Source organism: Pelagibacterium lacus (assembly GCF_003345525.1).
GTDB classification, from domain to species: domain Bacteria; phylum Pseudomonadota; class Alphaproteobacteria; order Rhizobiales; family Devosiaceae; genus Pelagibacterium; species Pelagibacterium lacus.
Genome location: NZ_QQNH01000024.1, coordinates 1 through 41,184 on the forward strand (window position 1 = coordinate 1; position 41,184 = coordinate 41,184).

The 41,184-nt window shown below is 67.3% G+C and carries 38 protein-coding genes and 1 pseudogene; 24 read left to right on the plus strand and 15 right to left on the minus strand.

Features of this window, described 5'->3' with window-relative positions:
- Positions 1 to 301 precede the first annotated feature (301 nt).
- The 5 genes from DVH29_RS13290 to DVH29_RS13310 all read right to left on the minus strand — a co-directional run bounded on the left by DVH29_RS13290 (position 302) and on the right by DVH29_RS13310 (position 5,345).
- Positions 302 to 1,213 (minus strand): glycosyltransferase family 2 protein, encoded by a 912-nt coding sequence (locus DVH29_RS13290; protein ID WP_114646678.1) that lies wholly within the window; start codon positions 1,211 to 1,213, stop codon positions 302 to 304.
- A complete protein-coding gene (locus tag DVH29_RS13295; protein ID WP_158541673.1) occupies positions 1,210 to 2,493 on the minus strand; it encodes a glycosyltransferase in 1,284 nt (427 codons plus the stop codon). The genes DVH29_RS13290 and DVH29_RS13295 overlap by 4 nt, the downstream gene beginning before the upstream one ends.
- A gap of 1 nt (position 2,494) precedes the next feature.
- The gene (locus DVH29_RS13300; RefSeq protein ID WP_114646680.1) at positions 2,495 to 3,244 is read right to left on the minus strand and encodes an ABC transporter ATP-binding protein; all 750 of its coding nucleotides are present in this window, start codon (positions 3,242 to 3,244) and stop codon (positions 2,495 to 2,497) included.
- Positions 3,241 to 4,023 (minus strand): ABC transporter permease, encoded by a 783-nt coding sequence (locus DVH29_RS13305; protein WP_114646681.1) that lies wholly within the window; start codon positions 4,021 to 4,023, stop codon positions 3,241 to 3,243. The genes DVH29_RS13300 and DVH29_RS13305 overlap by 4 nt, the downstream gene beginning before the upstream one ends.
- Before the next feature lie 86 nt (positions 4,024 to 4,109).
- Positions 4,110 to 5,345: a glycosyltransferase gene (locus DVH29_RS13310; RefSeq protein ID WP_114646682.1), complete on the minus strand. Its 1,236-nt coding sequence runs from the start codon at positions 5,343 to 5,345 to the stop codon at positions 4,110 to 4,112.
- A gap of 362 nt (positions 5,346 to 5,707) precedes the next feature.
- Between DVH29_RS13310 and DVH29_RS13315 the strand changes: the two genes are divergently transcribed.
- Positions 5,708 to 6,985: a sugar transferase gene (locus tag DVH29_RS13315; protein ID WP_245944985.1), complete on the plus strand. Its 1,278-nt coding sequence runs from the start codon at positions 5,708 to 5,710 to the stop codon at positions 6,983 to 6,985.
- On the opposite strand, the gene DVH29_RS13320 is transcribed toward DVH29_RS13315, so the two are convergent.
- From DVH29_RS13320 to DVH29_RS13335, 4 genes are read right to left on the minus strand one after another with little or no spacing between them, the layout of a single operon-like run.
- A complete protein-coding gene (locus DVH29_RS13320) occupies positions 6,982 to 7,935 on the minus strand; it encodes a stealth family protein (protein WP_114646683.1) in 954 nt (317 codons plus the stop codon). The two genes, DVH29_RS13315 and DVH29_RS13320, sit on opposite strands and share 4 nt — an antisense overlap.
- Positions 7,928 to 9,142, minus strand: a complete 1,215-nt coding sequence (locus tag DVH29_RS13325; RefSeq protein WP_158541674.1) for an O-antigen ligase family protein — start codon at positions 9,140 to 9,142, stop codon at positions 7,928 to 7,930. Before DVH29_RS13325 ends, DVH29_RS13320 begins: the two co-directional genes overlap by 8 nt.
- A 2-nt stretch (positions 9,143 to 9,144) precedes the next feature.
- Positions 9,145 to 10,320, minus strand: a complete 1,176-nt coding sequence (locus DVH29_RS13330) for a hypothetical protein (protein WP_114646685.1) — start codon at positions 10,318 to 10,320, stop codon at positions 9,145 to 9,147.
- Positions 10,317 to 11,126 (minus strand): glycosyltransferase family 32 protein, encoded by an 810-nt coding sequence (locus tag DVH29_RS13335; RefSeq protein WP_114646686.1) that lies wholly within the window; start codon positions 11,124 to 11,126, stop codon positions 10,317 to 10,319. Before DVH29_RS13335 ends, DVH29_RS13330 begins: the two co-directional genes overlap by 4 nt.
- A 179-nt stretch (positions 11,127 to 11,305) precedes the next feature.
- Between DVH29_RS13335 and DVH29_RS13340 the strand changes: the two genes are divergently transcribed.
- The 4 genes from DVH29_RS13340 (at position 11,306) to DVH29_RS16795 (ending at position 15,410) form a co-directional block, all read left to right on the plus strand.
- Complete coding sequence (locus DVH29_RS13340) at positions 11,306 to 12,055, plus strand: transferrin-binding protein-like solute binding protein (RefSeq protein WP_114646687.1); 750 nt, start codon at positions 11,306 to 11,308, stop codon at positions 12,053 to 12,055.
- Between the two features lie 8 nt (positions 12,056 to 12,063).
- Entirely contained in the window at positions 12,064 to 13,365 is a 1,302-nt protein-coding gene (locus tag DVH29_RS13345; RefSeq protein WP_147276092.1) for a tetratricopeptide repeat protein, read from the plus strand.
- Between the two features lie 310 nt (positions 13,366 to 13,675).
- Complete coding sequence (locus tag DVH29_RS13350; protein WP_199562593.1) at positions 13,676 to 15,085, plus strand: phosphohexomutase domain-containing protein; 1,410 nt, start codon at positions 13,676 to 13,678, stop codon at positions 15,083 to 15,085.
- A gap of 64 nt (positions 15,086 to 15,149) precedes the next feature.
- Complete coding sequence (locus DVH29_RS16795; protein WP_114646713.1) at positions 15,150 to 15,410, plus strand: spike base protein, RCAP_Rcc01079 family; 261 nt, start codon at positions 15,150 to 15,152, stop codon at positions 15,408 to 15,410.
- A 57-nt stretch (positions 15,411 to 15,467) separates the two neighbouring features.
- On the opposite strand, the pseudogene DVH29_RS16800 reads toward DVH29_RS16795, so the two are convergent.
- From DVH29_RS16800 to DVH29_RS13370, 3 genes and pseudogenes are all read right to left on the minus strand, one after another.
- Positions 15,468 to 16,073: pseudogene (locus DVH29_RS16800) on the minus strand (sugar transferase); the annotation flags it as partial.
- 111 nt (positions 16,074 to 16,184) lie between these two features.
- Positions 16,185 to 17,303 (minus strand): pyridoxal phosphate-dependent aminotransferase, encoded by a 1,119-nt coding sequence (locus DVH29_RS13365; RefSeq protein ID WP_114646689.1) that lies wholly within the window; start codon positions 17,301 to 17,303, stop codon positions 16,185 to 16,187.
- The gene (locus tag DVH29_RS13370) at positions 17,300 to 18,625 is read right to left on the minus strand and encodes an NAD(P)H-dependent oxidoreductase (protein WP_114646690.1); all 1,326 of its coding nucleotides are present in this window, start codon (positions 18,623 to 18,625) and stop codon (positions 17,300 to 17,302) included. The genes DVH29_RS13365 and DVH29_RS13370 overlap by 4 nt, the downstream gene beginning before the upstream one ends.
- Before the next feature lie 139 nt (positions 18,626 to 18,764).
- Here DVH29_RS13370 and DVH29_RS13375 point away from each other — a divergent pair, with 139 nt between their 5' ends.
- Positions 18,765 to 19,829, plus strand: coding sequence for an enoyl-CoA hydratase/isomerase family protein (locus tag DVH29_RS13375; protein WP_114646691.1), 1,065 nt, complete (start codon positions 18,765 to 18,767; stop codon positions 19,827 to 19,829).
- Here the strand turns inward: DVH29_RS13375 and DVH29_RS13380 are convergent.
- Complete coding sequence (locus DVH29_RS13380) at positions 19,814 to 20,332, minus strand: DUF805 domain-containing protein (protein ID WP_114646692.1); 519 nt, start codon at positions 20,330 to 20,332, stop codon at positions 19,814 to 19,816. The genes DVH29_RS13375 and DVH29_RS13380 overlap by 16 nt on opposite strands.
- Positions 20,333 to 20,461: 129 nt before the next feature.
- On the opposite strand from DVH29_RS13380, the gene DVH29_RS13385 reads away from it, so the two are divergent.
- The 4 genes from DVH29_RS13385 to DVH29_RS13400 are packed head-to-tail and all read left to right on the plus strand — an operon-like array spanning position 20,462 to position 23,843.
- Entirely contained in the window at positions 20,462 to 20,755 is a 294-nt protein-coding gene (locus DVH29_RS13385) for an STAS domain-containing protein (protein ID WP_158541675.1), read from the plus strand.
- Positions 20,752 to 21,120 (plus strand): response regulator, encoded by a 369-nt coding sequence (locus tag DVH29_RS13390; RefSeq protein WP_199562594.1) that lies wholly within the window; start codon positions 20,752 to 20,754, stop codon positions 21,118 to 21,120. The genes DVH29_RS13385 and DVH29_RS13390 overlap by 4 nt, the downstream gene beginning before the upstream one ends.
- Before the next feature lie 41 nt (positions 21,121 to 21,161).
- Positions 21,162 to 23,327 (plus strand): chemotaxis protein CheA, encoded by a 2,166-nt coding sequence (locus tag DVH29_RS13395; protein ID WP_114646694.1) that lies wholly within the window; start codon positions 21,162 to 21,164, stop codon positions 23,325 to 23,327.
- 27 nt (positions 23,328 to 23,354) lie between these two features.
- Positions 23,355 to 23,843 (plus strand): chemotaxis protein CheW, encoded by a 489-nt coding sequence (locus tag DVH29_RS13400; protein WP_114646695.1) that lies wholly within the window; start codon positions 23,355 to 23,357, stop codon positions 23,841 to 23,843.
- Positions 23,844 to 23,910: 67 nt separating this feature from the next.
- Here the strand turns inward: DVH29_RS13400 and DVH29_RS13405 are convergent, their stop codons facing one another.
- Positions 23,911 to 24,261, minus strand: a complete 351-nt coding sequence (locus tag DVH29_RS13405; protein WP_147276094.1) for a hypothetical protein — start codon at positions 24,259 to 24,261, stop codon at positions 23,911 to 23,913.
- 283 nt (positions 24,262 to 24,544) lie between these two features.
- Between DVH29_RS13405 and DVH29_RS13410 the strand changes: the two genes are divergently transcribed.
- From DVH29_RS13410 to DVH29_RS13455, 10 genes are all read left to right on the plus strand, one after another.
- Entirely contained in the window at positions 24,545 to 25,129 is a 585-nt protein-coding gene (locus DVH29_RS13410) for a hypothetical protein (RefSeq protein ID WP_114646697.1), read from the plus strand.
- 1,101 nt (positions 25,130 to 26,230) lie between these two features.
- Positions 26,231 to 26,830, plus strand: coding sequence for a methyl-accepting chemotaxis protein (locus tag DVH29_RS16805; RefSeq protein ID WP_439331627.1), 600 nt, complete (start codon positions 26,231 to 26,233; stop codon positions 26,828 to 26,830).
- Positions 26,831 to 26,842: 12 nt separating this feature from the next.
- Complete coding sequence (locus DVH29_RS13420) at positions 26,843 to 27,706, plus strand: CheR family methyltransferase (RefSeq protein WP_199562595.1); 864 nt, start codon at positions 26,843 to 26,845, stop codon at positions 27,704 to 27,706.
- The gene (locus DVH29_RS13425) at positions 27,703 to 28,755 is read left to right on the plus strand and encodes a protein-glutamate methylesterase/protein-glutamine glutaminase (protein ID WP_114646700.1); all 1,053 of its coding nucleotides are present in this window, start codon (positions 27,703 to 27,705) and stop codon (positions 28,753 to 28,755) included. The genes DVH29_RS13420 and DVH29_RS13425 overlap by 4 nt, the downstream gene beginning before the upstream one ends.
- A gap of 109 nt (positions 28,756 to 28,864) precedes the next feature.
- Positions 28,865 to 29,254 (plus strand): response regulator, encoded by a 390-nt coding sequence (locus DVH29_RS13430; RefSeq protein WP_114646701.1) that lies wholly within the window; start codon positions 28,865 to 28,867, stop codon positions 29,252 to 29,254.
- 3 nt (positions 29,255 to 29,257) lie between these two features.
- Positions 29,258 to 29,626 (plus strand): methylglyoxal synthase, encoded by a 369-nt coding sequence (locus DVH29_RS13435; RefSeq protein ID WP_114646702.1) that lies wholly within the window; start codon positions 29,258 to 29,260, stop codon positions 29,624 to 29,626.
- Between the two features lie 88 nt (positions 29,627 to 29,714).
- Positions 29,715 to 30,500 (plus strand): ABC transporter ATP-binding protein, encoded by a 786-nt coding sequence (locus DVH29_RS13440; RefSeq protein ID WP_114646703.1) that lies wholly within the window; start codon positions 29,715 to 29,717, stop codon positions 30,498 to 30,500.
- On the plus strand, positions 30,497 to 31,201 hold the full coding sequence (locus DVH29_RS13445) for an ABC transporter ATP-binding protein (protein WP_114646704.1): 705 nt from the start codon (positions 30,497 to 30,499) through the stop codon (positions 31,199 to 31,201). The genes DVH29_RS13440 and DVH29_RS13445 overlap by 4 nt, the downstream gene beginning before the upstream one ends.
- Before the next feature lie 61 nt (positions 31,202 to 31,262).
- Positions 31,263 to 32,267, plus strand: a complete 1,005-nt coding sequence (locus DVH29_RS13450; RefSeq protein ID WP_114646705.1) for a branched-chain amino acid ABC transporter permease — start codon at positions 31,263 to 31,265, stop codon at positions 32,265 to 32,267.
- Positions 32,264 to 33,547, plus strand: coding sequence for a branched-chain amino acid ABC transporter permease (locus tag DVH29_RS13455; protein WP_114646706.1), 1,284 nt, complete (start codon positions 32,264 to 32,266; stop codon positions 33,545 to 33,547). Before DVH29_RS13450 ends, DVH29_RS13455 begins: the two co-directional genes overlap by 4 nt.
- A 71-nt stretch (positions 33,548 to 33,618) precedes the next feature.
- On the opposite strand, the gene DVH29_RS13460 is transcribed toward DVH29_RS13455, so the two are convergent.
- Entirely contained in the window at positions 33,619 to 34,827 is a 1,209-nt protein-coding gene (locus tag DVH29_RS13460; RefSeq protein WP_114646707.1) for an ABC transporter substrate-binding protein, read from the minus strand.
- A gap of 250 nt (positions 34,828 to 35,077) precedes the next feature.
- On the opposite strand from DVH29_RS13460, the gene DVH29_RS13465 reads away from it, so the two are divergent.
- The 4 genes from DVH29_RS13465 to pyc form a co-directional block, all read left to right on the plus strand.
- Positions 35,078 to 36,148, plus strand: coding sequence for a glycine betaine ABC transporter substrate-binding protein (locus DVH29_RS13465; RefSeq protein WP_147276095.1), 1,071 nt, complete (start codon positions 35,078 to 35,080; stop codon positions 36,146 to 36,148).
- Positions 36,149 to 36,349: 201 nt separating this feature from the next.
- Positions 36,350 to 37,879: a putative bifunctional diguanylate cyclase/phosphodiesterase gene (locus DVH29_RS13470; RefSeq protein ID WP_114646709.1), complete on the plus strand. Its 1,530-nt coding sequence runs from the start codon at positions 36,350 to 36,352 to the stop codon at positions 37,877 to 37,879.
- 89 nt (positions 37,880 to 37,968) lie between these two features.
- A complete protein-coding gene (locus DVH29_RS13475) occupies positions 37,969 to 38,391 on the plus strand; it encodes a protein tyrosine phosphatase family protein (RefSeq protein WP_114646710.1) in 423 nt (140 codons plus the stop codon).
- A gap of 160 nt (positions 38,392 to 38,551) precedes the next feature.
- A partial coding sequence (gene pyc / locus DVH29_RS13480; protein ID WP_114646715.1) for a pyruvate carboxylase occupies positions 38,552 to 41,184 on the plus strand: 2,633 nt, incomplete at its 3' end.

Sequence of the window (41,184 nt, forward strand, 5' to 3'; positions counted from 1 at the left end):
GCAGGGCGGTTATGCCCAGCGAGACGAGGAAAACCGTGGCCAGAATTGTTGTAGGCAAGCCCTGCGCGCCCATGTCGCCCCCCTGTGTCGCCGGTCTCGATCCCGGCGACCCATCTCAAAAACAGTACTTTCCCTTAGCCTTGGGCAAAAGCAATCGCAGCTGGAAAGAGGATTTCCATCGCTTTGCGCCAAGACGTGGGGATTGGTCTGGTAGTAAAACTTAACATAGCGTTACCGGCCAAAAGAAGCAACGCATGAATCCCTTTTGAGGGCTTTCTGGGCAATTGCCCAATTCTTATCCTCAGCGCTGCAACGCCCGGCGGGCCACCCGGCTCAGCCGTTTGGTCATCGACAGCGGCTTGCGTAGCGAGGCGCGGGCCAGGAATCCGGTGCCTTTGCGCATATCCTTGTTCTTGAGGGCGATGCGGGCCCCCAGCAGGTCCATCTCGAACAGTCGCCCCTGCACGAAGGCCCGGCCATAGCGCTCATAGACCGGCCGGTGCTTTTCGAACACATACTGGTTGCAGGCCCGGATCTGGTCGGCGTCGCGGCCGGTGTCGGACTTGTGGTAGACGCAGAGTGGCGCGCGCCCCGCCGGCTTGATGATCTCGCCGCCCTTGAGGACGAAGCGCAGGAAGAAGTCGAGATCCTGCAGCCGGGGCAGGTTGAGGTCGAACGGCCCCACGGCGCGGAAGGCCTCGGCCGGGGCCAGCAGCGTCCACAGATAGGCGCGCAGGTTGCGGCCCACCATTAGGGCGCGCACCTGATCCTGGTCGACGCGCTGCTCGCATATGCGGGCCCGGGCGCCGATCCATTTCCAGTCGTAATTGCAGGTCACCCAGACGAAGGGATCGGCCGCTTCCGCCTCCCGCGCCCCGAGGGCCGCGAGCTGGGCCTCGAGCTTGGCCGGATACCATTCGTCGCCGGCGTCGAGCCAGGTGACATAGGGGCTCTCGATGGCGTCCAGGAGGGCGTTGCGCGAAAAGGGCCGCCCGCGATTGGTAGCGCCTTCGATGAGTTCGAGCCTCCCGCCGCGCGCCGCGACGATGGCGCGCAGCCTTTCGCGCGCCACAGTGTCCGAGCCATCGTCATAGACCACTACGCGCAGTGGGGCCGTGGCGGTCTGGGCATCGAGCGAGGCGAGCGACAGCGCCAGCCCGTCCGGATCGTTGAAATGGGGCATGAGCACGTCGATCTGGCGAGCCTCGGTCATCGGGCCGTCACCTCCGCGATGGCGTCCAGCCAGGTCCGGCGATAGCGCTCCTGGGTGAAATGGGCCACCGAATCCGGGCCGTTGCGACCCAGGCGCAGCCGCAGATCGTCATCGGTGATCAGGCGCTCCATGCCGTCCGCGAGGGCCTTGGCCCCGCCCTCCCGCGCGACGAGCAGGCCGTTCTTTTCGTCGGAGACGAATTCATTGACCCCGGCGCAGTCGGAAAAGGCCACCACTGGCGTTTCGAGGGACAGCGCCTCGGCGACCGAGAGGCCGAACCCCTCGAACAGCGCCGGGTGGCAGAGAATGGCGCTTCGGGCGTAGACCTCCTGCAGATCCTTGCTGTGGCCCTTGAGCAGCACCCGCTCGGCGAGGCCCTTTTCCGCGATGGCCTCCCTTATCAGCCGGGTCTGGGGACCGACGCCATAGATATGGACCTGCCAGTCCGGATGGCGGTCGGCCAGAAGGGCCCAGGCCTCGACGAGGCAGAGATAGTTCTTGGGCGCGGCGATGCGGCCCACGGCGAGGACGATCTTTTCGCGCTGCCGGCGCGGCGCGGCGGCGAGGATTTCCGGCGAGACGTAGTTGGGCACGACGATGATTTTCGATTGCAGGTGCCTCGGGAACCATTTGGCGAAGCCCGGGAACAGCACATGGATAGCCGCGGCATTGCTGAGGCTCGAGAGGCGCAGCTTGCGGTCGAGGGGATTGGGGTCCCAGCGCTGCGGCGAGAGATAGTCCTCCTCGGGCACGTTGTGATTGGTCGGGATGACCTTGACGCCGGTGCCCCTCGCCGCCAGCAGGCTCGGCGTATTGGCCGGTGGCATGAAGCTGATCGCCACGTCGGGACGGGCGGATTTGAAATAGCTGTGGAGTTGCTTCCGGAACCGGCCATGCACGCTCGACCAGGCGAGGCGCCGCAGGGGCGGGAAAGTCAGAGCCCGCGTCGCGAGGTTATAGAGCTTGCGCTTGGCCGCATGGGCGCGCCCGGACAGCGGGCGGGCCGGGGCGGCGAGATTGACGCGGGTGATGCCGGGGCGGAGCGCGAAGAACGGCGCGCCCCTTGTGTCGTCGAAATAGACGCAGGAGACCTCGTGGCCGTCTTCATGGAGCATGTTGGCCAGTTCGCAATAGAGCCGTTCGGCGCCGCCGCTGCGCTCATGCAGCAGGCGGATGACCAGGGCCACATGGGGTTTTCGCGGCGCGGCTTTGGGCCGGGCTGCGGAGCGCGGGGGCGTCTTGGCGTCGAGGCGGGTGCGAAGGGCGAGCGTCGTTGTCATTTTATCGTTTATCCATCCAGGCCTTGTAGGCGGCATAGACGTCCTTTACCGGTCCGAATTCGCGGATCTGTCCCTGATCGAGCCAGACGAGCTGGTCGACCCAGTCTTCGAGGATGCGCTGGGAGTGGCTGGCCATGATCAGGATGGAGGCCGAATTGATGAGGTCCGATTGCAGCCGCGATATGGTCTTGTTGACCGAGGCGTCGGCGGCGCTGATCCATTCGTCCATGACGATGATGTCCCCCCTGACCAGCCGCATCAGGCTCATCACCAACCGCGAGCGCATGCCGGCAGAATAGGAGCGCACGGGCAGTTCGAAATAGCCCCCCAGCCCGCTAAGGGATTTGACCTCTTCAACATGCTCTTTGATGCGCGATTGCGGCACGCCCATATAGAGGCATTTGAGCTGGGTATTGAGGCGGCCGGTCAATTCCCCCTTGATGCCCGAGCCCAGCGCGAATTGCGGGCTGATCTTGCCTTGGACGGCGATCGAGCCGCTCTGGACCGCCAGCGCCCCTGCGCACAGTTTCAGGAGCGTCGACTTGCCCGAGCCGTTGATGCCGATCAGCCCCACCCGGCTGCCGGTGTCGAGCCGCAGGGTGACGGCGCGCAGGGCGTTGACCTCGTAATAGCGGCGCCCGACCACGATCTCGGCCCCCACCGCGCCGCGCTCGCTGACCTTTTCCGCCTTCCCCGACTTCTTGAGGAAATAGCTGACCGAAGCGTCCCTTATGTCGATGCTGGCGGTCATTTAAGGTTCCTTACGAAACTTTGCGTCCCCCTGAAAACGAGGGCCGCGACGAGAACGAGCAGCGCCGACAGCGCAAGGCACACCATCCAGGACAGGGGCGAGACGGGCTCCACGCCGAAAACCTGCCGCATCACCGAAAGATAGTGCGCCACCGGATTGTACTGGGCCAGAAAGCGCCGCACGTCCGTTTGTTCCCCGGCGGCCCAGAATATCGGCGAGGCAAAGAAGACAAAGCGGGTGGCGGTTCGAATCAGGCTCGCGAAATCAGGGACGTAGATGGTGACGATGTTGACCAGATAACTGACCGCCAAAGATGTCAGCATCATGGTGGCCAGCAGAACGGGGAACAGCACCACCCCCTGCCAGCCCGAGGGCGGGCCCAGGATCAGCACCGCAACCACCAGCACCGCGAGGTTGATCAGGAACTCGAACAGCCGGTCGATCAGCAGCTTGATGAAGATGCCGGCCAGGTCGAGATTGTTGTGGATGGCGAATTCGAGCTTTTTCTGGATGATGTCGACGCTGTTGTTCACCGTGCTCTGGATGAACTGCCACATGACATAGCCCGAAAGCACGTAGAGGAAGAACTGGGCCGGGGTGTAGGTCTCGGCGTGGCGGAACACCAGCGCCAGCATGGCGGTGAAGATCAGGGTCTGAAGCGGAATCCACAGCACCCCGATCCGCGTGCTCTGGTGCTCGGCCCGGGCTTCGAGATAGCTGATGTGAAGGAAGCGGACGCCGAGCGAGAGCACTCTGCGACAGGCCTGGAAAAAGCGCATCGAAACCCCTGTTTGGTTGTTTGCCTGGGGCGGTTAACGCCATTGGACCCCAAAGGCAAGCGTGCCCCGAGGGGCCGAAATATGCGTCAGACGCGCGCGGTCGCCTCGGCGAGACGGACGAATTTCCCGTACAGCACCCGCGCGTCGTAATGGGTATCGAAGACGGTCCGCAGGCGGTTTTGTTCCGCCTCCCCATCGGTGATCGCGGTCCGCGCGAGGATGGCGGCGGCGAGGGCGTCGGGGGTGGCGGGCCGCACCACTGTGCCGGCCCCGTGCCTTTGGTAGAACGACGCGAGCTCCCCCTCCAGCGTCGCCAGCTGGAAGGTGCCATAGGCCATGTATTCGAACACCTTGTTGGGCAGGCCCTGCGGCGCGCCGGCCACATAGGGCAGCAGCCCCTCCATGCTGTTGGCGAGGCAGACGGCGATCTGGTCCGGCGAGAGCCAGCCGGGCAGGCGGCAATTGGCGAGACGCGCGAAGGGTTCGGCCAGCGCTCGCTCCTGGTCGCCGCCGCCGGCGATGAGCATCTGGATATCGGGGCGCGATTGCAGCCGCTGCGCCGCCGCGTGGACCAGCGCCAGATCATAGGTCTTGCCCCAGGAGCCGACAAAGCTCACCAGGCGCTTTTCCGGGCTGACGCCCATCGCCTCGAGCATGGCCCGTTGCGTTGCGGCCGGGGGCAGGGGCCGGGGCGCATAGCCCAGTTCGATCACCTGGTCGTGGGACCGGCGCGCGCGCCCCGCCTTGTGCAGCCCCCAATCGAGATAGCCCGGGGAAATGCCCACCACGGCGTCGGCCTGCCGCAGCGCTGCCTTGACCATCCTGTCGAGCGGGGCGAGGGCGAGCCGGCCCAGCGGCATCAGCGCGTCCGGCACGAAGGCGGCAAAGGAATCGGGCCAGAGATCGCGGATGGAAATAATGAGCGGCACCTTGTGGGCGCGGCAGAACTGCGCTGTCGCAAAGGCCGCTTCGGGGGTCGGGATATCGGCGACGCAGAGGGCTGGCCGGGGCCGCGCGTTAAGGTAAGCCGCGAGGTTGCGGGCGAAGACGCGGTTGTGCCACAGGCGCGCGAAGCCGACATTGCGCCCATAGGCCGGGCCGGGCAGGGTGGTGATGGCGAGGCCCGGCGCCACGGGCTCGCGCAGCAGCGCCGCGCCGCGCTGGGCCTTGCGGTAATGATCGAAACGCGCCGAGACGAATTCGACCCGATGGCCGGCGGCGGCGAGGGCGTTGGCGAGCAGTCCCGAGCGCATGGTGCGCCGATCCGGCTCGACGACCGGCAGCGGCTCGAAGGTGTTGACGATGACGATATCGCGTTGCATGCGGCGCGCGGTTCCCTTTCATCGGTTCCACGAGGTGGACCGGCGCGGCGCGAAAAGCAAGCGCGACGATCTTCTCCCAACCCGCCATCAAGATGTCCGGTTCCCTGCATACGGAGCGAGATCAGAAAAAGTTGAAAGACTTTTTCGGTTCGATCTCGCGACCAAAGAAGAAAAGGGATCGGTTCCCTGCGTGAGGACGTTCAAGGCATTTGGCGCGTGACAGGCGCCCGGCCGGACAGTATTGAAAGGATTGCCACCCTGTGACCGTTTTGGAGCAAGGTCGGCCACTGCGGGGCCGTGAGACACCAGTGCAAAGGCGACGGCGTTTTCCAAATCGTCTGCGTGGCCGGTTGGCGTCATCCATGCCGCGCGCCGATCTCACCGATGTCCTCAAGCGCGGCGCGGTGATGCGGCGGCATCGCTTCATAGCCGATCTGCGGCTGCTGCTGGTGCCGGCCCTGGTTTCGGCGGTGCTGCAATGCGTCGTCTACACTCTCTTCATCCTGCGGGCCCATCGCAGCGACTGGAACAATCTGGCGCTGGCGTGCCTCGTCCTCGCCATCATGCCCTTCGTCGTCTCGGCCATCATCGCCGCCCTGCGCAGCCAGGAATTCCCTTTCACGCTTTCGGCGGTGATCACCCTCGTGGTCCACAATTTCGGCGTGGTGGTGCTGTCGGCCATGCGCGTGCCCATCAGCTATTCGGCGCTGCTCGCCGCGGCGCCCATCGCGGTGGGGATGATGATCATCGGGGCGACCCGGTTGACCCGCAACAGCCATGAGCGGCTGGCGGTGCTCGATTTCCCCGGCGCGCAGCGGGCCAGCAAGCTGATCGGCGGCGACATCACCATCCTGTCCGCCGCCGGGGCGGACCTCGCCGATTTCGACCGCATCCTGATCGATGGCGCGACGCACCATACGCCGGCCTGGTCCGAGCATCTCACCCGGGCCCAGATGCGCGGCACGCTGGTCACTCCGTGGTTCGCGGTTCTGGAACAGAAATGGGGGCGGGTGATCCCGGACTATTTCGACGTCAGCCATCTCGCCTATCGGGCCGGCCAGATCTATTACACGCGGCTCAAGCGCTTTCTCGACGTCCTGCTCGTGGTGCTGGCCCTGCCGGTGGTGCTGCCGTTGGGCGCGCTGATCTGGCTCTATATCCGCGCGCTCGACGGCGGCCCGAGCCTGTTCGTGCAGACGCGGCGCGGCTATGGCGGGCGCAATTTCCGCATGCTCAAATTCCGCACCATGCGCAAGGGCAGCCAGGGGGGCGCCACCGGCACGGGCGACGATCGCATCCTGCCCGGCTGCGCGCTGCTGCGCCGCCTGCGGCTCGACGAGCTGCCGCAACTGGTCAACATTCTGCGCGGCGAGATGAGCTGGATCGGCCCGCGCCCGGTCTCGCTGGAAATCGCCCGCGCCTGCGAACAGCTCACCCCCGCCTATAAGGCGCGCTATCTGGTGCTGCCGGGCATCACCGGCTGGGCGCAGGTGCAATATCCCTATGCCGGCACCGCGCGCGAGGAGCTGGAAAAGCTGGAATATGACCTCTACTACCTCAAGCGCATCTCGCTCGACCTCGATCTCGAGATCATGTTCCGCACCATCCGCACCCTGGTGACCGGCAAGGGCGCGCGTTAATCCTCGATGAGGTCCTTGAGGAAACCAAGGATCATGGCCTGCTCGCTCTCGCTGCCCTGGTCGAGCGATTGCACGCACAGGCTCGCCACCTCGCCCCGACGGCAGCGTTCGAGCCGCGCCGCGATCACCGCGTTGCGGTGCTTGCGCGGGTGGAGATATTCCCAGTCGTCCGGGCCCGAGCGCGCCTCCTGCCGGGTCAGCGCCAGATTGGCGGCGAGGGTGACGGGCGGGCGCTGGTGCGGCGAACGGAAGCGGTAGCGGGCATTGGCCTCGATATCGAACCGCTCGCCCAGTTGGGCGAACAGCGAGCGGGTCAGCGGGTAGGGGGCATGGGCGAGCCAGAAGGTCTCCCGCGTCGGCCGCTGCCATTTCGCGTCGGGGCCGGCCGGGCCGACATAGCCGTCGCGATACCGGCTCCTGGCCCAGACGAGGGTCAGCGCCGACAGCACCTCGCGCTGCAGGCCTTCGAGCGGTCCCATGGGGTCGGAGATCCACGCGCCGCGAAAGATCGGCTCGGGGCCGAAATAATCGGCCTCCCGTGTGGGCCGGACCAGGAACATGTCGTCGTTGAAATAGAGGAAGCGCTCCGACAGTCCCTCGATGCGGAAAAGGAAACTCTCGATCGACGTGGAGTTGAAATTGGGCAGCACGGCGCCGGTGCTTGGAAAAATGTCGCGGTGGTCGATCACGCTGACCCCGAGCCGTTGCGCGAGGCGCGGGCCGAGCCAGCGGGGGCGCTGCTGGTCGGTGACCACGAAGATCCGTTCGATCCAGGGCGCGAATTTGCGCACCAGATGCAGGCCGTAGAACAGTTCGCCCCGGTCGGCGAACCGGGTCGGGTCCGTGGCGTGGCGTGCCAGATCGCCTTGCTCCTCGGCGAGGTAGCGGGCCCGTTTGCGCGCATGGTCGGGGTCGGCGCCGTCGACCCAGGTGAAGACGGCGTCAGTCATCGGGCGCCGCCGCCGGCACGCGCAGCGTATTGAGGATGATTGCCGTCCAGGCCACGAACAGGGTCATGTGCAATTCGAAGATCAGCATGGTGTCGGCGAGCCCGAGGAAGAAATAGCCGGCGCTCAGCACCAGCGCCAGATGCAGGCGCAGCCGGCGATAGCGGTCGCGCGGCGAGCGCCAGGCGCAGAGCGGCGGCAGGACGAGCAGCCCCCCATAGGCGATGACGCCGATCAGCCCCGAGGTGGCGGCGAAGGTCACCAGCTCGTTGTGGAGATGGGGCAGGCGCGCGATATCCTCATAGCCGGGCCGGGCATGGAGGGCGATGGCGTCGGCCAGATGCACCCAGCCATGGCCCCAGAGCGGGGACTCGCGGAACAGCAGCGCCCCGGTGCGGTAGAGCTCGAGCCGTCCGGCGAGCGATTTGTCGCCGATCTCCTCCCCGGCCAGCAGCGCGCCGAGAAGGCGCGGCAGGCCGGCAATGCGTTCCGGCACCAGGTCGAGGGCGAAGAGGGCCGCCGTGGCGAGCCCCAGTGCGGCCGCCAGCGCCAGGGTGACGGCGAGGGCGCGCCTTATCGGCAGGACGAGGAACAGCGCGATGAGGAATACCGGCGCATAGCCCAGCAGGGCGGTCCGCGCGCCGGCGAGGAGGATGACCAGCAGCGCCAGCACCGGGGCGGTAAAGCACGCCCAGCGGCGCCACCCTTCTTCGGCGGGGGAGAGCACCACGGCGAAGGCGGCGAGGATCAGCACCGTGTTGGAGAGCCGTATGGGGTCCGAGACGATATATCCCGCCCGGTCGGCGCCGAGGACGAGGCCGTCGACAAGGGCGAGGCCGGCCCCCACCGCCACCCCGGCCAGCGCTAGCCGCGCCAGCAGGCGGGCCGGCTCGGGCCGCGCGGCCGCGCCGCCCAGCAGGGTGGCAAGCACCGGATAGAGCGCGAAGGGCAGCAGGTTGAAGACCAGCAGCAGGTCGCCCGGCGCCCGCGCCGCGATGCCATAGGTGAGGCCGAGGCCGGCAAACACCGCCCAGAACATCCCGCCGGCCAGCCCGATCTCCAGCCGCTGCCGGGCGAAGATCATGCCGAGGCCGGCGACCAGCGCCAGGACGAGCAGCGCGTAATTGGCGTAAAAGCCAAACAGGCACACCAGTGGCAGCGCGATGGCCAGCACCAGCACCCGCATGAAGGAAAAGAACCGTGCCTGCACTCCTACACCCATCCCAGTTCGCGATAGCGTTGTTCGAGCACTTCGTCTTTTTCCATAGTCCGGGGATCGATGGCCTGGCTCCGGGCGCGGTCGAGCTTCCAATTGGTGTTGATCCCCTTCAAATGCCAGTAATACCAGTCCTCATGGGTCGCCTTGGCCCGCAGCGGCCGGTTGGCGATCCAGTGCACATGCGGCTGCACCCGGGGGTGGTTGAACCAGGCGCGGCGCGGGTCGATGGCCCATTTCTGCGCCCCGCAGACCTGCCGGTCCGGGTCGCTGGGCCGGACGGAAAAATCGCGGTGGCGGATGGTCGCCAGGTCGGCCCCATCGGTCGCCGCCTCGATCCAGCGCCCCTTCATCACGATCAGCCCGTGACTGGTGGCGTCGAGGGCATCAAGGATCGAGCCGGGCCGGCGCGATTCGGCCAGTTCGTCCACGTCGAGATTGAGGATGCCGCGCGCCCGCGCCGCCAGCCGCCGCAGCACCACGTTCATGGCGGCGTTCTGGAGGAAATGCGCCCAATAGGGATTGAGCCGCACCGCCGGGTCGAAGGCGCCGTAGCGGAACGGCCAGTCGAGCACCAGCGCGTGCCTTATGCCGGGCCGGTTGCTGATGGTGGCCAGCAGGTCGGCCGGCCGGTAGCGCTGCGAGCCGTTGTCGAACACGATCACCGTGTCGATCCCGTGGTGATGGACGTGATAATCGACCCAGTCGGCGATCCATTCGAGCCGATTGTCCTTGTTCATGGTGAACAGCACCGAGGCCCCGGCCAGCGCGGCGGAGAGATTGTCGCCGATGGTCATGGAGCGCCGTTGGCCATCCAGATCCATGGCGATCTCGCGCGCTCCGGGGTCGGCGCCATGCAGCGCCACCACCATCACCGATTGCGTGGTGAAGGTTTTGGCGCGCAACGCCCGTCCATCGGGTTCGGAGGTGAAACGGGCCCTGCGGAACAGGCGGCGCAGATTGTGCGGATGCGGGCAGACCAGCAGGATGGTCTCGCCCTTCGCGTCCCAGAATGCGTCATAGACGAGGATGTCGTCCTCGAAGCTCGCGCCGAACGCTTCGGGGCGCGGGCGGCCCGGCGCGCGCGGCATGCGGCGCAGCGGGCTGGAATCGCCCAGTCGCATTGGTTCGCCGCCGATGATGCGCAGCAGGGGTTCGACCGGCCCGTTCATCGATGGCGTCCGATCAGATCGGCCAGCGCCGAGCCGGGCTGCGGCAGGGGCGGCTCGGAGAGGCGGCCGCGATCGGTCAGTCCCATGCGCCACACATGCAGGCCCAGGGTCTGGGGCGAGAGCACGTCCTCCAACCGCGTCCCCGCCTCGGCCAGTTTCCCGATATCGTCATAGCCGACCGGATAGAACACCTCCGATGGCCGCGCCTCTCCGATGACCCCGAGCGCATAGGCGAAATGGGTGAGGGGGTAGGGCCCGGTCGCCCCGAACTGCATGTGCTCGAGCCCGATCCGCTGGCCGGCCAGCCGGCGCAGCCGCACCTCGACGCGCCGGAACCACGGCATCCACACCGGATCGATCTCCCGGCTTTCCCCCTCGAACAGGCCAAGGAGGGCCTTGAGCAGCCGGGAATCGGCCGGCAGGCCGAGCACGGCATTGTTGAGCTGGCCGCGTTTTCCATTGGCGCCCGGATCGTGCTCGAAGCCGAATACGTGATCGGAAAGGCCCGCGAAGGGCTTTAGGCAGATCATGTCGCAATCGCACCACAGCCCCTTGGCCTCGGCCAGCAGCCTCAATCGGAAATAATCGGCGAACACCGCCGGCGACCGCCCGTCCTTGTAAAAGAACATCTCCGATTGCGGCAGGATATCCGCGGCGTCGCGATTGACCGCCCCATCGGGAAGCGCGATCGGCTCATAGCTGTAAAGCACATAGGGATGGCCGGCCGCCACGAAGGAGCGGATCGAAAGCTCCTCCAGCCAGGACATGGGGCCGTGCCAGAAACTGACGATGGTCGGAAGGGTCATCCGGGCTCCGAAGGGGATTCTCGCCGTTTCTCTTCGACCAAACCGGCAGGCGTGTCAAACGGCACGTGGTCCGGCCCGGCGCGGGCAAGCTCGGGCAATCTCCCCTCACCACATTGTCGACATATCTTCGCCCCCTGCGGACGCTACCCGATGGGTGATTGCATCAAGGAGGGATTCTCTTGCGTACCCATCTGCTCCCGCTCTCGGCGGCCATGCTGGCCGTCACCCTGGCCGGCTGCTCCAGCACCTCGCCCACCCCGCCACCCCCGCCCGAACCGTCCCCGCTCAATTATTCCGCCGTCCGCCTGCAGCCGGGCCAGTCCGGCGCGCAATATGGCTCGGGCACCATATCGGGCCAGCCCGGCGGCGCGGGGGGCGTCACCGTTACACTGGGCGATAACACCACTTACCAGTTCAACAGCACCAGCGGGCCGGTGGGCGGCCATGCGGGAATCGATCTCTATGAATATCAGGCGAGCACCACCGGCGCCGGGCTGCTGGTGGGCGACTACGCCCGCATGGCGCTCATCGCCGACAATGCGGTGCACGATCAGGCGGTGGTGGTGCTCAACGGCACCCCAACCACGCCGGGCAGTATGCCCAACCAGACCGCGACCTATGACGGGCTGTGGTCGATCGCCTCGTCCAATGGCGACAGCGATGGCGGGCAGTTCACCGCCGGGGTCGATTTCGACCGCAGCACCTTCGTCATGGACCTCTATGATGGTGGCACCGATCTCGGGGGCGCCTCGGGCAACCTGCAGGGCACCGGCTTCACCGGCAATTTGCAGACCACGGGCCGCATCGTCTCCAACAACGCCCTCGACGGCCAGTTCTACGGGTCCGGGGCGGCGGAAATGGGCGGGCTGTTCACCGGCACCAGCGGCAGCAATGCCACGGTGGGCGGCCTGATCGGCACCAAGCAATAGGCTTGCCGGTGCGGTTCAGGCTTTCGGTCCTTGCTTTGGTGCTTGCGGCGCTCTCGGCGCCGCCGGCCCTGGCCCAGACCGCCGATTTCGCGGCGCTGGACCGGGCGCTGGCCGCCGGCCAGTGGCAGGAGGCCGAGGCCATCGCCGCCCAACTCGACCGCGAAGCCGGGCAGGGCGATATCATGGCCGCCTATGCCGGCGCGGTGCGCCACGCCGAAACCGGCCAATGCGCCGAAGCGGTGCTGCTGGCCGATCTGGTCATCCAATACGCGCCGATGTTCGTGCCGGCCTATGTGGTCTCCTATCGCTGCCACGATGCGCTGGGTTCGGGCGAATTGGCCGTCTCCCGGCTGGAAACCCTGCAAGCGCTGCTGCCCGCCGGGCCGGAGCGCGATGCGGCGCGCCAATTGCTGCAAAGTCGGCGTCAGGCCCAGGGCCAGCCGGTGTTTTCCGGCTATGCCAATATCGTCCCCTCCACCAACGTCAACCGCCAGACCGGGTCGAGCGAGATCGATGGCGGCCCCCTGGGCGTCGGCCACATCCCCGAATCGGCGCGCGGCCAGAAAGGGGTGCTGTTCCAGTTCGGCGGCAGCGTCGCCTATCCGCTCATGCAGTCGGGCACCACCGATCTTTCCGGCGTGTTGCGCACCGATATCCGCTATTCCACCGCCGACCGCAGCTTCGAGCCCGGCTTCACGGTGGAGCTGCCGGCCAGTTTCACGCTGGGTGGCGGCAGTAGGGTGGTCATCGCGCCCTATGCGAGTGTCGGCTTTGAGGACGATGCGCTGGTGCGGCGCGAGGCCGGCCTGCGCGGCACGGTCTCCCTGCCGATCACCGCGCAGCAGCGCCTCGCGGTCAGCCTCAAGCTGGCTGGCGTCGACCGTCCGTTGCGCCCCGAGCGCAGCGGGCTGGTGGCCGATGGCGCGGTGTCCTTGGCCACCAGCCTCGCGCCCAACGTCAATTTCACGGCCATTGCCCGGGCGGTCTATCATCACACCAGCGAGGAAACCCTGCGCACGCTGGAACTGACCGGCACGGCGCGGTTCGACGTGCTGGTGGATTCGGGCCTGCTGCTGGGGGCCGAGGCGAGCGTCGGGCAGCGCTATCACTGGCGCCCGGCGCCGTTTTCGCTCGACGGCGACCAGCGCGACCTCTTCGTCTCGGCCCGCGCCGATGCCAGCCACCGCGCCCTCGCCATCGGCCCCTTCATGCCCTCGGTCTATTACGAATATACCCGCAGTTGGTCCGACAATGTCTTCTACGACTACGACAGCCACGACATCGGCCTCACCCTCCGCGCCAGCTTCTGAGGCAAGCCCCACCAGCCTTGTCACCCCGCGCCGCCTCAGCGCCCCCCTCATCCGACCGCTTCGCGGCCACCTTCTCCCACCAGGGGAGAAGGAAGGATCGCCGCCACCTCAGGGGTTCCCATCTTCCACCCCGGGAGAAGCAAAGGCAGAGCGCTAGCCCCACGGACTCCCTTCTCCCCTGGTGGGAGAAGGTGCCCGAAGGGGCGGATGAGGGGGGTGCTGAGGCGGCGTCAATCGCCTCCCCCACCCTTGATCCCCCGCTTCCAAACCGCATAAAGGTATCGGCAGACGCAATCGGGGGGCCGACGCCTTGGCACAGCATCAGATCAAATTCGGCACGTCCGGCCTCAGGGGGCCGGCCGAAGGCTTCACGCCGGAATTGACCGCGGCCTATGTCGAGGCCTTCCTCGACACCGCCGCGGCGGGCGCGCGCGCCCGCCAGCTCGCCATCGGCATGGATCGGCGCGCCTCCAGCCCCGCCATTGCCGCGGCGGTGGCCGCCGCGGCGCGGGGCGCGGGCTGGGAGCCGCTGTTTTGCGGGGCGCTGCCGACGCCGGCCCTGGCCGGCTTTGCCATGGCGCGCGCCATCCCCGCCATCATGGTCACCGGCAGCCATATCCCCGCCGACCAGAACGGGCTCAAATTCTATCGCCCGGACGGGGAATTGCGCAAATCCGACGAGCAGCCGATCCTCGATGCGGTGGCCGGGCGCCCGTCCGCCACGCCGGCCGGCTTCGCGCTCCCCGAGCCCGATCCCGCCGCCCGCCTCGCCTATCGCCAAAGGCTGCTGTCGGCCTTCGCCCCCGGCGCGCTCGAGGGGCTGCGGCTGGGGGTCTATGCCCATTCCGCCGTGGGCTGGCGCGACATGGAGGAGCTCCTGTCCGCGCTCGGCGCAAGCTGCACGGTGCTCGAGCCGAGCGCGGATTTCATCGCCGTCGATACCGAGGCGGTGGACCCGGCGGCGCTCGCCCGCCTGCGGGCCCTGGGCCGGGAACACGGCTTCGATGCGATCGTCTCGACCGATGGCGATGGCGACCGGCCGCTGCTGCTCGATGCCGAGGGCGTGCAGGTCAATGGCGACGTGCTCGGGGCGCTGGCGGCGCTTGCGCTGGGGGCCGACAGCGTCGTTACCCCGCTCACTTCGACCAGCGCCATCGAGGCCTCGGGCTGGTTCGCCCATCTGGCGCGCACCCGGATCGGCTCGCCCTTCGTCATCGAAGCCATGGAGACGGCGCCGGGCACGGCCATTGTCGGCTTCGAGGCCAATGGCGGCTTTCTCGTCCAGACCACGCTCGACAATGGGGGGCGGCCCATCTCGCCGCTGCCGACCCGCGACGCGCTGCTGCCCCTCATCACCGTGCTGGCCGAGGCCCGGCGCGAAGGCGTCGCCGTCCGCGCCCTTGCCGACCGCCTGCCGCCGCGCGCCATGCTGGCCGATCGGCTCCCGCAGGTCGCGCCGGATCGCGGCCATGGCCTCGTCGCCGAACTGGCGCGTTCCGACGCGGCGCGGCGCGCCCTCGATCCGCATCTGGCCCATCCCGCCGCCATCGACACCACGGACGGGACGCGCATGGTTCGGGCCGATGGCGTCATCGTGCATGTGCGCCAATCGGGCAATGCGCCGGAATTGCGCTGCTATGTGGAAGCGCCCTCGCCCGAGGCGGCGCGGGCGGTGCTGGAGGCGATGATGGCCCGGCTGGCCGCCCGGCTCGGCGGCTGATTTATCCCCGCCCTGGTGGCCGCGCCTATGCTTTGTGCCGCCAAATCCGAGCGGAGACAGGATGATGACCGACCGATTTTCGACGCGTGCCTCAAGCCTTGAAGGACCGGCCAGCGCCGGCTTTGCCATCGTGCCCGATGACGGGGCCGATCTGGTCGCGGTCACCCGCGCGCTCTATGTCGGTACCGGCGGCACGCTGGCTGTCCGCCTCGCCGGGGGCGACGCGATCACCTTCCACAACCTGCCCGACGGGGCCTTGCTGCCGGTGCGCGCCGTGCGGGTTCTCGAAACCGGCACCGCCAGCCAGATCGTCGGGCTGTATTAGGTCCAATGCCCCCGCGCGGTCGTCGAGGCCGCGCGGCAATTCATGGACCAGGGTCCGCCAGAGGATTTTCAGGTCCAGCCACAGGGAAAAATTCTCCACATAGGCGAGGTCGTGCGCGATGCGGGCCCGGGCGGTTTCTGCGTCCCTCAGCGGGCCGCGCAGCCCATGGGCCTGGGCCCGGCCGGTGATGCCCGGCCGCATGGCGTGCCGCAGGCTGTAGAGGGGCGCCAGTTCGGCATAGGGCACGCCCGCCACCTTCATGCCGGTTTCATGCGGCCGCGGTCCGACCAGCGCCATGTCGCCCCGGATGACGTTGAGGAGCTGCGGCAATTCGTCGAGCCCGCTGCGGCGCAGGAAGCCCGCTCCCGGCCCCCATGGCCGGCCGTCCTCGCCAAGGGTGCGGAACTTGTAGAGGATGAAGGGCTGTTCGCCCCATCCGGTCCGCTCCTGGCGGAAGATCGCCGGGCCCGGGTTCGCGGCCTTCACCCACAGCGCCAGCCCGATGAGCAACGGCCACACCAAGGCGAGCAGGACGAGGCTCCCGGCAATATCGAACAGGCGCTTCGTGGCAAGCTGGAGGGCACGCGATCCGCGCATCCGTGCTCGGAGCCGGAACGCCCCTCGACCCTTGCGTGCATAACCGGCGTCGAAAATCTCGACCATCGCCCATGCCCCCCACCGCCATCCGCACTGGTTAACGGAGGATGAAACAATGTCGCAGCGCGGCGCGCTCGGCAAGGGGAGCGGGGGGTGCCGACCGGCGCAGGGGGCCCGCTACAGGGCGCCGGTTTCGGCCGCCGCCGCGCGCAGCGCCGCATGGGCCAGCGCCATCTGCTCGGGCCGGCCGATGGAGATCCTGATGCAGCGATCGAGCACTGGCACAGTCGGTTTACGTACGAAAATTCCCTTATCGAGCAGGGCCTTGAGCATGGCGTCGGCCCGGGCGGCCCCGCCGCAATCGATGGCGAGGAAATTGGTCGCCGAGGGGATGGCGGCAAGGCCCAGTTCGGCCACCAGTTCGGCGAGGGCGCGGCGGTTATCCCCGATCTTATCCACAACCGCCCGCATATGATCCGCATCGGCCAGCGCGGCGCGGGCGGCGATCTGGGCCAGGGCGTTGACGCCGAAATGGTTGCGGATGCGGTCGAACAGCGCGATGGCGCCGGGTTCCCCGAAGCCATAGGCCACCCGCATGCCGGCCAGCCCATAGGCCTTGGAAAAGGTGCGGAAGCGGAGGAGATTGGGCCGCAAGAGGGTCGAGGGGGGCAGGGTGCCCTTGGGCGCCGTCTCGCCATAGGCCTCGTCGAGGACGATCAGCGTCTGGCCCGGCACGCGGGCGATGAAATCCTCGACCGCCGCGCGCGGCCACCAGGTGCCCATGGGGTTGTCGGGGTTGGCGAGATAGACGATGGCGGTCGGCATCGCGCGGGCGGCTTCGGCCAGGGCATCGAGGTCCTCGCGGTCGTCGCGATAGGGCACGGTCACCAGTTCGGCCCCTTGCGCGGCGACGTGGTAGTTGAAGGTCGGATAGGCGCCCAGCGAGGTCACTACCCGGTCGCCCGGTTCGAGATAGAGCCGGCAGACAAGGCCCAGCAGCCCGTCAATGCCCTCGCCCACGGTGATCGCATCGCGCGGCAGGTCCAGATGGGCGGCCAGCGCCGCGCGCAACTCGAAGGCTTCGGAATCGCCATAGGTCCACACGTCACCCGCATGGGCGGCGATGGCCGCGACCACACGGGGCGAGGGGCCGAAGGCGTTCTCATTGGCCCCCAGCCGGGCCCGGAAGGGGCGGCCGGTCCGGCGCTCGATCACTTCGGGCCCGACAAAGGGCACCGTGGCGGGGAGGGCGGCGATCACCCCGGCGGGCCGGGGCGCGACGGGCCCCTCGCTCACCGGGCCAGCCCCAGCATCTCGTCCTGGCGCTGGCGCAGGGCGTAGAGCTTGGTCGTCGTGTCGGGGGTGGCGTTGGCCCGGGTCAGCAATTGTCCCTTGGCGATGGGGGCGGTCACCCGCCCGCCTTCGAGCAGGCCCACAGGGATTGCCGCTTGCGCCCGCGCGTCGCCTACCGTCATGACGAACGAGCGGTAGCAGGTCTCCCCGATGGCATCGAGCGGCTCGCCCGGGTTGAGGTCGCGCTTGGCCACGGCGCAGACCTCGGCCACCGGATTGGACAACGGCACCATGTCGGCCTTGCCGTGCAGCATGATGCGCGCCGCGGTCAGCGGCACTTCGAGGCTGGTGAGGTGATAGGGGCGGTAAAAGCCGTAATAAGGCCCCACCCCCACATGCAGGTCGTCCATGCGCTCGACGACGCGGGGATGGGTCGCCTTGGCGATGACGAAGACGCCCGGCGCCACCCCCTTGCCGATGGTGTAATCGACGACGCCGGAGCGGTTGAGCACCCCGCCATCGGCCTTGGGGATGAGGATTTTGGGAAGGGAATCGCGGTCGGCATCGGGGCCGTGCATGCCGGCGATGTCGGGCACCAGCCCGGTGGCGTTGGCGATGGCCGCCATCTCCACCATGGTCTTGGAGCCGTCGATGAATTCGACCAGCATGCGCGGGTTCATGTTGCGGCGCGTGGCTTCCTCGATATAGTCGGCCGGCACCGCGTCGTGGTCGAGGGGATTGTTCTTGCCCTTGCCCGCCGCGACGATCTCCAGCCCCAACGCCGAGACGAATTCGATCAGCTCCATGCAGGAGGAGGGCTCGTCTCCCGCCCCCACCGAATAGATCACCCCCAGCCGGTCGGCCTCGTGCTTGAGATAGGGGCCGATGGTGACGTCTGCCTCGACATTCATCATCACCAGATGCTTGCCGTGCTCCATGCCCAGAAGGTCGAAATCGGCGCCCACTCCCGGCTTGCCGGTGGCGTCGATGATCACGTCGACCTCGGGGGCGGTGACCATCAGCTCGGTATCCGCGGTCACCGCGATGCGGCCCTGGTCGATGGCGGCGCTCATGGCGGCGCGGGAATCGGTTTCGCGCGCATGGTCCTGCCCGGCCCCCTCGCCATAGGCGATGTCCATGGCCGCCATGGCGGTATGGGGGCGGCGTGTGGCGATGGCGGCGATCTCGATGCCCTCCATCAGCGAAACCTGGGTCACGAGGTCGGTGCCCATTTCGCCCGACCCGATGAGGCCGAGCCGGATCGGTTTGCCCGAACGGGCGCGATTGTGAAGATCGAGGGCGATGCCCGTCTTGCTGATTGTCATGTCCCTGGGACTCTGAGGGAAAGGGTGTCTTGGGGCTTACCTATTCCATTTTGACCCAAAGGGAAACGTCATCGCGGCAAGGGCTTCAATTTGTGCCGCCACGCGGGCAATATGGCCGCGCCCCACCAGAGGAGTGCCCATGGACCCCTTCGTCAAGTTCGCCGTCAGCGAGGCCTGCGGCATCGTCACCCTGGCCCGGTCCGGCGCCATCAATGCGCTCACCGCCGAGATGATCGCCGACGTGCTGGATACGCTCCACGACTGGGAGCGCGATCCGGGCATCGCCATGGTGGTGATCGAGGGCGAGGGGGAAAAGGGGCTGTGCGCCGGCGGCGACGTGCGGGCCACGCGCGAGCTGGCCCTGGCCGGCAGGGTGGAGGCGGTCGGCGCCTTCTTTGCCGACGAATACCAGATGAACGGGCTCATCTCGAGCTTTCCCAAGCCCATCGTCGCCCTCCAGCACGGCATCGTCATGGGCGGTGGGATCGGCATTTCCAGCCATGCGCGCTATCGCGTGGCGACGCTCGATGCCCGTTTCGCCATGCCCGAGGGGGCCATCGGCTTTTTCTGCGATGTCGGGGTCAATGCGCTGCTCTACAAGACCGGGGAGGCGCGGGCCCTGGCCTTCCTCCTCTCGGGCCAGACCGTGGGGGCGGCCGATGCCATCGGGCTGGGGCTGGCCGATGCCGCCGTGCCGCGCGCCGCGCTGGGCAGCCTGCGCGACCGGCTGATCGAGGCTTCGGTGGCGGGCGATCTCGACCTCGCCATAGCCGCCGCCATCCAGGCCGAGGCGGACGATCCGGGTGTGGCAGGGTTCTGCGCCCTGGCCGATACACTCGCCCCCGCGTTCGAAAAGCCCGACGCCGAGGCCATCCTCGCCGAATTGCGCGATCTGGGCGATGATGGGGACCCCGGCGCGGCGGCGCTTTACGGCGCCATTGCCGGCCATTGCCCCACCAGCGTCGTGGCGACGCTGCTCTCCCATCGCCTGGCCCGGCGGCAGCGCGACGTCATGGCCATTCTGCGCACCGATCTGGCGCTGGCCAGATGGATGGCGCTGCGGCCCGATTTCGCCGAAGGGGTGCGCGCCGTCCTGGTCGACAAGGACCGCCGGCCCAGATGGTTGCCCGATCGGCTGGCCGATGTGGACAGGGTGGGGCTTGATGCGCTGCTGTCGCCCGTGCCGGCTCAGGCGGAGCGGTAGGGCCCGTATTGGTTGTCGCCGGGCTCGGAGGGGCGGCTCAACCACCAGATCATCAGGACGGTCAGCACCAGTTGCAGCACGCCCATCGCCAGCATGCCGAAGGCGCCAAGCATGGCGGCCGGGCCGATCAGCGCGCCGGGATCGCCAGTCCGCACCTCGAGCATGGTGAAGGCGAACACCCCGCCAAAGGCGAACAGCATGAAGGCGAAGGACAGCAGCATGGGCGCCAGCACGTACCAGCCCGGCCGCCCCGTATCGTGCATGCGGCGCCAGGCCACGGTGAGGGTGGGAAACAGCACGGCGAGGTGGAACAGGCCCGAGAGCACCCGCCGTCCTTCCCCGGTTTGCGGATCGATCCCGAAGATCAGCCAGTCGATGATGGAAAACCCGATGCCGCCCAGGATGACGAACAGGATGAACCACCAGAATTCCGATAGCCGTGCCCGGCCGGTAAAGACGAAATAATTGGCAAAGCCGGCCTTGATGGCCTCGACGAACCCCATGGTTCCCTCCCTCGCTCGCGCGGGGGACCCTAACTCAGGGTGGCGCGGGACGCTATGGTTTACGGTTTCTTAAACGCTTTTTGGCGACACTCGCGGCAGTTTCGAACCCCGCCCGGAGTCCGTTCGTCCATGGCCACGCCGCCAATCCAGTCCGTCGCGCTGCCGCGCATCGTCGACCTCGATGCGCTCGACGCCCTGCGCGAGGCGCTGCTCGATGCACTCCATGCGGGCCCGGTGGAGATTTCCGCCGCTGCGGTGGAGCGGATGTCCACCAATGGGCTGTTCATGCTGCTCAGCGCGGCGGAGACGGCGCGGCGGGCGGGCTCGGAGCTTTCGATCGTAAAGACCAGCGATGCGGTGCGGGCCGCCATTGCAAGGCTTGGCCTCGCCGAGGCCTTCGCTCCGCTCTCAAGGGACAGATGACCAAGATGCGCGTTCTCACCGTCGATGATTCCCGGACCATTCTGGCCATGCTGCATCACACCCTCACCAATGCCGGCTTCGAGGTGATCCAGGCCGAGAACGGCCAGGTCGGGCTCGACATGCTCGGCCGCCAGGAGGTCGACGTGGTGATCACCGACATCAACATGCCGGTGATGGACGGCATCGAGTTCATACGGAATGTCCGGGCCACCGGGCGGCATCAGAGCCTGCCCATCCTGATCCTCACCACCGAGACCAGTCAAGACAAGCGCGATCAGGGCCGCGCCGCCGGCGGCACCGGCTGGATCGTCAAGCCCTTTGATCCCGAAAAGCTCATTTCCGTCATCAACAAGGTCGTCCATTGACGGTTCTCTAAACGCTCAATCTGGGGGTGGCTGCGGCAACCATGAGTGACCTCGACGAATTCAAGGCCACCTATTTCGACGAATGCTCGGAACTGCTGCTCGAACTCGAGGAGCAGTTTTCCGCCATTCAGGACGGCGATCGCGAGGCCGGGCGGCTCAACGCGGTGTTCCGCGCCATCCATTCCATCAAGGGCGGGGGCGGGGCCTTCGGCTTCGACGCGCTGGTCCGCTTCGCCCACAGCTTCGAGACCCTGCTCGACTATGTGCGCGAGGGCCGGATCGAACTGGGCGAGGACGTGGTGGTCCTGTGCATCCGTTCGATCGACATCGTGGCCGATTTCGTCGCCGCCGCGCGCAGCGGGGAGGCCCTCGCCGCCGATTACGGGGCGGAAGAGAAAGCCCAGTTCGACGCTCTGGCGCGGGGCGAGGTGGCCCCCGCACCCGATGACACGGCGCCGATGGAGGATTTCGACATCGACTTCACCCCCGTCGCCGTCGATCTCGATTCGGCCCGGCCGGCCCCGTCCGACGGGCGCGCCCTGTGGCATATCGATTTCCTGCCGCTTCCCACGCTCTATGAGCGCGCCAACGATCCGCTGCTCTTGTTCCGCGAATTGGCGCTGCTCGGGGAGATGCAGGTCACCGCGCGGCCGACCTCCATCCCGGCGCTGGCCGATTTCGAGCCCTTCGGGGTCTATTGCGGCTGGGCCCTCGAACTGCGCTCCGAGACCGCCACGGAAGCGGCCATCCGCGAAGTGTTCGAATTCGTCGAGGGCGATTGCCTCATCGATATCGCGCGGCAGGACGCTGCCGAGGCCGACGAAGACGCTGTGCCCAGCTTCGCGGCGCTGGCCGAGCTGGCCAAGGCCGAACCCCGCGCCCCGCGCGCGCCCGAGCCGGAAGCGCCGGCCGACCTCACCGCCATGCTCGCCGACGCCCTCTCGGAGTCGGCCCCTGCCGTCGCCGCGCCGCCGCCGCCCTCCCGCCCCGCCGAGACCGACGAGAGTGCCAATCCCGGCCGGCCGGTCGGCATGGCGTCGATCCGGGTCGATCTCGACAAGGTCGACCGCGTGGTCAACATGGTGGGCGAGCTGGTCATCACCCAGTCCATGCTCACCCAGCAGATGGACGACGCCATCCGCGACCGCTACCAGGAGCTGGTGCGCGGGCTCGAGGTGCTGGCCCAGACCACGCGCGGCCTGCAGGACGCGGTGATGGCCATCCGGGCCCAGCCGGTCAAATCGGTGTTCTCGCGCATGCCGCGCCTGGTGCGCGAATTGTCGGGGCGGACCGGCAAGAAGATCCGGCTCGAAACCATCGGCGAGAACACCGAGATCGACAAGACGGTCATCGAGCAATTGTCCGATCCGCTCACCCATATGGTGCGCAATTCCGCCGATCACGGCATCGAGGACCCGGCGGCGCGCCTCGCCATGGGCAAGCCCGAGACCGGCACCATCAGGCTCTCGGCCGAACAGGCCGGCGGCAATATCCTCATCGCGGTCGAGGATGACGGGCAGGGGATCGACCGCGAGCGCGTGCTCGCCCTGGCGCGCAAGCGCGGCGTCGTCGCCCCCGACCAGCAACTGACCGAGGAGCAGATCGACAATCTGATCTTCGCGCCGGGCTTTTCCACCGCCTCGGAGGTCTCCGACATTTCCGGGCGCGGGGTGGGGATGGACGTGGTGCTTTCCAACATCAAGAAGATCGGCGGCTCGGTGCATGTGCGCTCCTTTGTCGGCAAGGGCACGCGCATGACGCTGCGCCTGCCGCTGACGCTTGCGGTGCTCGACGTCATGCTGGTCAAGGTGGCCGGCTGCCCCTATGTCATCCCGCTCTCGTCCATCGTCGAGACCATCCAGAATTCACGCGCCGATTTCGGCACCATGCCCTCGGGGGGCAAGGTGCTGCAGGTGCGGGGCGAATATGTGCAGGTGGTCGATCTCGCCAGCCGCTTCGCGCTGGAGACCGGGGAGGAGGAGGCCGACCGCTTCGTCGTCCTGTGCGAGGCCGAGGGCAATTCCAAGATCGCGCTGGTGGTCGACGACATCATCGGCCAGCAGCAGGTGGTGATCAAATCGCTCGAGGAGAATTACGAGCGCATCGAGGGCATCGCCGGCGGCACGATTCTGGGCGACGGTAACGTTGCGTTGATTGTTGACGTGCAAAGTCTCAAGTCGACGAACGCGCACCGCACCGCCGCCTGACGGCGTGCGCCAGAACGAGGGTGAGACATGGAAGCGCTGGGCATCCGCGACGATTATCACGACAGCACCGCAGCCACGAGCCAGAACGCGCTGCAGCTCATCGCCTTTTCCATCGATGAGCAGATCTATGGGGTCGAGATCACCACGGTGCGCGAGATCCGCGCCTGGAACGGGGCGACGCCCCTGCCCAATACGCGCGACTATGTGCGCGGGGTGATCAATCTGCGCGGCACCATCGTGCCGATCTTCGACCTGCGGGCCCGGTTCGGCGACGGCAAGACCAATCCCACCAAGAACCATGTGGTGGTGGTGATGAGCGTCGGCGACAAATGGATCGGCATTCTGGTCGATGCGGTGTCCGACATCCTCACCGTGTCGCGCGACGACATCCACGCGGTTCCCGAGGGCAATTCCATCGATACCGAGCTGCTCAATGGCATCGTCACCCATGAAAACGGCATGGTGGGGCTGATCGACCTCGCCGCCGTGGTCGCTGGGGCGCGCACCGACGCCTGAGCGACGGATCGGCCCCGTTTCCCCAAAAACCCGCCCATGTGGCGGGTTTTGTCGTTTCAGGGCCGGCTCAGAAGAATTCGATCTCGCCGGGCTTGGCGCGGGCGGCGAGGCCCGACAGCGCTTCGTCGCGCAATTCGTCGAGGGTGAGGGCTGACCACACATCCGCGCCGCTCCGCGCGGCGTCGGGGGCATGCTCGGCCATCTGGCGCACCGCCTGGGCCATGTTGCGGCAGCGCTGCTCGATCCGGTCCTGCATCTGGAGGGCGACGACGATCTGGCGCATGGCGGTGGCGCGGGCCGTGGCGCCGTCGAGCGTCGGGTCGTCCAGGGTCCTGAGGCTCGCGGCGATGCCCTCGACCATCTCGGCGGTCTGGCGCGCCGTTTCGTCCAATTCCCTGGCCAGTCTGTGCAAAACCATCAAATCCTCTCGCGCCCGATCCCCTCACCAAACAGGGGACCTTAGCCCCAACTTCTAAACCGATGCTTGCCACCGCCGCGCCTTTCTTCCTTCTCCCCTGGTGGGAGAAGGTGGATCGGACCGTAAGGTCCGAGACGGATGAGGGGGGCGCAGCGCTTCACCAAGTACCCACGCACCCTAATCGCCCCACTACCCGCCATGGTCCGTACACATCCATCCCCAGGGTTAGGAAAAGCCTAACAAATGCGGCGCTAGGGTTGGGGGCGCTCAAGGAACACCCTCTATGCTTTCCCCCGTCCGGCCCGAGAGCCTGTCTCGCGGCATCGTCACCACCGTTCACCAGGGCGATTGCCTCGTCTCGGGCGTGTCCGAGACCACCTTCTCGACGGTGCTGGGCTCCTGCGTCTCGGCCTGCGTGCGCGATGGCGTGGCCCGGGTCGGGGGCATGAACCACTTCCTGCTCGGCACCCAGTCGGGCTCCTCGCGCGACCGCTTCGGGGAATCGGCGCGCTATGGCGCCTTCGCCATGGAGCAATTGATCAACATGGTCCTCACCCAGGGCAGCGGACGCAAGGCCAATCTGGAATTCAAGGTGTTCGGCGGCGGCAATATCCATGCGGGCATGAACGATGTGGGGCGCAAGAACATCGAATTCGTCCGTCAGTTCCTCGCCGATGAAGGCTATGGCATCGCCAGCGAGGATCTGGGGGGGAGCTATGCCCGCCGGGTGCTGTTCCAGCCGGTCACCGGGCGCGCCTTCGTCAAGCGCCTCGACAGCACCGATACCGCGCGGCTGGGCCATGAGGAACTGGCCATCGCCCGCCGCCAGGCCATCCGCCCGGCCAGCGACGATATCGAATTGTTTTGAGTGTTTCCAGGACAGGTGGGCACCACTTGTCCGGTTCGGAAACGCGACAAGCAAGGACCTAATTCTTCCTTACCGCCGCAGCCGCTCGCACACCAAGCGTTAACCATAGGCGGGTAGCGTGGGTCGACCCGTGACCGTTCTGGATGCCCGATGCGACGTCCGCGCCTCGTTGCCGCTCTGCTTGCGCTTTGGTCCGCCACTCTGGCGGTCGCGCTCTGGGTTGCCGTGTCCTTTGCGGCGCGCCCCGACTGGCCGCTGATCGTCGCGGGGCTCTGGGCCGCCACCATCGCTGTCTCCTTCGCCGCCGCGATCCTCGCCGAGCGCGCCCAGCGCCGGGCCCTCTCCTGGCTCGGGGATGCGGTGGGGGAAGGGGCCATCGGGCGCAGCGAGGAAATGGCCTATGTGCAGGCGATCATCGCCGGGCTGTGCCAGCGGCTCGAACGGGCCGGGACCTATTCCACCGCCTTCGAAGCCCTTGCCCGCCCGGTCATGCTGGTCGATGGCGATGGCGTGATCCTCAAGATGAGCGCCGGGCTCACCGCGTTGGCCCCCGAATGCGCGGAAACCGACACCGCCACGGCGCTGCTCGGCCTCCCCATCGATCTGGACCCCGCCCCGACCGTCCTTCTCACCCGCCTTGCCGACCAGCGCTTCCGCGCCACCGCCACCCCGCTGGGGGGAGAGCGCTGGCTGATCGAGCTCGACCGGCCCGGCGTGGTCGTCGCGCCCGCCGCCCTTGCCGGGCTGGCCGACGCTCTCGCCGGGGGCGACACCGGCCATCGCATCGCCGAACCCCACCTGCTCGACGCCCCCGAGCTTGAAGCGGTCAATGCCGGCCTCGTGGCCCTCGATACCGCGCTGGCCCGGTTCGACGCGCTGGCCGAGGGCGACAGCGCGGCCCTTGCCGGCGCCAACGATCCGCTCTCGATCCGGCTGGGCGCCCTTGCGGCGCGCTTCGATGCGCTGGGGGCCGAGCGCGATGCGGCGCGGGACCGCTATCGCACCGCCCGCTCCCGGCTTACGCAAATCGACGCGCTGGTCGAGACCTGCCGCACCAGCGCCGCGGCGCTGTCGCAGGCCGCCGCGGCGGCGCGGGCCCATATGGACAGCGCGCAGGCCGAATTGGGGCAGGGGCGCTCGGCCGCCGCCCGGCTGGAAGAGGAGAGCGGGGCGTTGGCGCCCCGGACCGATACCGCCCTGGCCGCCGCCCGGCAGACCCGCTCCCGCGTCGAGGCGCTGGACCGTCTGGTCGGGCAGATCGATACGCTGGTGGCCGGCATCGAGAATGTGAGCTTCCGCACCAATCTCCTGGCGCTCAACGCCGCCGTCGAGGCGGCGCGGGCCGGGGAGAAGGGGGCGGGCTTCGCCGTGGTGGCCGCCGAGGTGCGCGAACTGGCCCAGGCCAGCGCCAAGACCTCGAAGCAGATACGCGCCCTCGTGCGCACCGGGCGCGAGGATTTCGACCGGGGCCTCGCCGAGGCCGAGGGGCTGGCCGAGACCGTGGACGCCCTCACCGCCAATTTACGGAATCTAAGGGAGGGAGCCGCGATGATCGACACAAGTCTCGCAGCGGGCGGGGCGGCGATCGCGGCGGCGGACGGGGACATCGCCCGTATGGGCGGGATGGCCGAACGCCAGGCCGAAGCGCTCCGCGAGGACGACGAAGATGGCGCATGGTCCCGGGCAGCGGCCCGGGGGTAGGCAGGAATGGGCATGGTGGATATCGGCGAATTCGCATTGAGCGACAGGGAGTTCACGCGCATACGGCAGCGGGTGTACAAGATCGCCGGCATCTCGCTCTCCGATGCCAAGCGCACGCTGGTGGTGTCGCGGCTCTCCAAGATCGTGCGCGCCCTGGGGCTGCCGGGCTTTGACGCCTATATCGATTTCCTCGACCATGGCGGCAGCCCCGCCGACGATCAGGCCTTCGTCAACGCGCTGACCACCAATCTCACGCGCTTTTTCCGCGAGGACCATCATTTCGATCACCTGAGGACCCATGTGGGCGAACTGATCGCCCGGCCGCAGCGTGTGGGCAAGGGCGGGCGGCCGCGCCTGCGCATCTGGTCGGCCGGATGCTCGACGGGGCAGGAGCCCTATACCATCGCCCTCGCCCTCCTCGCCGCCTTTCCCGATCTCGGCCGCTGGGATTTCCGCATCCTTGCCACCGATATCGATTCCAGCGTCATCGCCCGGGCGGCCGAGGGGATCTATCCGGCGGGCGAGCTCAATGGGCTCTCGGCCCAACGCCAGGCGCTGTTCGAGCGGGGCCCGCGCGGCGAGGTCCGCATCCCGTCCGCGGCGCGCGAGGTGATCACCTTCAACCTGCTCAACCTCATGGCCCCCTGGCCGTTCAAGGGGCCGTTCGACGCCGTGTTCTGCCGCAATGTGGCGATCTATTTCGACAAGCCGACCCAGGGCCGGCTGTTCGACCGGCTGGGGGAGGTTCTGGCCCCGGACGGCTTCCTCTATATCGGCCATTCGGAAAACCTCCAGGCCGTCTCCAAGGGTTTTAAGCTGGTGGGCAAGACCGTCTATCAGCGCAAATCGATCACCACTGCCAGGGATGCAGCATGAGCGGCCGGATCAGGGTTCTCGTCGTCGATGATTCCGCGCTGATCCGCGAGGTGCTGAGCCGCACCCTCGCCAAGGAGGGCGACATCGTCGTGGTGGGCACGGCGCAGGACCCGCTCGATGCGCGTGAGAAGATCAAGGCCCTCGCCCCCGATGTCGTCACCCTCGATATCGAGATGCCCAACATGAACGGGCTGGCCTTTCTGCAAAAACTCATGCGGCTGCGCCCCATGCCGGTGGTGATGGTCTCGACCCTCACGACGCGTGGGGCGTCCGAGACCATGCTGGCGCTGGAGCTGGGCGCGGTGGATTTCGTCGCCAAGCCGGGGCCCGACACGCCGGGCGGCATCGAGGAGTTCGGGGCGGTGCTGCGCGAAAAGGTGCGCCACGCCGCCCAGTCCGACGTGCTGGCCCGCGCTCCCGAGGCGGCGGTGCCCGAATTGCCGCTCAGGACAGCGGCGGCGCCCGAGGGGGCGCTGGTCGCCATCGGCGCCTCGACCGGCGGGGTGGAAGCCATCCGCCAGGTGCTGGCCGCGATGCCCCCCGATTGCCCGCCCATCGTCATCGCCCAGCACATGCCCAAGGGGTTCACGGCGCGCTTCGCCGCCCGGCTCGACGAGCTGGTGCCGGTGGGGGTGGTCGAGGCGGCCGATCGCATGGTGCTCGAACGCGGCCGCGCCTATGTGGCGCCGGGCGATCATCACCTGCGGGTGGAGCGCAGCTCGGGCCAGCTCAAATGCCGCGTCTCCCAGGACGAGACCATGTCGGGCCACCGGCCCAGCGTCGACGTGCTGTTCCATTCGGTGGCGCGGGTGGCCGGGCCGATGGCGGTGGGGGCCATCCTCACCGGCATGGGGCGCGACGGCGCGCAGGGGCTCAAGGCCATGCGCGAGGCGGGGGCCTTCACCATCGGGCAGTCGCGGGGCTCGGCGCTGATCTACGGCATGCCCAAGGCCGCCTTCGAGATCGGGGCGGTGGTCGAGGAGGCGCCGCTGGAGCGCATCGCCGGCCGTCTGGCCGCCGCGCTCCTCAAGCTCAGAACTGCCGCCTGAAATTTCGAATATGGTAACCCTTGCGCCTTAGTCTCGCCACAAGTGACCATCCAGGGGCGGACGGGCAGGGGACGACCCGGCCGACCCTATAAGCAAAAGCTGGAAGACAATGCCCAAGGCCAGTGCCGTTTCCGTTCTGATCGTCGATGACCAGCAATCCATGCGCGGCATCTGCAAATACATCCTCACCCAACTGGGCTTTAAGGACATCATCGAGGCCAAGTCCGGGCGCGATGCGCTGACCAAGCTCGAAAAGACCAGTGTCGACCTCATCATCTCGGACTGGAACATGGATGATGTGGACGGGCTCACCCTGCTCAAGGTGATCCGCAAGCATCCGCGCACCCAGGCGCTGCCCTTCATCATGGCCACCGGCCGCTCCGACAAGGAGCAGGTCAAGGAGGCCATCGAATGCGGGGTCAACAACTACATCATCAAGCCCTTCGATGCCGCCACCATGAAAAAGCGCATCGAGGCGGTGATCGGGGCGCTGAGCTAGCCCATGGCGCGCAAGACCATCGGGCTGGTCGCCCATGACGACAAGAAGGACGACATGGTGGCCTTCGCTCGGGACAACCGCGAGCGCCTGGCCGGGTTCGATCTCGTGGGCACCGGCACCACCAGCGGGCGGGTGGCGGCGGGCACCGGGCTCGCGATCCACGCCCTCAAGAGCGGCCCCCTGGGCGGGGACGCGCAATTGGGCGCGATGATCGCCGAGGGCCGGCTCGACGCGCTGATCTTCTTCATCGATCCCCTCAGCGCGCTGCCCCATGACGTGGACGTCAAGGCGCTGACCCGGCTGGCGACCCTCTACGACATTCCCGTCGCCTACAACAAGTCCACAGCCCAGGCGATTCTCGGTGCGCTTTGAGTTGACCGGATCGGCCGCTTGTGACCAGATGCCGCAATTCCACCAGCGTGGCATTCCAGTGCGATAACGATCGGGGGCAAGGCGCAATTTGGCGAGTGATACGGTAATCGAGGTCCGCAACGTCTCCAAACGGTTCGGAGGGCTGACGGCTGTCTCGAACTGTTCGCTCGAGGTGGCGCGCGGATCGATCACGGGGCTGATCGGGCCCAACGGGGCGGGCAAGTCGACGCTGTTCAACATGGTGGCGGGCAATTTCCCCCCGACCAGCGGCGCGATCATCTTCGACGGCGAGGACATCACCGGGCTCAAGCCCCATGAACTGTTCCGGCTGGGCATGCTGCGCACCTTCCAGATCGCCCATGAATTCTCCCAGATGACGGCGCTCGAAAACCTCATGATGGTGCCGGGAGACCAGCCAGGCGAAAACCTCGCCGCCCTGTGGTTCCAGCCCGGCAAGGTGGCGGCGCGCGAGGCGGAAGTGCGCCGGAAGGCCCTCGACGTCATCGATTTTCTAAAACTCGGCCATGTGCGCAACGAGTTGGCCGGCAATCTCTCGGGCGGGCAGAAAAAGCTGCTCGAACTGGGCCGCACCATGATGGTCGACGCCAAGGTGGTGCTGCTCGACGAGGTCGCGGCGGGGGTCAACAAGACCCTGCTCAACGATCTCGCCGCCAATATCGAGCGCATGAATTCCGAGCTCGGCTACACCTTCTTCGTCATCGAGCACGACATGGACCTGATTGCCCGCCTGTGCGATCCGGTGATCGTCATGGCGCAGGGCGAGGTGATCGCCAAGGGCACCATGGAGCAATTGCGCGCCAATCCCATGATCGTCGAGGCCTATTTCGGCGGCCCGGTGGAGGTCGCCCGATGAGTCTCATCGCGCTGGACAAGCTGGTCGCCGGCTATGGCGGCGCCCCGATCCTCAACGGGGTCGACATCGCCATCGAGGCCAGCGATATCGGGGTGATCGTCGGCCCGAACGGCGCGGGCAAGTCGACGACGCTGAAGGCGATCTTCGGCCTTCTGACCGTCACCGGGGGCAGCGTCACCTTCGCGGGGCAGGACATCACCAATTTCGAGGCCGACCGGCTGGTGCCGCTGGGCCTCTCCTTCGTGCCGCAGGAACACAATGTGTTCACCTCGATGACCGTGCACGAGAATTTCGAGATGGGCGCCTTCATCCGGCGCGACGATCTCAGCGACAGCCTCGACATGGTCTATGAGATGTTCCCCGACCTCAAGGCCAAGCGCCGCCAGCCGGCCGGCGAATTGTCCGGCGGCCAGCGCCAGATGGTGGCCATGGGCCGGGCGCTGATGAGCCGGCCCAAGCTGCTGATGCTCGACGAGCCCTCGGCGGGCCTCTCTCCGCGCTACATGATGGAAATCTTCGAGCAGGTGGTCAAGATCAACGCCGCCGGCGTCGGCATCCTGATGGTCGAGCAGAACGCCCGCCAGGCGCTGGCCTTCGCCACCAAGGGCTTCGTGCTCGCCAATGGGCAGAACCGCTTCACCGGCACGGGGCAGGAGCTGCTCGACGATCCCGAGGTGGCGAGGAGCTTTCTGGGAGGATGATCCGCCGCGCAAGACGAGACATGGGGACCGCACCCGTCCATGCCGCAGGAACGATAAGCACATGAACGATTTCATCTTCTTTTTCAATCAGGCGATCATCGGCGGCGTGGTGCTCGGCTCGGTCTATGCGCTGGGCGCGGTCGGGGTCACGCTGATCTTCGGCATTCTGCGCTTCGCCCATTTCGCCCATGGGGACATGATGACCATGGGGGCCTTCATCGCCTTCGTCCTGGCCGGGGCGGTGGCGGCCATGGGCATCGCCTTCCCGCTGCCCACCGGCTTTATCGTCGTGCCCTTCGCCATGGTCATCGCCGCGGTCTTCGCGCTGGGGATCGACAAGGGCTTTTACGCCCCCCTGCGGGCCCATGGGGCCAAGCCGGTGACGCTGCTGATCGCCTCGATCGGCGTCACCATGATGATCCAGGGCCTGATCCGGCTGATCTTCGGGGTCGGCACCTATTCCTTCTTCGAGACCCAGCCCAAGAAGCTCATCCGCATCGACCTGCCCTTCGAGGGCGTCACGCGGCCGATCTCGTTTTCCGAGCCGCAATTGCTCCTGGTGCTGTCCACCATCGTCGCGGTGGTGGCGCTGCATTACTTCCTCACCCGCTCGCGGCTGGGCAAGGGCATGCGCGCCATGGCCGACAATCCCGATCTGGCCAAGGTCTCGGGCATCAACACAAGGCTGGTGGTGCGCGTCACCTGGGTGATCGCCGGCGCGCTGGCATGCCTCGCCGGCACCATGCTGGCGCTGGACGTTTCGCTCAAGCCGGACCTCGCCTTCAACATCGTGCTGCCGATCTTCGCCGCCGCCATCCTGGGCGGGTTGGGCCATGCCTATGGCGCCATCGCGGGGGGCTTCGTCCTTGGATTTGCCGAGACGCTGGCGGTGTTCAACTGGGCGGTGGTGTTGCGGCCGTTCCGCGACGCCCTGCCCGAATGGATCGAAATCCCCAATACGCTGTCCCTGGTGCAGTCCGAATACAAGCTCACCGTGGCCTTCGTCATCCTCGTCGTCGTGCTCTTGGTGCGCCCGACCGGGATTTTTAAGGGAGCCTCCACATGACGATGCGTTACATCACCGTCTTTGCGGCGCTGGTCGCACTGATCGTCGGCGTCGCCATGACCATGGGCTCGGCCTTCACCATGCGCCTTCTGGTCGAGGCCTCCGCCTATGCGCTGATCGCGATGGGATTGAACATCCAGTGGGGCTTTGGCGGGCTGTTCAATTTCGGCATTCTGGGCATGCTGATGGTGGGCGGCTTCGCCGTCACCTTCGTTTCCTATCCGGTCAACCACGCCTTCTGGCAGTCGGCGGGGCCGCTGATGCTCGGGCAGGTCGTCCTCGGGGCCGCCATCGGCGCGGTGCTGATCTGGTTCGCCCATCGGGTGCAGCGCTTCGGCGTCACCGGCGCGGCGCGCGGGGCGGTGATCGTCGTCGCCTGGTTCATCGCCTATGTGATCTTCCGCAGCCAGATGGACCCGGCGGCCAATTACATCACCTCGACCTCGGGCTGGGTCGGCGGGCTGGGCCTGCCGGTGCTGCTGGGCTGGGCGTTCGGCGGGGTTCTGGCCGGGCTGATCGGCTATCTGGTGGGCAAGGTCAGCCTGGGGCTGCGCGCCGACTATCTCGCCATCGCCACCATCGGCATCGCCGAGATCCTGCGCGCGGTGATCAAGAACCTCGAATGGCTGACCCGCGGCACGCTCACCGTCTCGCCGATTTCCTGGCCGGTGCCCAATCCGCAATTCTACCAGGCCAATGGGGCCGATATCACCACCAGCTTCATCCTGGCCCGGGGCGGCTTTCTCGCCGTGGTCGCCGTGGTGGTGCTCATCGCGCTGTTCCTCATCCACCGGGCCTATGTGGGGCCGTGGGGGCGGATGATGCGCGCCATCCGCGACAACTACATCGCCGCCGGCTCCATGGGCAAGGACGTCACTGGGCGCCAGCTGGAGATCTTCGTCTTCGGCTCGGTCCTGATGGGCATTGGCGGGGCCATCCTCGTCTCCTTCGTGGGCATCTACGATCCCTCGAGCTTCCAGCCGATCAACCACACCTTCATCATCTGGGTGATGCTGATCGTCGGCGGGGCGGGCAATAATTTCGGCGCCCTGTTCGGCGGGCTGTTCATCTATATGGTGTGGATGCTGTCCGAGCCCCTGGCCCAGAGTCTCTTCACCACGCTGAGCGGCTGGAGCGCCTCGCAGGGCTGGGGCGCCATCCCCGATATCGAGACCCGCGCCGTGCAGATGCGCGTCTTCGTCATGGGGCTGATCGTCGCCATCTCCCTGCGCTTCGCCCCCAGGGGCCTGCTGCCCGAATTCATCAAGCGCAACGACTGACCCTTTTCCCCAACGAAAAAAAGCCCGGAGCGCAGCGCTCCGGGCTTTCGTATCTCGGACGGGCCGAGGGCTTATTCGATGACGCCGATCTCGACGAAGGCGCCGTCCTGGATGACTAGTTCGACGATGACGCCTTCGATGTCGCCGGCTTCGTCGAAGTCCATATTGCCGCCGGCGCCTTCATAGTCGATGTCCTGGCCGGCCGCGATCAGCTCCTTGGCCTTTTCCCATTCGCCCGGCAGGATGGTTTCGCCCGGGGCGGTGGAAATTTCGCGCAGCGCTGCCGAGAGTCCGGCGCGGTCGGTCGAGCCGTTCTTTTCGATGGCGAGCGCCAGCATGAAGGCGGCGTCATAGGCCTGGGGGGCGTAGATGGCGCCGGCGTCGATGCCGGCCTCGCCGGCCAGTTGCCCGAACACGTCGGCCGACTGGCCTTCATAGGCACCGGCGCGGGTGACGATCATGCCTTCGAGCGCCGAGGCGTCGACCCCGGTGAACAGGTCGTCGCCGACCATGCCGTCGCCGCCGACATAGGTTTCGAAATTGCCCGATTCCAGCGCCTGGCGCAGCAGGGTCTGGCCCGAGGACGAGGCATAGGCGAGCACGACGAGGTTCATCGAGCCCGAGGAGGCCAGCGTGCCCAGCTCGGCGCGGTAGTCGGCCTTGAGGTCCTCATGGGCCAGATTGGCCATCACCGAGCCGCCGCCGGCCTCATAGGCCGTGACGAAGGCATTGGCGAAGCCCGCACCATAGTCGTTGTTCACATAGGTCAGCGCCACGTCATTGATGCCCTTGGCGAGCAGCAGGTCGGCCATCTTCGTGCCCTGGAAGGCGTCGGACGGGGTGGTGCGGAACACGAGGTCGTTGTCGTCCAGCGTCGTGAGCGACGGGGCGGTGGAGGCGGGCGAGACCATCACCACGCCGCCGGGAATGCCGGCCGATTGCGCGCCGCCGACCGTCTCGCCGGTGCACAGCCCGCCCACGATGGCGGTGACGTTGTCGGAGTTGATCAGGCGGTCGGCCGCATTGGCGCCGCCGGTCGCGTCGCAGGCGGAGTCGGCGGTGATCATCGAGAGCGTGCCGCCATCGAGAAGGCCGCCCTGGGCGTTGACCTGGTCGACGGCCATCTGCGCACCTGCGACGATGCCCGGCGCCATGGATTCGATGGGGCCGGTCAGCCCGCCGAGAAAGCCGATCGTGGCATCCTGGGCCAGGGCGGGGGCGGCGACCGACAGAACGCTGGCCGCGACCGCAAGGGTCAGAGATTTTTTGATGTGACGCATGATTTCCCTCAAAAAAAGTTTTCGTCGGGATGTGCCCGCCCCGTGCCGCCTTTCGGCACGTCCCCGGTTCGGGCAGCCCCGACGGATGAGCCCCCTCGCTGGTGGCCCTTCCGGAGGACAGCATTGCACGAAGGCGGCGGCGAAGTCATCAGGATTCGCCACGCGATTTTCGTGATCGGCCAGTTGCTTAACCCCGGCCGATTTGCCAGTTTGGACCCTTGAGCCCCCCTTCGCCCAGGATGCTGCCGCCGTGCGCCGTCTCGCCCCCATCGCCCTTGCCGTCCTCGCCGCCCTCGCCGGCCCGGCCCTGGGGCAGTTCGAGGTACTGCCGCCGCCTCCCGCCGCCGCGCCTTCTGCCGCGTCCGACGACACCACGCCGGTGAAGGCGGCGCTTCCCGCCTGCGGCGCCGACCCCTTCACCATCGCCGAGATGGGCTGGCCCTCGGCCGCCATCCTCGCCCATATCCACGCGGCGATCCTGCGCACCGAGTTCGGCTGCAGCGTGCGACTGGTGCCGGGCGAGCCGGAATCGACCCTCTCGTCCATCGCCACCACCCGCCAGCCCGCCGTTGCCCCCGAGCTCTGGGTGTCGCGCCAGGCCGAGGTGTGGAACGGGGCCATGCGCGCCTCCAGCGCCCGGGCGGCGGCGCCGACCTTTTCCGGCGGTCCGCTCGAAGCCTGGTTCGTGCCGCGCTATGTGATCGCGAACAATCCCGGCCTCGCCGCCTCGGCCGATCTCGTCGACCACTGGCGCGTCTTCGCCCCGCCGGGTGGTGAGCGGGCCCGCCTGCTCTCGTGCCCGGCCGACTGGGCCTGCGCGGTGATGACCGCCAACCTCGCCGGGGCGCTCGGCCTCACCGGGCGCTTCGACATCGTCACCCCCCTCGACCGCTTCGATCTCGACGGGCGGATCGGGGAGGCGGTGGCGCGGCGCGAGCCGGTGCTGGCCTATTACTGGCAGCCCAATGCGCTGGTCGAAACCCTCGACCTCGTGCCCCTCGACATGGGTGCGGTCGATACGACCAGCGTGCAATGCATGGGCATTTCCGGCTGCATCCCCTTCGAGCCCTCGGGCTTTCCCCCCGATACGGTGGTGATCGCGGTGGCCGAATGGGTGTTCGCCCAGGCTCCCGATGTCGCCGATTATTTCGCCCGCGCCTCCATGCCGGTCGAGGAGATGAACCGGCTGCTGGCCTGGCAGGCCGAGCAGGAGGCGGCCCCCGATGCGGTGGCGCAGCATTTCCTCATCAGCGGCCGCGACATCTGGCGCCAATGGGTCGGCACCGCCCCCGAAGCCGAGCCCGGCCCGGACGCCGAATAACCATCCCTTAACCCTGAAAGACCCGCCACGGGCCAGTGTCGCAGGACTGTCATACAAGGGCGCGATAGTCGCGGCGCGGGCGCTCTCTGTCGTGGCACATGGCCCTATCCTCTTGATTGCACTGAATTAATCTCTCCCGATTCACGGCGCGTTAAAGCGTCTGGGCTAGTCTCGCGCGATCTATGACGGACGGCCGGGACCATGCGCACCGAACTTTCGCTGACCAATATCCTTGCCGTCTATCGCGGAACGGCGCTCGCGGCGGGCAGTGTGGCCGTGGCCATCATGGGGGCGGCCGGGGCCGGCCTCGCCGCCCTGGCGCTCGAAGGCGACTATGTGCCGGCCGCGCTGGTGGGCGCCGGTCTTCTGGGCCTCGCCCTGCTCGGCATCGTGGTGCTGGGCTATTTCTCCCTGCGTCACGCGCTGCTGCTGGCGGAAAAGCAGCGCCGCGACCTGCTCGATTCGCTCAATCGCGACGCGCTGACCGGGGCCTTGACGCGCAAATATTTCCTCGACCGGCTGCGCGAGATGGTGCGCCAATGCGACAGCCAACCGGTGGCCTATGTGCAGATCGACATGGACCACCTCAAAGCGATCAATGACGGCAGCGGGCACGCGGCGGGCGATCAGGCGCTGGTGCGGCTGGCCCGCGCCCTCGCCGAACTGATGCCCGGCGCGGTGATCGGGCGGCTGGGGGGCGACGAATTCGGGCTCGCCCTGCCCGGGGTCACCTCCAAGGCGGCCCTGCGGCGCCTCGGGGAGCGCCTGCTCGAAGAGCTCGACCGGCCCCGGCCGCTGGCCGGGCGCGACATGCGCCTCTCGGCCTCGCTGGGCATCGCCCTCGCCCCCGAGGATGCGGGCGACGCCGATACGCTGATCTCCAAGGCCGATCTGGCGCTCTACAAGGGCAAGAACAATGGCCGCGGCGCCGTGGTCGCTTTCGACCGCGAGCTTTTGACCGAGGAGCGCCACCAGCGCTTCGTCGAGCGCGAATTGCGCGCCGCCATCCTGATGGACGAGCTCGAACTCTATTACCAGCCGGTGAGGACCGTGGATGGCGGGCTGCGCTCGGTCGAGGCGCTGCTGCGCTGGCGCCATTCGGTGCGCGGCATGATCTCGCCGGCCGCCTTCGTCCCCATCGCCGAGCAGTCCGACCTGATCGGCAAGCTGGGCCAATGGGTGCTGCGCCGCGCCTGCGCCGATTTCCCGCTGCTCGGGGTGCCCGCCGTCGCCGTCAACGTCTCGGCGGCCGAATTGCGCAATCCCGATTACGCGGCCCATTTCGCCGAAGAGATCGCCAATGCCGGCCTGCCGGGGGAGAATTTCATCGTCGAGATCACCGAAACCGCGCCGTTGCAGAAAAATTCCGCCGAACGCAAGAACCTCGAATTCCTGCGCGCCCTCGGGGTGCGGATCGCCGTCGACGATTTCGGCGCCGGCCATGCGAGCCTGGGTTACCTGCGCGACCTCTCCTTCGACATCATCAAGATCGACCGGGCCTATGTGGCCGAAATCACCTCGCGCCCGGTGGATTCGATGATCGTGCAGTCGATCTGCCGCATCGCCGCCGATCTGGGGGTGGCGGTGATCGCCGAGGGGGTGGAAACCCCCGAGCAGCACGCCGTGCTGGCCGAGTTGGGCTGCACCGGGTTTCAGGGCTTCCTTCTGGGCCGTCCGGAGCCGCTGGAAACCATCCTCGCCGCCGAGGGCCGCGCCGTCGCCGCCGCCTGAGGAACGCCATCGGCCCTCTGTTGCACAATCGCGGAATTGGCGGCTATAACAGCACCCGATCGGTGCATGGCCCCAGCGGGAGCAAGGTTTTGGATATCAAGAAGATCAACGAGAGCATCAGCGTCTGCGGGCAGATCGGCCCCGAGGATGTCGAGGCGATCAAGGCCGCCGGCTATGTGGCGATCATCAACAACCGGCCCGATGGCGAGGCCGAGGACCAGCCCGCCGGCGCCGAGCTGGCCGCCGCCGCCCAAAAGGCCGGCATCGCCTATCACGAGATTCCCATGGGCCGCGAGGGCGTCAGCCCGGACATGGTGGCCCGCACCAGCGCCATCCTCGCCGAGAGCGACGGCCCGGTCTTCGCCTTCTGCCGCTCCGGCACCCGCTCAACCACCTTGTGGGCGCTGAGCCAGGCGGGCAAGGACAGCGCCGAGGCGATCATCGGTTCGGCGGCCCAGGCCGGCTACGACATGAGCCATCTGGCCGCGCATCTGGACAAGCCGCTCTCCTAGGCTATCCGGGATCAGCGCGAGCCGCGTCTCCGGTTCGACCGCACCCGGTCCCTGGACGGATTTCCCATCGCGCCCTCCGGCAAGGCGGGCGTGCGCTCCGGCGTGAACAGGGTGCCGGCAATCGCCCGGTTCGCGTCCCCACATCATCAAGGGGTACTGCATGTCGATATCGAAGGTTTTGGTTGCGAACCGGAGTGAGATTGCGATCCGCGTGTTTCGTGCGGCCAATGAGCTGGGTCTGGGGACGGTTGCTGTGTTCGCGGAAGAGGACAAGCTGGCGCTGCACCGGTTCAAGGCGGACGAGGCGTATCTGATCGGGCAGGGGCTGGGGCCGGTCGAAGCCTATCTGCAGATCGAGGAATATATCCGCGTGGCGCGGCTATCGGGGGCGGACGCCATCCATCCCGGTTACGGTCTGTTGTCCGAAAGTCCCGAATTTGCCGAGGCCTGCGAAGATGCGGGGATCGTCTTTATCGGACCCAGGGCCCAGACCATGCGCGATCTGGGCAACAAGGTCGCGGCGCGCCAGATGGCGATTAAGGCCGGGGTGCCGGTGGTGCCGGCCACCGAGCCCCTGCCCGACGATCTCGATGCGGTCGAGAAGATGGCCGAGGCGATCGGTTATCCCTTGATGCTGAAGGCCAGCTGGGGCGGGGGCGGGCGCGGCATGCGGCGCATCACCGATCCCAGACAATTGCGCGCCGACGTCTCGGAGGGCAAGCGCGAGGCGAAAGCGGCGTTCGGCAAGGACGAGATGTATCTCGAAAAGCTGGTGGAAAAGGCCCGCCATGTCGAGGTGCAATTGCTCGGCGACGACCATGGCAATCTGGTGCATTTGTTCGAGCGCGACTGCTCGGTGCAGCGGCGCAACCAGAAGGTGGTCGAGCGCGCCCCGGCCCCCTATCTCGATGACGCCGCGCGAAAAGCGCTGACCGACGCGGCCTTGCGGCTGGGCAAGGCGGCCAATTATCGCTGCGCCGGCACGGTCGAGTTCCTGATGGATGCCGAGACCGATCAGTTCTACTTCATCGAGGTCAATCCGCGCATCCAGGTCGAGCATACGGTCACGGAAGAAGTGACCGGCATCGACATCGTCAAGGCGCAGATCCGGGTGATGGACGGGGCGGTGATCGGCACGCCGGACTCAGGCGTGCCGGTTCAGGAGGAGATCACCCTGCACGGGCACGCGCTGCAATGCCGGGTGACGACGGAAGACCCGGAAGAGAACTTCATCCCCGATTATGGCCGCATCACCGCCTATCGCGGGGCGACGGGGTTCGGGGTGCGGCTGGATGGCGGCACGGCCTATTCGGGGGCGGTGATCACCCGCTATTACGATCCGCTCTTGGAAAAGGTCACCTGCTGGGCCCCGACCCCGGAAGAGGCCATCGCCCGCATGCACCGCGCCCTGCGCGAGTTCCGCATTCGCGGGGTATCGACCAATCTGGCTTTCCTTGAAAACATCGTCACGCACCAAAACTTCCGCGACAACACCTATACGACGCGGTTCATCGACGAGACCCCGGCGCTATTCGATATCGAAAAGCGCAAGGACCGGGCCACCAAGCTCCTGACCTATATCGCCGATGTGACGGTCAACGGGCATCCCGAAGTCCGTGACCGCCCGCGCCCACCCGAACACGCCGCCGCCCCTGTGGTGCCCGACTATCCCCCGCTCGAGAGAGTCGAGGGCAGCCGGCAGGTCCTCGAACGCGACGGCGCGGCGGGGCTCGCGGCATGGATGAAGGCGCAGACCCGCGTGCTCTTTACCGACACCACCATGCGCGACGGGCATCAGAGCCTTCTGGCCACCCGCATGCGCTCTTTCGACATGCAGAGGATCGCCGGGGCCTATAGCCGCGGTCTGCCCAATCTCCTCTCGCTCGAATGCTGGGGCGGGGCGACCTTCGACGTTGCCATGCGGTTTTTGAACGAGGACCCGTGGGAGCGCCTCGCGAAAATCCGCGAGGGGGCGCCCAATATCCTCACCCAGATGCTGCTGCGCGGCGCCAATGGCGTCGGCTACACCAACTACCCCGACAATGTGGTCAAATTCTTCGTCAGGACCGCCGCCCAGGGGGGCATCGACATCTTCCGCGTCTTCGACTGCCTCAACTGGGTCGAGAACATGCGGGTGGCCATGGACGCGGTGATCGAGAGCGGCAAGGTGTGCGAGGGCACCGTCTGCTACACCGGCGACATGCTCGACCCCGAGCGGTCGAAATACGACCTCAAATATTACGTCGCGCGGGCCAGGGAACTGGAAGCGGCCGGGGCGCATGTGCTGGGCCTCAAGGACATGGCCGGGCTGATGAAGCCGGCGGCGGCCAGAACGCTCGTCGCGACCCTCAAGCAGGAGATCGGCCTGCCCATCCACTTCCACACCCACGACACCTCGGGTGCCGCCGCGGCGACGGTGCTGGCGGCCTGCGAGGCGGGGGTGGATGCGGTGGACGCGGCCATGGATTCGTTCTCCGGCACCACCAGCCAGCCGACGCTGGGTTCGCTGGTCGCGGCGCTCAAGGGTGGCGCGCGCGACGCTGAACTCGACCCCAAGGCCATCCGCGAGATCTCGTTCTACTGGGAGGCGGTGCGCACCCAGTACCGGGCTTTTGAATCCGATCTCAAAGGCGGGGCCTCGGAGGTCTATCTGCACGAGATGCCGGGCGGCCAGTTCACTAATTTGAAGGAACAGGCCCGCTCCATGGGGCTGGAGACCCGCTGGCACGCAGTGGCCCAGACCTATGCCGACGTCAACCAGATGTTCGGCGACATCGTCAAGGTGACCCCGTC

Coding starts and splice junctions, on each gene's coding strand:
- DVH29_RS13290 (WP_114646678.1), bottom strand. CDS start 1,213: ATGACCGAGGCTCGCCAGATCGACGTGCTCATGCCCCATTTCAACGAT.
- DVH29_RS13295 (WP_158541673.1), bottom strand. CDS start 2,493: ATGACAACGACGCTCGCCCTTCGCACCCGCCTCGACGCCAAGACGCCC.
- DVH29_RS13300 (WP_114646680.1), bottom strand. CDS start 3,244: ATGACCGCCAGCATCGACATAAGGGACGCTTCGGTCAGCTATTTCCTC.
- DVH29_RS13305 (WP_114646681.1), bottom strand. CDS start 4,023: ATGCGCTTTTTCCAGGCCTGTCGCAGAGTGCTCTCGCTCGGCGTCCGC.
- DVH29_RS13310 (WP_114646682.1), bottom strand. CDS start 5,345: ATGCAACGCGATATCGTCATCGTCAACACCTTCGAGCCGCTGCCGGTC.
- DVH29_RS13315 (WP_245944985.1), top strand. CDS start 5,708: ATGCCGCGCGCCGATCTCACCGATGTCCTCAAGCGCGGCGCGGTGATG.
- DVH29_RS13320 (WP_114646683.1), bottom strand. CDS start 7,935: ATGACTGACGCCGTCTTCACCTGGGTCGACGGCGCCGACCCCGACCAT.
- DVH29_RS13330 (WP_114646685.1), bottom strand. CDS start 10,320: ATGAACGGGCCGGTCGAACCCCTGCTGCGCATCATCGGCGGCGAACCA.
- DVH29_RS13335 (WP_114646686.1), bottom strand. CDS start 11,126: ATGACCCTTCCGACCATCGTCAGTTTCTGGCACGGCCCCATGTCCTGG.
- DVH29_RS16795 (WP_114646713.1), top strand. CDS start 15,150: ATGACCGACCGATTTTCGACGCGTGCCTCAAGCCTTGAAGGACCGGCC.
- DVH29_RS13370 (WP_114646690.1), bottom strand. CDS start 18,625: ATGACAATCAGCAAGACGGGCATCGCCCTCGATCTTCACAATCGCGCC.
- DVH29_RS13375 (WP_114646691.1), top strand. CDS start 18,765: ATGGACCCCTTCGTCAAGTTCGCCGTCAGCGAGGCCTGCGGCATCGTC.
- DVH29_RS13380 (WP_114646692.1), bottom strand. CDS start 20,332: ATGGGGTTCGTCGAGGCCATCAAGGCCGGCTTTGCCAATTATTTCGTC.
- DVH29_RS13385 (WP_158541675.1), top strand. CDS start 20,462: ATGGCCACGCCGCCAATCCAGTCCGTCGCGCTGCCGCGCATCGTCGAC.
- DVH29_RS13390 (WP_199562594.1), top strand. CDS start 20,752: ATGACCAAGATGCGCGTTCTCACCGTCGATGATTCCCGGACCATTCTG.
- DVH29_RS13395 (WP_114646694.1), top strand. CDS start 21,162: ATGAGTGACCTCGACGAATTCAAGGCCACCTATTTCGACGAATGCTCG.
- DVH29_RS13400 (WP_114646695.1), top strand. CDS start 23,355: ATGGAAGCGCTGGGCATCCGCGACGATTATCACGACAGCACCGCAGCC.
- DVH29_RS13405 (WP_147276094.1), bottom strand. CDS start 24,261: ATGGTTTTGCACAGACTGGCCAGGGAATTGGACGAAACGGCGCGCCAG.
- DVH29_RS13410 (WP_114646697.1), top strand. CDS start 24,545: ATGCTTTCCCCCGTCCGGCCCGAGAGCCTGTCTCGCGGCATCGTCACC.
- DVH29_RS16805 (WP_439331627.1), top strand. CDS start 26,231: ATGGACAGCGCGCAGGCCGAATTGGGGCAGGGGCGCTCGGCCGCCGCC.
- DVH29_RS13420 (WP_199562595.1), top strand. CDS start 26,843: ATGGTGGATATCGGCGAATTCGCATTGAGCGACAGGGAGTTCACGCGC.
- DVH29_RS13425 (WP_114646700.1), top strand. CDS start 27,703: ATGAGCGGCCGGATCAGGGTTCTCGTCGTCGATGATTCCGCGCTGATC.
- DVH29_RS13430 (WP_114646701.1), top strand. CDS start 28,865: ATGCCCAAGGCCAGTGCCGTTTCCGTTCTGATCGTCGATGACCAGCAA.
- DVH29_RS13435 (WP_114646702.1), top strand. CDS start 29,258: ATGGCGCGCAAGACCATCGGGCTGGTCGCCCATGACGACAAGAAGGAC.
- DVH29_RS13445 (WP_114646704.1), top strand. CDS start 30,497: ATGAGTCTCATCGCGCTGGACAAGCTGGTCGCCGGCTATGGCGGCGCC.
- DVH29_RS13450 (WP_114646705.1), top strand. CDS start 31,263: ATGAACGATTTCATCTTCTTTTTCAATCAGGCGATCATCGGCGGCGTG.
- DVH29_RS13455 (WP_114646706.1), top strand. CDS start 32,264: ATGACGATGCGTTACATCACCGTCTTTGCGGCGCTGGTCGCACTGATC.
- DVH29_RS13460 (WP_114646707.1), bottom strand. CDS start 34,827: ATGCGTCACATCAAAAAATCTCTGACCCTTGCGGTCGCGGCCAGCGTT.
- DVH29_RS13470 (WP_114646709.1), top strand. CDS start 36,350: ATGCGCACCGAACTTTCGCTGACCAATATCCTTGCCGTCTATCGCGGA.